This is a genomic window from Streptomyces sp. NPDC006368 (genome assembly GCF_040612535.1).
In the GTDB taxonomy this organism is placed as follows: Bacteria; Actinomycetota; Actinomycetes; order Streptomycetales; family Streptomycetaceae; genus Streptomyces.
Genome location: NZ_JBEXQK010000005.1, coordinates 57378 through 115048, shown reverse-complemented (window position 1 = coordinate 115048; position 57671 = coordinate 57378). Strand labels below are relative to the sequence as shown.

Sequence of the window (57671 nt, the reverse complement as noted above, 5' to 3'; positions counted from 1 at the left end):
TCTCGTCGGCTGCTCCACGCCGAACGCGTACTGGGGCGAGTGCGGGATGGGGACGGCCGTCGCCCCGCGCACCTTGTGGGCGCTTCGCGGGCGGCGGGCCGGGCGTCCGGTCGACGCCGTACGGCCCAGTCGCCGCGTCCGGGTGGGACGCGGGCGGGAAGCGGAAGGAAAAGGAAACGGAAGAACCAGGAAAAGCGGAGAACCGGCGACGGGATAGGAGGTCGTGCCCACAGATCCCGGAGACCCTTTACCTCTGCTTCGCCATGTCCCGGGCCTGCCGGGCGATGTCCTCCAGCACGGCCTTGGGATCGGCGGACGGCGCGACGGCCTTGCCGATGTTGCGCTTGATGGTGTTGCTGACCCGCAGCCAGGACGGTTCGTTGACCGGGTAGAGCTGGGCACCGCGCAGTGCGGTCAGGAACTGCTCGACGCTGGGGTCCGCCGCCGCGTCCTTGGAGGCCTGGGTCGCGGACACCGTCGAGGGCAACAGGTGGTAGCGCCCGGCGAACTCGCTGAGGTTCTTGTCCTCGTAGAGGAACTCCAGGAAAGAGCCGACCAGTTCGCGATTGTCGTCGTGCTTGAAGGCCATCATCCAGTCGGCGACGCCCACCGACGGCGGGGTCTGCCCCTCGCCCAGCGTGTCCGACACCGGCATGGCCAGCGTGCCGACCTTCATGCCCTTCGCCCTCGCCTCGTGGAGGAGCGAGGGGTAGCCGTTGACCATGCCGACCTCGCCGCGCAGGAAGGCGGCGAAGGCATCCTGCCGGTTGAGCTCGGCCGGCGGGACCGGGCCGGTCAGGCCGGGCGCGACCAGGTTGTCCTTGATCCAGCGGAACGTCTGCGTGTTCTGCTCGGACGCGATGCTGTAGCCGCCGCTGCTGTCGGCGTACCCCCCGCCGTTGCTCAGTTGCCAGATCAGGGCTTCGGCGTGCGCCTCCTCGGGACCGAGCGGCAGGGCGTACGGGTAGAGCACGCTCTCCTTCTTCAGCGCCCTGGCCGCGTCCTTCAGGTCCGACCAGGTCTTCGGCGGCTTCGCTCCGGCCTTGTCGAACAGCTCCTCGTTGTAGAAGAGCAGCCGGCTGCTGGCCACGAAGGGCAAGCCGTAGAGGGTGTTGCCGACCGAACCAGCCTCCACCAGCGGCGGCAGGAAGTTCGCCTCCGCCCTGACCGACAGCAGCTCACTGGCTGCGTAGAGACGGCCCTGCGCGGCGAAGTCGGAGTACGCGCCCATCAGGGCGACGTCCGGGGCATTGTCCTCCTTGACCATGCGGGTGACCTCGCGGTCGACGTCGGCCCACGGGTAGAGCGTCACCTCGACCTTCTTGCCGGGGTGGGCGGCGGTGAAGGCGGCGGTCAGCTTGTCCCAGTACGCCTTGGAACCGGTCTCCGGGCTGTTGCCGTACTCGGCGGCCACCAGGCGCAGCGTCGTCTTGCCGTCTCCGCTCCCGGACGAGCCGCAGGCGGTGACGAGGGAGCCCAGTAGTCCGAGTGCGGCCACAGAGGCGGCCGCGCCGAAGAGTCTTGATCGCACAGATGCTTCTCCTGCTCATTTTTGGACGGTCCGGCCGGAATTCTCTCCTGGCTCGGGACGTATTGCGCCCCCTGCTCAACGGTTGTGGCCATTGCTCCAACTGCGTCGGTTGGGACTGGTGTTTTCCGATATGCCGACGCCGATTCCGACGCGCGTAGAACCCTCCGCTGTGTCCAACGCGACGCCCGTACGGAGCATTGACGAAAGAATCACCAAAGGGGCGCTTCCGCCCCACCACCCGGCGCCGGGACTGCTGTGGCCGCCGCCGGTGTTGCCCGCGCCGGTTACGCGATGGGCTCGCCGGCGTAAGGGTCGGGTTCGCCGGTCTCCGGACTCGGATGCGGGGACGACGACCTGATTGACGGGGGAGGGGTGGGCCCAAAGGGACTACCCGCATACGCGGGGAGCAGTTCATGAACGCGGCGATGTTGCGGACGGTCCGGGGCCGCCGCGCATGTGCGGGGAGTCTGTTGGTCCCCGGACGCGTGGGCGGCAGCCCTCCGGAGCGCACGTGGCCCGGTCGGTCAGCGCGTCGTTGCTCTTCACGGACCGGGCGCCTTCAGCGCAGTCGATGAACCGGCTTCTCGGGGGCCGGTCCGCGCGGTGCGCCCGCGCCGGGCCCGGGAGTGGGTCCCCGGCGATGTGTCCGGACGATCCGGCTCGGCGCGCAACGGCTGATCGCCGCCGTGCTGGACTGCGAGAAGCCGGTGGTCGCCACCGTCAACGGCACGGCGGCCGGTGATCGGCGCGCATCTGGTGTGCGCCTGCGATCTGGTCCGGGCGGCCGACTCGGTGAAGTTCGTCGAGGTCTTCGTACGCCGGGGGCTCGTGCCGGACGGCGGTCGGCGCATATCTGCTGCCCCGGCTGATCGTCCTGCAGCGGGCGGAGCAGCTGATGTTCTTCGGGGACGCCCTCACCGCGGCGGACGCCGAACGGCTGGGGCTGGTCAGCCGCACTGTGCCGGCCGGGAAGTCGGACGTCCTTGCCAAGGAGTGGGCCGGGCGGCCGGCGCAGGACCCCCCACCCGGGCCATCGCCCAGACCAAGCAGCTGGCGAACGCCGCGCAGGACAGCGACCGGGCCCCCGTGTTCGCGGCCGAGGCGGCGGCTCAGGAGATCGACATGACCACCCGGGCCGCACACGAGGGCGTCGCCGCGTTCGTCGAGCGCCGCGCGCCGGAGTGCCGGGGCCGGTGACGTACGTCAGCGGTGCAGGGCGAAGCGGGGGTGCGGCGTGCCGCGGCCCAGGATGAGGTCGGCCGCCATCTCACCGATCAGCGGGGCGAACTTGGCGCCGTGACCGGAACAGGGCGAGACCACCACCACGGGGCCGTGGCGGTCCAGGACGAAGTCCCCGTCCGGGGTGGAGGTGTAGAGGCAGGTGCTCTCTGCCACCGGTTCGGCCCGCAGTCCCGGCAGCCAGGCGTTCACGAACCCGGTGACGGCGGCCTGCGAGACCGGGTCCGGCACCCCGGAGCGGGTGTCGGCGGTGGTCGGGGTCCCGTTGCCGAGTTCGGCCACCTTCACCGCGGGCTCGGGACCGGCGTCGGAGCCGGAGGGGAGACCGAACACCTCGGCCTCGCCCCGGTGCAGGAAGACCGGCCAGTCGACGCCGGGCTCCCGCTGACGGAAGTGGAAGACCTGCTGCTGGGTCACCACCAGCGGGGGCACCGGGATGCCGAACACCCCGGCCAGCTCCGGCAGCCACGCCCCCGCGGCGATCACCACCCGCTCGGCGGACAGCTCCTCGCCGGTGTCCGCGAGGAGCCGGACACCGCCCGACGCCGGGTACGCGGCGCGCGTCACCCGCGTCCCGGTGAGCACGCGCGCCCCCTGCTCCTCGGCACGGCGGAGGCAGGCCGCCACGGTGGCGTCCGGGTCGAGCACCCCGGCCTGCGGGTGGTGGAGGACCGGACCCTCGAAACGCATGCCGGGCCAGCGTCTCCCGGCCTCCCCCACCGGCAGCAGCTCGTGCGGCACCCCGGCGTCCGCCAGCACCCCGGCCAACTCCTCCGGCCTGGCCCCGGCGCCCGAGTCCAGGCCTCCGGTACGGCGTCGCAGCACGGTGCCGGAGTCGGTCTCCAGCTCCCGCCAGCTCTCCGCGGCCCGCCCCGTCAGAGCGACGTAGAACGGGTCCGCGTAGGTCCGGCGGAAGATCCGCGAGCTGCCGTGCGAGCTGCCGTTCCGGTGCCCCACCGCGTACGCCTCCACCACCGCGACCGCCAGCCCCCGCCCGGCCAGCCGCCAGGCGGTGGCTGCCCCGGCCAGCCCCGCGCCGACCACCACGACGTCGGCGGAGACGGGACTCACGACCGGGTCGAGGCGGCGGACGCGGATCCCGGCACGGCACCCGGCGCGGGCGGTGCGAAGAACACCGTGCCGGCGAGGTCGACCTGGCTCCCGGGCGGCAGCAGTTCGACCGTCCTGGGCCAGTGCGCGGGAATCCCCAGGCCAAGCGCCTTCCCGAGCCGCGCCGCGAAGCGCGGCATGAGCGGTGCGGCACCGTGGGCCAGCAGACGGGCAGCGGCGAGCTCCAGGGCGATGACGGTCCGGTTGTCGTCGGACCACCGGGTGGCGGCCAGCGGGCTCTCCTGGCGGGAGAACCTGACGGCGTCCTCCACCAGGCCGTTCAGCTCGGCGGCGGCCCGCCGCAGGGAGAAGCCGTCCGGGCTCAGCGCGGAGGTCAGCGCGGAGAGCCGCACTCCCAGCGTCCCCAGGAAGGCCGAGTGCTCCGGCGTCCAGTTCCCGGCGTCCGGGGCCACACCGTCGTACCGCTCGCCCAGCCGCTCACCGAGGTCGTTGAGCCACTTCTGCCAGGTCCCGACGAGGGTGCCTCGCACCAGCGTGTCGTACTCCGCGCTCGCGAAGTTGGTCTGGTCTCCTTCCGGCCGGGTGCTCGACAGGAAGAAGCGGACCGCGTCGACGCTGTCCGGGCCGAGGATCTCCTTGCCCCAGATGGCGTGCCGGCGGCTGGTGGAGAACTTGCTTCCCTCCAGCAGATAGAACTCGTTGACGTGGTAGTCGATGTCGGGGGCCCACTCGGGGAAGGCCGCCTTGTAGAGCACCGGGGCGAGCACCGAGTGGTAGAAGGCGTTGTCGTAGCCGAGGAAGTGGACGATCTTCCAGTCCTGATCGGGCTCGGCGACCCGCCAGTCCCTGCCCAGCCGGCCGCCCAGCGCTTGGATGCCCTGGAGGAATCCGTAGGAGAGCTCCACCCAGGCCCAGATGACCTGGCCCTCGGTCCCCTCGTGCTTCTCGGCGGGCTCCGTGCCCCAGGAGGCGGGGTGGCTGACGGGCAGGTCCAGGGCCGGACGGTCGAAGACCCGGGCGGCGAGTTCCCGCAGCCGGGCCGGCACCCGGCCGTGGCGGTGGTGGTCGACGACGGTCTCGTGGAACTCGTGCAGCGGCAGCGCGTACCGGGTGATCGGCCCGCGCCGGGGCTCGGCCGCCGACAGCGCGGAGACGGCACCGGTCAGATCGATGACGGTGTTCGGCTCACCGCACCCCTCGCACATGTTCCCGCCGGTCGTGGAGGCACACGTCGGACAGGTCCCGCTGACGTCCACCTCGTAGAGGTACTCGCCGGTCTCGGAGTCGAAGAGCGCCTCGCCCGCGCGCGGCGCGACCACCCCGCTGTCGACCAGGCGGGAGAAGTACGCCCGTAGCCCGTCGCGGTACGCCTCGTCCCGGTGGGGCACCGTGTACTGGTCCACCCGGATGTCCATGAGGGCGAGCGTGTCCGCGATCTCCGCGCTGTAATGGGCGGCCGTCACCGCCGTTTCGCGGTTCTCGTCGCGGGCGGCGGCCTGGACGTAGCTCTGGTAGTCGTCGCTGCCGGTGACGTGCCAGGCCTCGACGCCGTTCATGCGCTGGAAGCGCACATAGGCGTCGGCCCCGAGATACGGACCCGACAGATGTCCGAGGTGCAGATCGCCGTTGGGCGTCGGCGGGGGCGAACAGACGAAGACCGGACGCTCACCGAAGCCGAGCCGGTCGGCCGACCGGGCCGAGACCAGCGCCCGGTCGGCGTCCCTCCAGTACTGGGTCAGAAACACCAGCTCGGTGTCGCCGCTGTTCTCCAGCACGTGGCTCTCGAAGGGCTCGAACAGAGCGAGCGAGCCGGGCGCGACCGGGTGGCGCACTCCCTCGACGACCAGCTCGCCACGGCCCTGGACGATCACGAACATCTCGGTCTCGTCGTGCCGGTGCGAGAGGGACCTGGCACCCGGGAGGACCCGGCCCCAGTCGGCGCCCACGCCCAGTCCCTGGACGCCGGCGAGACCGATGCCGAACCCCTCGTACTGGATGTTCCCGTCGTAGACACTGATGATCACGTCCGGTACCTCTTCTCCATGGTCGTCCCCGTCCTCGTCACGCGGTCCGGAACTGCTCGGCGGATTCCTTCGACGACCACGCGACGAAGGAGGGAAGCTGTTCTTCCGTCCGGACCCCGAGCAGCCGGTCCACGATGCGCCGGCTCCGCCAGGCGTTGAGGCTGAGGTTGGGGTCGGCCAGACCGCGCTGTTCGCGGACGGCGTTCTGCACGAAGACCCTGCGGTCGAGCGGACCGTCCCAGTGCACCGCGTAGTCCTGGTCGACGCGGAGTTCGTCGCCCTCGCGCTCCAGCCGGTGGGCGATGGGGGCGAGGAAGTCCATCGGCGCGGGACGGAAGCCCGTCGCCCAGATGACGACGTCCGCCCGCTCGTGCTCGACCGCGCCCTGCTCCTCCTTGTGCCGGACCGTGAGGTGCCACGGACCGGTGGCGTCGCCGGTCACGTCGGTCACCTCGCGGTGCGGGTAGAGCCTGGCCAGGTCCGCCGGCCCGGTCACGAAGGACAGGACGTAGAGCTGCTGGTAGATCTGGCGCAGCGTCGCCTCGGACACCCCGTCGCTGCTGAGCAGCTGCTCGGCGTTGAAGGCGGACCGGGCCTCGGACGGCAGGTTGTAGTGGTGGTCCGAGTGGCACGGCATGTAGAAGTCGTTGGTGAACGGCGAGTCGTCCAGCGGCAGGAAGTTGCGCCGCCGGGAGAACCAGGAGACCTGCCCCGGCTGCTGACCGCCCGGGCGGGAGATCAGCTCCAGGAAGGCCTCCGCGCCCGACTGGCCGCCGCCGATCACGGCGACCCGCTTGCCGCCCAGATCTCCGGCCTTCTCCATGAACTCGCTGACGTGGAAGTGGGTGCGGCCCAGTTTCGGCCGGGCGTGCTCCGGGACCCACGGCCGGGTGCCGACCCCGACCACCACGTTGTCGGCGGTGACCAGGCGCCGGTCGGTGCGCACGACGTAGCGGCCGTCCCCGCTGCCGTCGAAGTCCACCTCCCGCACCTGCTCGCCGAACACAACGTTGTCGTTGCGTCTGCTGGCCCAGTCCAGGTAGTTGCGGAACTCCTGGCGGGGCACCTCGGGGAACTGCGCGTTGAGGAAGTGGTACACCCGCCCCTTCTGGTGGAGGTACGCCAGGAAGGAGAAGGGGCTCGTCGGGTCGGCGAGACTCACCAGGTCCTTGAACATGGACACCTGGAGGGTCGTACCGGGTATCTGCTGGCTGTCGTGCCAGCTGAAGGCGGGCTTCCGGTCGAGGAAGAGGTTGGTCGTCTCGGGATGGCTGTGCAGGAGCGATGCCAGGCTCAGGTTCGCCGGCCCCGCACCGACCCCGACGCACCGGTAGTGCGCCTGGCCGGAGTGGGCGATGTCGGACCCCATGGTGCGGACCTCTCATATCGGTCGTCGGTCGGGGACGAGCAGCCTCGTGGGATCAGGCGTCACCGGCCAGCACGATGAACTCCACGGCGTCGCCCACCGTCTTGAGGTTCCTGGCGTCCTCGTCCGGGATCGTGACGCCGAAGCGCTCCTCCGCGGCGACGATGACCTCGACCATGGACAGGGAGTCCACGTCCAGCTCGTCGGTGAAGGACTTCGAGGGGTCGATGTCCGCGGTCGGGATGCCGGCGATCTCGTTCACGATCTCCGCGAGACCGGCGAGAACCTCGTCGTGCTGAAGAGCCATGTCACGTGCCTTTCGACTTCGTTGGGGCGGTTCGTTGGGGCGGGTACGCACTCGGCCGGGCGTGCTCAGCCGGCGACGCCTTGGCCGGTGCGTTCGATGGAGGGGTGCGGTGCGTCGGACAGGGAGTCGAACTCGCGGAGGCCGGGGAGCAGTGACGCACCCATGACCAGCACGCAGAGCAGCGAGGCGAGCAGGACGAAGGAGGGGCCGGGGCCGAGGCGTTCGACCAGTGGACCGCCGGCCAGGAAACCGATGGGGCCCGCCACGTATCCGCAGGAGGTCATGATTCCCATGACCCGGCCCCTGGTCCGCTCGGTGGAGCGCAGCTGCGTCGCCAGGTTCATCAGCGGGCTGATGGGCCCGTACGCGAGGCCGACCACCACGGCGCCGACCAGCAGCAGCGGATAGGGCGGCAGCCAGGACATGGCGAAGAGTCCCGCCGAGGCGGTGAGCATCGTCGCCGTGAACAGGGCCCGCTTCGGCAGGCGGTGCCCCGCGAATCCGTAGGCCAGCGCGCCCGCGATGCCACCGATCGTCATGGTGACGGTGAGCAGGCCGAGCCGCTGGGGGGTGCCCTGTTCATGGAAGTAGGCGGGCAGGACGATCCCGGAGATCGGCAGATAGATCATGAAGAGCACGCTCCCCAGGAGGCCCACCACGCGCAGGAGCCGGTCGTTCCAGACCGTTCTCAGCCCTTCCATCGCACCGCGCCTGACGGCGCGCCAGGAGGAGCCGTCGGACAGGTCCGACTCGGGCGCGGGGGACGGAAGGCGCAGCCCGGCCTGGATGAGGGTGGCCAGCAGGGAGAGGGCCGCGGCGGCCCACAGCGGGGCCACCGCTCCGCCGAAGCCGATCAGCAGGCCGCCGAGGCCGGGTCCGGCTATCAGGGCGAAGCCCTTGGCCGACTCGTGGACGCCGTTCGCCTTCTCCAGCCGCCATCCGGCCCGGGCGGCGGCGGTCGGCAGCATGGCCTTGCGGGCGGTGACCCCCGACAGGTCGAAGACCGATCCCAGGACCGCCAGGGCGGCGAGCCACCACAGCGAGAATCCGAAGGCCGCGTCGGCCGGCGGCACGGCCGCGACGGACACCGCGGACAGCAGGTCGGAGCCGACTGCCGTACGGCGGCGGCCGAACAGGTCGACGACGGTCCCCGCGAAAAGGGCGCTCGCCAGCAGCGGCAGGGTGGACACCGCGGAGACCAGCCCGGCGTCGGCGGGGCTGCCGGTCCGCTCCAGGACCAGCCAGGGCAGGGCCAGAGCCACCATCCCGTTGGCGGAGGTGGAAGCCGTGGCCGCCAGCTCCAGGAAGACCAGTGAGGACACCCTGGCCTTGGCCGGACCTTCCGGCCCGGCCACCGCGTCACCGCCCACTGTCGGCCAACCCCCCGTCCAGGTAGAGGGTGGTCTGCTCGGCGGTGCACGCGACGCGCCCGTTCTCCAGCTCGATGGCGACCGAGATGACGACCTCCGTGAAGCCCCGGGGGCGAGGCCGTACCGAGAGCAGGCGGACCGAGGCCCGGAGCTTGGCGCCCACCGGCACGGGGGCGCGGAAGCGTACCCGGTCGACCCGGTGGTTGACGGCCTGGGCGACACCGCTGACCTCGAGCACCTCCGCGCTGAGCGCGGAGAGGAGCGACAGGGTCAGGAACCCGTGCGCGATGGTGGTGCCGAACGGGCCTTCGGCCGCTCGGGCCTGATCGACGTGGATCCACTGGTGGTCGTCGGTGGCCTCGGCGAAGAGGTCCACCTGGCGCTGGCTGATCCGACGCCAGTCGCTCAACCCCAATGGGCCGATGTGGTCCGCCAGTTGACCCAGGGTGGGGCGCAGGGGGGTCACCTGACGGCCGGGGCGTGCGCGGGGCGGTCGCCGACTGCGTGGGCTCCGCCGTCGACGTGGATGATCTCCCCCGTGGTGGCCGGGAACAGGTCGGACAGCAGCGCCACACAGGCGTTGGCCACCGGCCGGAAGTCCCGGGAGTCCCACCCCAGCGGCGCCCGCTCGGACCAGCCGCCGTCGAAGGTGCCGGAGCCGTCCCCCGACGGGGAGATGCTGCGCGCCGCCAGGGTGCTCAGCGGTCCGGCCGCGACGAGGTTCACTCGGATCCCCCGCTGCCCGAGGTGCGAGGCGAGGTAGCGGGAGCAGGACTCGAGACCGGCCTTGGCCACGCCCATCCAGTCGTAACCCGACCAGGTCCGGCCGGCGTCGAAGTCGAGGCCCACCACCGAGCCGCCGCGGCCCATCAGGGGCAGCAGCGAGGTGGTGAGGGCCTGGAGGGAGTAGGCGGAGACATGGAAGGCGGTGGCCGCATCCTCCCAGGTGGTGTCGAGGAACCTGCCGTCCAGCGCCCCGGGCGGAGCGTACGCGACCGAGTGGAGCACCCCGTCGATCCGTCCGGCGTGCTCGCGGACCCGGTCGGCCAGGGTGTCCAGCTGCTCCCGGTCGGTGACATCGAGCTCCACCACCGGCGCGGGCTCCGGGAGCCGTTTGGCGATGCGCCGGACCAGGGACAGCCGGCCGAATCCGGTGAGGATCACCCCGGCCCCCTGCTCCTGGGCCTCGCGGGCGACGTGGAAGGCGATCGAGGACTCGGTGATCACACCGGTGACCAGCAGCGTCTTGCCCGTCAGCAGACCCATCAGTGCCCCATTCCGATTCCGCCGTCCACCGGGATGACCGCGCCCGTGACGTACCCCGCCTCGCGGCTCGTCAGGAACCGGACGGCGGCCGCCACCTCGTCCGGTCGGCCGAAGCGGCGCAGGGGGACCTGGCCGGCGGCTTCCTTCCGCAGCTCCTCGGGGAGGGCCGCGGTCATGTCCGTCTCGATCCAGCCCGGCGCCACGACGTTCACGGTGATGTCCCTGCCGCCCATCTCGCGGGCCAGCGAGCGTCCCAGTCCGATCAGTCCGGCCTTGGCCGCGGCGTAGTTGGCCTGTCCGGCCGAGCCGGACAGGCCCGAGGTGGAGGAGATCAGCACGACGCGTCCGTGGCGTCGCCTGACCATGCCGCGCAGGGCCCGGCGGACGACGCGCGCCGTTCCCAGCAGGTTGGTCTCCACCACGGCGCCGAGGTCGTCGTCCGACATGGTGATCAGCAGGCCGTCCCGGGTGATGCCCGCGCTGGCGACCAGGACCTCGACCGGGCCGAACTCCGCCTCGACCTGCTTGAAGGTCTGCTCGACCTGCTCGGGGTCGGTGATGTCGCAGCGCACCGCGTGGATCCCGTCGGGCGGAGGGTCGTTCCGGTACGTGGCCACCACCGTCTCACCCGCTTCGGACAGGGCCCGGACGGTGGCGAGGCCGATTCCTCGGTTCCCTCCGCTGACCAGGGTTGTGCGTCCCAGCATGAAAATCGCTCCCCCGTAATGTCGACTCGTCTCGGATGCGCGTGTTCCGCATCGTGCCGAGATGCATAGCTCTCCGGCAGAAGGTGACGGCCGCGTCGCGAGTGTTACTGGAGATCAACGGAATTGAAGATCGTCAGCTGCGGGACCCGGATTCACATGGAAAGCCCGCCGCACTCATCCCCCCGTGAATTCACCGTTGCGGGGAATCCGATTCGGCCGGCTCGGTGACAGCGCTCACCCCGTCGGTGATATGGATTGTGGATCTAAGCAGAGGCCCAAGAGGGTGTCAAGCAGTCCCCAGTTCCACGCAAGGCATCACGGAACAATATTGATCAAGAAACCGACTACCGGCCGGTAGTGCGGATCAAAGTGTTCCGGATACTCGGCGCAGGATTTTGTTGACATGGTCGGATCGGCCTACATAGGCTGCGCCCAGGCGGCTAATCAAGGCTCCCCCTCGGGGCGCCCGGGCTGCCAACGGGGATTCATCGGAGGGCAAGGGGCATTGTCCCGCAGACGCACGTGGGCACACGCGTTCCATTGCGCATGCTTACGCGTTGAATGTCTGACTTGCTTCCAGATTTCGGGGGACCGGCAAGGCCTTCCCCCCTGAGCTCATCCTTCCGCTCCCTGTCGTGCCTGATCCTGCTCAACACGCACACGGGAAGGAAGAGTAGTCAGCACATGCCAGCAAAGCTCTTATCCATGGATTCCGTGCAGACTCGGTCCCAGTTACAGGGCACGGCGTTACGTGTGGCGGATGTGCTGCGGGAGCACGGCGTGCGCCCCGGTGACAGGGTCGTTCTCAAGGCGGGCAACTCCGCCGGATTCGTCGCCGTCCTTCTCGGGCTCATGCACAGGGGAGCCTCGGTCGCTCTGCTCGACCAGCGGCAGCGGACGGAGGACAGCGGCCGGGCCGCCGAGCAGGCCAGGGCCCGGCTCGCGGTCGTCGACGACGACGCGCCTCCCGTCCCCGGGCCGGGCCGGCTCTACGTCTACGAGCTGCTGGCCGCCGCCGCGGAACGCCGGCCCGCGGACGAACAGATCCGCTTCGACCGCTGGGAACGGCTGCCGGACGCCCTGATCGCCTGGTCCTCGGGCTCGACCGGCGAGCCGAAGGGCACCGTGAAGTCCGGGCGGTCGGTGCTGCGCAACGTGCGACGCACCATCGAGTTCATGGGCTACCGGGCCGATGACGTGTTCCTTCCTCTTCTTCCCTTCTCCCACCAGTACGGACTGTCCATCCTGCTGGCCGCCTGGCTGGCCGACGCCTCGCTGGTGGTCGCCCCCTACCGGCGGCTGGACCGCGCGGTACGGATGGCCGGGCAGGCCGGCGTCACGGTCGTCGACGCCACACCGGCCACCCACAGGAGCCTGATCAACCTGGTCGAGCGCCGCCCGGAGCTGGCCCTGGACCTCGCCAGCGTGCGGATGTACTGCACCGGCGGCGCTCCGCTGGACCGCGCGGCCGCCGACCAGTTCGCCAAGACGTTCCAGCTGCCCCTGCTCGATGGTTACGGCAGCACCGAGATGGGCAACATCGCCGCCGCGACGCCCGACAACCCGGTCGGGGCCGGCCGGCTGTTCCACGGCGTCGAGGTGCTGATAACCGACGACGACGCCGTCCCGTTGCCCCCGGGCGCGGTCGGCGAACTCCGCATCCGTACGCCTGACTCGTTCAGCGGCTATCTGAGCCCCGGCGGTGAAGTCATCCCGGAGAGACCCGAGTGGTACCGGCCCGGGGACCTCGGCACGCTGGACGGCGCCGGCAATCTCTTCGTACTCGGGCGTAAGTCCGCCGTACACCGCATGGGGTACACCCTCTATCCCGACATCATCGAGCGCAAGGCAGCCGAGTGCGGGGCTCCGCTGAAGATCGTTCCGCTGCCCGACGAGCGGCTGGGAAGCCGGCTCGTATTCCTGGTCGAGGACCCCCGGGGCGGTATGCCGCAGTATTGGCGCGAGCGTATCTGCGAACTCCTTCCGACCTACGAGCAGCCGAACAGGGTCGTTGTGGTCGAAAAATTCCCGCTCAACCACAACGGAAAGACTGATCCGCGCCGCATGCTGAGGCTGGCGGAATCCGCAGTCGACGAGAGAAACGAAACCGCAGACACCCTTTCCCTCTGACCGGCACGCTTCGTCGAAAGGGTTCTTACCGATGGGATTTCAGGTGGGCTCAAAACCGCAGGAACGACGACGCGTGGTCATCACCGGCTATGGAGCAATTACGCCGGTCGGGCTGACGGTGGACGAGTTCTGGGCGTCGCTCGTCGACGGACGCAGCGGAATCTCGGACATCGAGGGCTTCGACGCGTCCGACCTGCCCGTCCGCATAGGGGCCGAGGTCAAGGAATTCGACCCCGGCGTCTATATGCCGCACAAGGTGTCACGCCGTATCGACGTCAGCACGCAGTACGGCCTCGCGGCGGCGATGCAGGCGGTCCAGCAGGCCAAACTGGAGGTCGACGAGGAACTGGCCCCCCGGGTCGGCGTCTACGTCGGTTCCTCGGCCGGCCCCGCCACGATGAACTACGACACCACCATCAAGCTGCACGAACGCGGCGCCCGTGCCGTCAGCCCGTTCTTCTTCGCCACCAGCGGTTCGGAGAGTTCGGCCGGGGAGATCGCGCTGTGGCTCGGCGCCTGCGGACCGTCGGCGAGCCTGACCACCGCCTGCGCCTCGGGGGCCACCTCCATCGGCGAGGCGATGCGGCTGATCCAGTTCGGTGTGGCCGATGTGATGGTGGCCGGCGGCACCGAGGCCCCCGTCACCCGTCTCAACATCGCCGCAGCGGCGGCCTGCCGGGCGCTGTCGCGTCGCAACGACGACCCCGCCCGGGCCTGCCGCCCGTTCGACAAGGACCGGGACGGGTTCGTCATGGGGGCCGGGGCGGGCGTCCTCGTCCTGGAGGAGGCCGAGCACGCCCGGGCGCGGGGCGCCCGCATCCTCGCCGAGCTGGTCGGATACGGGGCCACCACCGACGCGTACCACCTCACCGCCCCGCACCCCGAGGGGCTGGGCACCAAGCGGGCCATGCGGATCGCCCTGGAGTCGGGAGGTCTCCGGCCCGAGGACGTCGACTACGTCAACGCCCACGGCACCAGCACCGAACTCAACGACAGGAGCGAGGTCGCGGCCCTCCGGGACGTGCTGGGCGAACGCGCCCTCCAGATCCCGATCAGCTCCACCAAGTCCATGACCGGCCACCTCATCTCGGGAACCGGCGCGGTCGAGCTGATCGCCTCGGTGCAGGCGATCAACCACGGTGTCGTGCCTCCCACGCTCAACTGCGAGGTCCCGGAGGACGACCAGCTCAACTTCGTGCCGTCCGTGGCCCAGCAGTGGGACACCGACGTCGTGATGAGCAACTCATTCGGATTCGGCGGGCACAACGCGGTACTCATCGTCCGTCGCTGGGAACAGGAAGGATCCAGTGCCACACATGCGGCATGAATCTCATGTACAGGAGACCTCGTTCCACGCCGGAGGCAAGGGGTACAACGCCCGGCGCGCGCTGAACGTGGGAGACGTTGTCTCCCCGCTGACCGGCAAGATCAGGGTCGGGGAGCCCACCGTGTACAGCGTCCAGGTCTCCCGGGACGAGCACCTCGACCCCGAGAACCTCCACTTCCTGAACCACTCCTGCGTGCCCAACACCTTCCTCGACACCAAGGCGAGCCATGTGATCGCCATCCGGCCGATCGCCGAAGGCGAGCCGCTCAGCTTCTTCTACCCCTCCACCGAGTGGGAGATGGGCAACCCCTTCTCCTGCGAGTGCGGCACCGCCGCCTGCCTCGGCACCATCACCGGCGCGTCCGCGCTGCCGGCCTCGGTCCTGGAGCGCTACGCCCTCAACGCCCACATCCGGGAGCTGATCGCGGAACGCGACGGCGTGGAGGCGCTCGTCACCGACTGACCGCACCACCAGAACGCCCGTGTCCCGGCGCTCGCGCCGGGACACGGGCGTACCGACCACGGGGGGAATCATGGCCACCGGCGGAGAGCTGCTGGTCTCGGCGCTGCGCGCCAACGGCGTCGAGGCGGTTTTCGGAATACCCGGCACGCACAACCTGGAGATCTACCGGCACCTCGGCCCCGGCCGGCTGCGCGTCGTCACGCCCCGCCACGAGCAGGGCGCCGGATACGCGGCGGACGGGTACGCCCGGGTCACCGGACGCCCCGGTGTGGTGGTGACCACCAGTGGGCCCGGTCTGCTCAACGCCGCGGCCGCGGCCGGCCAGGCGTACTCGGACTCCGTACCGCTGCTGATCATCTCGCCCGGCATGCCCCTGGACCACGACCGGGGGTCCGGGCTGCTGCACGAGGTCAAGGACCAGTCGGCGGCGCTGGCCTCGGTCTGCGCACGGAGCCGACGGGTCCGGACCCTGCCCGAGATGGTTCGCGTACTGGCCGGCATGTTCACGGACTTCGCACTCGGCCGGCCCCGCCCGGTCCATCTTGAGGTCCCCTACGACCTGCTCGCCCGCACCGCGGACATCACCGTGCCACCCGCGGTGCGGGCGCTGCCCGCGGCTCCGTCGGAGGCAGCGGTACGGGCCGCCGCGGCGACCCTGTCCGAGGCCCGGCGGCCGGCCCTGGTGGTGGGCGGCGGGGCCCGGGGCGCGGTCGCCGACGTGCGCGCGCTCGCCGAACTCCTCGGCGCGCCGACGGTGACCACCGCCAACGGCAAGGGCGTGTTCCCGGAGAGCCATCCGCTCTCGCTCGGCGCCGGGCTGCACCTGCGCGAGGTGCGCAGGTTCCTGCACGGCGCGGACGCCGTCCTGGCGGTCGGCACCGAACTCGCCGAGACCGACTCCTGGGACGAGCCGCTCCGCTTCGGCGGCCGGCTGGTCCGGGTCGACCTCGACCCGGACCAGCTGCACCGGCCGTTCGCCGCGCACCCCCTGGCCGGTGACGCGGCGACCGTCCTGGCCGGACTGCGGCGGGCCATCGGCCCCCGGTCGGCGGCCCGGCCCCCGGACGTGAGGGCGGCCCGGTCCGCCGTCACCGCGTACGGCGAACGCTGGCGGCCGATCGTCGAGGCCCTGCGGGCGGCGCTCCCCGAGGACACCGTGCTCGTCAACGACAGCGCGCAGGTCTGCTACTTCGGGGCGCTGACCGGCTTCGCCGTGGAAGGCCCCGGCCGGTTCCTCTATCCGACCGGCTTCGGCACCCTCGGGTACGCGCTGCCCGCGGCCATCGGCGCGGGCATCGGCGCACCGGAACGCCCGGTGGCCGTGCTCACCGGTGACGGCGGACTCCAGTTCACGGTCAACGAACTGGCGACGGCGGTGGAAGCCGGCCGGCCGCTCCCCGTGGTGGTGGTGAACAACGGTGGCTACGGCATGATCCGCCAGGAGATGGCGGAACGGGGCTGCCCCCCGGTCGGCGTCGACCTGCACGGCCCGGACTTCCCGGCGCTGAGCCGGGCCTACGGCGGTGCCGGGGCGCACGCCGCGAGCCCCGCCGAGCTGCGGGACGCCGTCGCGAAGGCCCTCACCACACCCGGGCCCACCGTCATCGAGGTCCCCGAGCCGCCCGGCTGACGCCTCATCCCGTCGGCCCGTCCAGCCATCCGCCCGACAGCTCCGGAGGAACCGTGAACCGAACCCCCTATCTTCAGCTGACCTGGTCCGACGAGCAGACCGACGCACAGGGCTATCTGGTGATCGACCGGCTGCTGCGCGGCGTCGCCAGCGGCGGTCTCAGGATGCGCCCCGGCTGCACGCTGTCCGAAGTCACCGAACTGGCCCGGACCATGACGCTCAAGGAGTCGCTGGTCCACCAGCCCGGCGACCGGTACCTCCCCTTCGGCGGCGCCAAAGGAGGTATCGACTTCGACCCGTCGAGCCCGGAGGCGCCGGGTGTCCTGACCCGCTTCCTCGGTGCGGTCAGCCCCCTGGTGGAGACGTACTGGGCACTCGGCGAGGACCTGGGCACCCAGCAGCAGGACATCGACGCGGCGGTGACCGCCGCCGGGCTGCGCTCCTGTGTCCACCCGGCGCTCCGCCACGTGCCCGACGGCGCGGAGGCGGGACTGCGCCGGATCGACGACGCCTTCGCGGTCCGGGTCGACGGGCTCGGCCTGGGCGACACGGTCGGCGGCTACGGCGTGGCCCAGGCGGTGCTGGCCACCCTGGCGGAGACCGACGAGAACCCGGTGGGACTCACCGCCGTGGTGCAGGGCTTCGGATCGATGGGCGGCGCCGCGGCGCGCTATCTGGCCCGCGCGGGCATGCACGTGGTCGCCGTCGTCGACCGGGACGGCGTGGTGGCCGACCCGGACGGCCTGGACGTGGAGACGCTGCTGGCCCGTCGCAGCCCCGAGGGTCTGGTCGACCGCGACCGGCTGCCCTCCGGCGCCCGGCTGCTGCCGCGCGAGGAGTGGCTGTCGGTGGCGTCGGACGTCCTGGTCACCGCCGCCGCCTCCTACGCCGTGGACGACGCCAACGAGGGCGATGTGCGCTGCGGGTACCTCGTCGAGGCGGCCAACGTCTCCGTACTCCCGAGTGCCGAGAAGGCCCTGCTGGAGCGCGGGGTGATCGTGGTCCCGGACTTCCTCGCCAACTTCGCGGCGAACAGCTGGTGGTGGTGGACCCTCTTCGGGGACGTCAGCGCGGACGCGGGCGAGGCCCTGGCGAAGATCGACAAGACCATGTGGCGGCTCGTCGAGGACGTCTTCGCCGAGGTCCGCGCCACCGGTCTGAGCCCCCGGGAGGTGGCGAGCCGCCTCGCGGAGCGCAACCACGCCCACTTCCGGGGCCTTTCGGACTGAGCGGCTACGCTCCGGTCCCCTTCGCCCGGGCCCCGCCCGCCCGACGTGGCGCGGCCGGGCGGCCGGGGGCCGTCCACCGGGCCAGCCGCCTGACCCCGAAGGCAGCCGCGTGTACGCCGAGGATGCCCAGCGGGAACATCATGGCGCTGCTCACCACGTTCCGCGTGCCGACCTCCCGGAGCACTCCGCCGCGCCGCAGCTCACGCCAGGCCCAGAGTGAGAACGGGGCGACAACCAGCGGGGTGGTGACCACGCCGGGCGTGTAGCGGCGCAGGGCGGCGCTCTGGGCGACGTGGGAGACCGCGTGCAGCCCGAATCCGGCCAGCACGGTCTGGAAGAACGGCGACCGTCCCCCGGTCCTGGCTCCGTCGGCCGACGCGGCGCCGACCACCAGACCCATCAGGCCGATGGCGGTGGCCGCGTGCCCGGGTGTCACGCTCATCGCGGACCACACCCGTTCGGGAACCTTCGGGTGGCTCTCCCGCAACCGGTCCACCTGGGCCGAGGCCCAGGCGGGCATGGTGGCCAGCTCCTCCAGGTCGTGCACCGCGAAGGCGGCCAGCAGCCCCCAGGTGACCGCCGGAGCAACGCCCCCGGACTCCGCTCCGTGCTCAGACATCCCGCTCCCGAAAGTCCGCCGTCTCCCCGACCGGTACGCCGGGCTCGGCCTGCTCGGCCTGCTCGGCCTGACCGTCCGTCCCGACGGACACCGTGCCCAGGGACCCGTTCACGGTAAGTTCCTGCCCGTCCGACACGGCGGAGAGCACGCCCGGCACGCCGACCACCGCCGGAATGCCGTACTCCCGGGCCACCACGGCGCCGTGCGAGTTCACCCCGCCGGTCTCCAGCACCACGCCGCCCGCCGTGAGGAACAGCGGGGTCCACCCCGGGTCGGTCGACGGCGCGACCAGGATCTCTCCCGGCCGCAGGTTGACGCCCACCGGGTCGTACACCACCCGGGCCGGTCCGGTGGCGGTGCCGGCCGAGGCGGGCGCGCCGAGCAGGGTGCCGTCGTCCGCGGGGGCGAGGGTGGGTTCCGTGCCGTCGGAGAGCAGCACCCGGGGTACGTGCCGGCGCAGGCCCTCCCGGGCGAACTCCTCGCGTCGCGGCCCGATCCGGTCGCGTACGTCCGTCCCCGCCAGGGCCTGCGCGATCTCGGGCAGTTCGAGGAAGCAGATGTCCTCGGCCGCGTCGAGCCGTCCGTCGGCGGCCAGCTCCTCGCCGACCAGGAGCAGTTCGCGCCGGGCCTGTGCCATCAGCAGGACGGAGTAGAACTTGGTGACCTCGCGCAGCCCCAGCAGCTGCCGGGCGCGCCGGATACCGAAGCGGACCACGGCCGCCGGCAGCCTGCCGTGCCTCCGGGCGCGGGCGACGAGTTCTCCCGTGGTCCGCTCGGCCAGTTCCGCGCCGTCGGTGAACTGCTTCTCGGGCGAGGCGGCCTCCGAGGTCAACGCCAGGTAGCCGGCGAGGACGCCGAACAGGTGGGCCGGGGCATCGGTCCACCGGGGCGCGCCGACGTCGATCTCGGCCACCGCCCGGTGGCCGAACTCGTCGAGGAAGGCCTTCAGCCCCTGCTGGACCACGGGGGGCAGGGTGCCGTCCCGGTACGCCCTCAGCAGTTCGCCGGCGGAGGCGTCCTGAAGCAGGCGGGCGGCGTCCGGCCGCTGCCGGATCCGGTCGGCGAGCTGCCACAGGGCGAGGTCCATCTCGGTGGTGACGTTGTGGGGCAGGCCGCGCAGCAGCGCCAGGCCCTCCTCCTCGGTCACCTCCTGCCCCAGCTGCTTCAGGGCGATCCCGAGGGCCGCGCCTCCGACGGCCGGGATGGGCACCATGCGGGGGAAGATCGCGGGGATCCCCTCCAGCAGGATGCGCCGCGCGGTCTCCAGGCGCTGCTGGGGCCGGACGGCCTCCGGGAGCACGAAGCGCTCCACCTGCCGGGCGCCCACCCGGGCGACCCGGTCGCGGGCCGCGGCGGGCCGGATCACCGCCTCGGCCACCCGCAGCGGCACCCCTGCGCGGACGGCGATCCGACCGAGCCGTCTGATCAGTCCGGCTCTGGACGGGTTGGTCAGCGCGAAGCGGGGGTCGTCGAAGAGTTCGTCGACGAGCTTGGCCGTCTGGTTGTCGACCATCTTGAGCAGGCCGGGGAGCGCGGCGCGGCCACCCGCCCCGCGCAGGGCGGTGGTGATGTCCAGGAACATGCGGTTGCCGGACTCGGCGTAGGCGCTGGGGCCCTTGTACGGGTCGGGGACGGGCAGTCCGGCGAGCCGTGCCATGCCGGAGGCGACCAGCCGCAGGCTGGACAGCCCCACCGGGGTCAGCGGTCCCTGGATGCCCTGCCAGACCATGCTGTAGCAGAAGTAGGCCCGGACCTCCTCGTCCCCGCGCGCGTTGGTGACGGGAAGCGGGTAGAGCGTGGTGACGGCACGGGACTGGGTGAGCCAGAACCGGCCGTCCGCGTCCAGCGCCCATTCGACGTCCTGCGGGCTGCCGAAGAGCCGCTCGACCTTTCGGCCGAGGGCGACCAGCGCGCGCAGCTCGCCCTCGTCGAGGCAGGCGTCGGCCGCCGGTCCGGGGCCGGCGGATTCGACCTGCTCCGTGCCGCCGCCCGGCAGGGGGCGGATCGCGAACTGCTTGTCGCCGAGCCGGCGCTCGACCACCTCGTCCGTGTCGGTGTCCACGACGAAGTGGTCGGGGTTGACCGCGCCGGAGACCACGGCCTCGCCCAACCCGGGGGCGGCATCGACGGTGACCCAGTGGCGTCGTCCCGAGACCGGGTCGGCGGTGAACATCACGCCGGCCGCCCGCGCGCCGGCCATCCGCTGGACGACGACGGCCAGCCGTACGCTGCGGTTGTCGATGCCGTTGGTGGCGCGGTAGGTGACCGCCCGGTCCGTCCACAGGGAGGCCCAGCAGCGGCGGACGGCGTCGAGGACCGCCTGCTCGCCCACCACGTTGAGGAAGGTGTCCTGCTGGCCGGCGAAGCTCGCCGACGGCAGGTCCTCGGCGGTCGCGGACGACCGCACCGCCACGGGGACGTCGTCCCCCAGCTCCCGGTAGGCGGCCGTCACGGCCTCGGCGACGACGTCCGGGACAGGGGCGCCCAGTACGGCCTCGCGGATCCGCTCCGCGCCTTCGGCGAGCGTCGCGGTGTCGCCGGCCGGGACGTCGGACAGTTTGTCGACCAGCACGGCGAACCGGGGTTCCTCGGTCACCCGGCGGTAGGCCTCGGTGGTGACGCACACACCGTCCGGCACCTGCATGCCCGCGGCGATCAGCACTCCCAGGTTGACGGCCTTCCCGCCGACGAGCGCCGACGTGCCGGAGCCGATCCGGTCCAGCGCGACGACCAGGGGCGACCGGCCGTCGGCCGGGGGTGCCATGCCCGCCGGGTGTACCTCACTCATGATCCTCTGTGCCTTCCGTCGCGCCAGGGAGTCATACCAGTGCAGCGCCCGGGCGCGGGGCGGTCATCGTGGTCGCCCCGCAGGAATTTCCGTACCCCCGCCCGCGAGGGCGTCGTCGTCGCTCTCCGGGGACTCGTCGTCGAACCGCCGCAGGGCCTCGGGCAACTGGCTCCTGCCGCGGATGCCGAGCTTGCGGTAGGCGCTCGTCAGGTGCGCCTCCACCGTCCGGCGGGCGAGATACAGGTGCTCGGCGATCTCCTGGTTGGTGGCACCGTTCGCGGCCAGCCGGGCCACCCGCCACTCCGCCGGGGCGAGCGGTGAGGGTCCGCCCGAGCGGCTGACCCGGGGCCGGCCGCCGACGGCCAGCAGTTCCTCCCGGATCCGCCCGGCCAGCCGGTCCGCCTCGCACTGCCCGGCCAGCCGGTACGCCTCCGTCAACGCGTCCCGGGCCGGGTCGTGGGAGCGCCGGGACCGGTGCAGTCCGCCCTGTGCCAGCAGGGTGCGGGCCGACTCCAGCGGGAACCTCCGGTCCGCCAGCAGCGACAGCGACTCCTCGACGTCGGCCAGGCCCCGGTCGCCGCCGCGCAGCACGCCGCGTCGGCGCAGGGCCACCGCCAGGGCGCGCGGCGCGCCCCAGGCGCGGGCCAGCCGGACCTCCTCGTCGGCGAGCGGGTGCGCCTCGTCGGCCCGGCCGAGGCGGGCCAGGGCCAGCGCCGCCGCGGACCGCCAGGGCGACATCGCCGGGTTGAGGCAGCCGATGGCGGTCAGCCGCCGTCCGGCCTCCAGCAGGTCCGCCAGCCCCCCGCTCACATCGCCCTCGACCACGCGCAACCGTCCCCGGCCCGCGAGAGCCAGGTCCGCGACCCACAGCCGGGGGAACTCCCCGCCCGGCTCGCCCACGAGCGGTCCGAAGGCCGGCGCCGGTTCCCCGCCGCACTCCTCGGCCAGCCGCATGGCGACGATGGACGGACCGGCCGCCCACACGTCCCAGGGGCGCTCGCGGGCCAGGCCGACCGCGGTGGCGGTGAGCCTCCGGGCCTCGGCCAGCCGGCCCGCGTTCACCGCGGCGAGGGCGTGCAGCCACAGCGCCGTGTACCGCGGCTGGGGGGCGTTCCACCGCTCCGCCTCCTCGGCGGCCCGCCCGAACACGCGCTCCGCCGCCGTCAGGTCGTCCGCCCACAGCAGGATCGACCCGATGGCCAGCCAGCCCATGCTGCTCTCGTCGGTCGGTTCGGGCCCGCTGGACAGGGCGTCGTGGATGCCGCCGACCAGTTCGCCGGATGTGCGGCAGGCGAAGGCCCCGGCGAGCGCCCGTGAGGCCCGGGAGAGCCGCACCGCGCGGGCGGGAAGCAGCGGGGCCTTCTGCCGCGGTGCGCCGGTCCAGTCGCTCTCGCCGACGGACTGGTGGCGGGCGCGGGCGATGTCGTCGTCGCTGAGGACGAGGAAGAACAGTTCGGCGGCCGCGCGCCGGACCAGCTCGTGGCCGCTGCGCAGCGGGGTACGCTCCAGCTCGGCCCACAGGACGCGGTGGCCCTCGGCCGCCTGCCCGGTGATCGCCAGGGCATGGGTGAGCCGCAGGGTCCACAGCAGCCGCTCCTGCGGGGAGCCGGCCCCGGCCACCGCGGGCCGCAGGTGCTCCACGGCGGACCGGGGGTCCCGGTACAGCTCCGCGAGCCCCAGGTCGGCCAGGATCTCCGCCCGGTCCTCGTCGGCCGGCGGCTCCTCCAGTGCGCGCTGCAACAGGCGGGCGGCGTACGGGTAGCGGCCCGCGGCCAGCATGCGGCGACCGGAGGCCTGGAGGATCTCCACGTGCCGGGCGTCGCCCTCCGGGAGAACGGCCAGCAGATGCCCGGCCGCCTCGTTCAGCGCCTCGGGCCGGCCGACCAGCACCCTGGCGGCCAGGCTCTCCGCGCGGTGCCGCTCCGAGGGGCTCAGCCGCGCTCTGACGGCCCGGCGCAGCACCTCGGGTCCGATCAGCACACCGTCGGGGCCGACCTCCAGATAGCCCAGCCGCTCCAGGAGGGCCAGGGTGTCGGCGGACTCGGCGGGCTCCAGGTTCAGCAGCCGGGCGGCCTGCCGGGCCGGCACCGGGTTGCGTAACACCGACAGGGCTCTCAGCGCCCGCGCCGCGGCCTCGCCGTGCCAGGCGGCGCGGGACAGGGCGGCGGTGGCCACTTCGGACGGTGCGCATCGCCGTACCGCATCTTCGGGCGTCTCCCCGGCCGGGGCGCGGGAGGCCGTCCGCAGCGCCTCGACGACCAGGCCCGGCACCCCGCCCGTCACGTCGAGGCAGGCATCCACCACCGCGTCTCCGTCGTCGTCCAGGAACTCCCATGCGAGCGCGGCCACTTCGCCCCGGCCCAGCGCGGGGGGCGACCACCGCAGCCGTCGGGGCGCGTTCACCACGTCGATGAGCAGCTGTTCGGCGCCGGACCACTCCGCGGGGTCGACCGAGACGGCCAGCAGCACGGGCAGCTGGTGCAGCCTGCGTACCAACTGGCCCAGGAGCCGCAGGGATGGGGCGTCGCACCAGTGGACGTCGTCGACGGCGAGCACCAGGGGCCGCTCGGCCGCCCGCTCCGCGATCAGCCAGTACAGCCGCTGAAGGGTCTCCCAGGGGTCGCCCTCGCGCACGGCGGCGAACCAGTGCTCGTCCCGGAGCACGAGCCGGTTCCGCACGGGCGACTCGCCGGCGGGCCAGGGGAGCGCGTCGAGCAACTGCCGTACCAGGCCCCAGTCGAAGGACGCCTCTTCCCGCCCGCACCGCACCAGGGCGGCGTCCATCCGCTCCCGCCGCCGCGCGGACGCCACCAGGCGCTCCAGAGCGGTGCTGCGCCCGTGGCCCGGCCCGCCCTCCACGACCAGCAGCCGCGACTCCCCCCGCTCCAGCTCGTCCAGCAGCTCGCCGGTGCCACCGGGGCCGACGGGGTTCCGTCCCTCCTGCGTACCCTCACCGTGCTCTTCGAACATGACGGCACGCTATACGGTCCCCGCGCCCCACCTCGCCGGATATGACGGTTAGTTCGCGTACCGGTACGCGTAGCCGCCGCGGTGGCCGCCGGGAGATACCTGTGGACGGTCGGTTTCGGCCGCCGCCTGACGACCACCGGGAGGGGACCGCAGTGGAGGAGATCAGCCTCAGCGCCGAGCAACGCAAGCTGGTGCTGTATCACCGGCTCTATCCGGGGGACACCGCGTTCACCCTGGCGCACGCGGAGCGCATCCGCGGGGAGTTCGACGCGGAGCGGCTGCGGGACGCCCTCGAGCACATCCTGTCCGAGAGCGTCGGACTGAACCTGGTCTTCCGGCAGGGGGCCTCGGGCGAGGCCGGCCACCGGCACCCCGGGCGGCCGGTCGTCAGGATCCTGGACGCCCCCGCGGGCCTCGACGCCGAGGCGGAGGCGGCCGCCGTGGCGGCGGAGATCGGGCGCACGGCGGAGCGGCCGCGGACGCCGGACGAGTGGCCGCAGTACGAGGTGACGCTCTACCGCGGGCGTCACGCCGGGTATCTGGGCGTGGTCTGCTCTCACCTGGTGAGCGACGCGATCACGATGTTCAACATCGCGGAGATGGCCTCGCAGCTGTACCAGGGGCGGCAGTTGGACCCGGAGTATCTGGCCGGGCTGCGCCACCAGCCGATGAACACCATGAGCCCGCACCGGACGGCGGCCGCCGTGAGCGCGTACCGGAAGCTGCTGAGCGGGGTGTCCCGGCTCTCCCACGAGGAGCTGACCGAGAAGCGCCGGGCCGACGGGGCGCTGCCCGGAGTGGTCCGGCAGATCCCGTTGCCGCCGGACCTCGACACGGCCCTGCGCGCCAGTGAGCTGACCGTGCAGGCGGGGGCGTACACCGTGTTCCTCGCGGCGCACGCCGTGGTCATGTCGGCCCTCACCGGCCGGCCGGACGTGGTGGTGGGCGTGCCGCTGGCGACCCGGCGCAACTGGCAGCAGATGTTCGCGCTCGGGTACTTCATCAACACCCATCCGCTGGCGCTGAACCTGGAGACCATCCCCACCTTCGCGGACCTTTGCGACGTCATCGCGGTGCGGATCCGCACCATGCTCCGGCACAAGCTGCTCGACCTCACGGAGCACGCCCCGCAGGTGTTCGAGGGGCGCCGGACACCGGCCCTCCAGATGGACAACGCGATCACCCACTACCGCAAGGCCTATCCGCTGGACCTGCCGGGCTGCACCACCGACACCCTGTTCGTGCCGCGGACCCTGGTGCGCTACCCGCTGGCGGTCAACGTCCGCGAGGGCGACCAGGGCTTCAGCCTCGGCATCGAGTACGCCGACCGCCTGGCCCCGGCGGATCCCGCGGCGATGCTGATCAGCGTCCTGCGCACGGCGGTGGCCGATCCGCCGGCGCAGCTGTCCCGGATACCGGTGCTGAGCCCGGAGGCCGACCGCGGCCTGGACGACCTGGTCAACGACTACCGGCCGCAGCACAAGCCCGACACCGTCGACGCCTGGTTCTCCGCCACCGCCCGTGAGCACCCCGGGCGGACGGCGGTCACCGACGGAGCGGGGGAGTGGACCTACGCCGAGCTGGACGGCGCGGTCTCCCGGGTCGCCGACGCGCTCGACGCGGGCGGCCACAAAGAGCACGTGGCCGTGGCCCTCCCGCGCGGCCGGGAGCTCATCGCCGTACTCCTGGGGGTGCTGCGCTCGGGACGGACGTATGTACCGCTGGACCCGGACGCACCCGCCGGGCGGCTGCGGCACATCCTGGGCCAGTTCGGGACCATCACCGTGGTCGCCGACAAGGAACTGCCGGGCTCGGAGAACCAACGCCGCCTCGCGCCGGACCAGTTGCTGGCAGAACAGCACGACCGGCCGGACCGGGAACGGGCCCGCCGGGGCCCGTCCCGCGACGACGTGGCCTACATCATCTTCACCTCCGGGTCGACGGGCGCCCCCAAGGGCGTGGAGGTCACCCACCACAACGTGACGCGGCTCTTCGCCGCCTCGTCGGAGCACTACGACTTCGACGAGAACGACGTCTGGTGCCTGTTCCACTCGTACGCCTTCGACTTCGCGGTCTGGGAGATGCTGGGCGCCCTGCTGCACGGCGGCCGGCTCGTCGTGCCGGACGAGGAGACCATCCGTTCGCCCCTCGGCTTCGCCAGGCTGCTCGCGGACCAGGGCGTCACGGTCCTCAACCAGACTCCGTCGGCCTTCCGCAGGCTCACCGAAGTCCTCGACGCTCAGACGGCAGCCGACCTCCGGGTGCGCTGGGTGGTCTTCGGCGGCGAGGCGCTGCGCCCCGGCACCGTGGGGCCCTGGACGGCGCTGATGGGGAGCCGGGCCCGGCTGGTGAACATGTACGGCATCACCGAGACCACCGTGCACACCACGTTCCACGAGATCGACCCGGCCACCGTGGACGGCGAGGACAGCGGCGTGATCGGAAAGCCCCTGGCGGACCTGCGGATCGCCGTCGTCGACCGCAACCTGAACCGCTGCCCGGCCGGGGTGCCCGGCGAGATACTGGTGGCGGGCGACGGCGTGGCCCGCGGCTATCTCGGCCGTCCCGAGCTGACCGCCGAACGCTTCGTGACCGGCAGCCGCTACGGGGACCGGGTCTACCGGACGGGCGACCGCGGCTACGTCAGGCCGGACGGCCACCTGGTCTACCTGGACCGGATCGACCGCCAGGTCCAGCTGCGCGGCTACCGCGTGGAGCTGGGCGAGGTGGAGACGGCGCTGCGCGGCGCACCGGGCGTGAAGGACGTGCACGTCGCGGTGCACACGCCCGAGGGCAGCGAGCCGCTGCTCGCCGCGTGGCTCGTCGCGGAGGAGGACCCGCCGGACGAGGCGGCCCTGCGCAAGCTGCTGCTGGACCGCCTCCCGGTGTACATGCTTCCCGCTCTGTACGTACCGGTCGCGGAACTGCCGCTGACGGTGAACGGCAAGGTCGACGCGGCCGCGCTGCCCGCTCCGGCCGCCACCCCGGCCGACCCCGCGCCGGGCGTCGGGGACGGCATGACGCAGGCCGTCGCCCGGATCTGGGCCGAGGTCATCGGGCGCGACTCGGTCGGCCCGGACGTCAGCTTCTTCGACGCGGGCGGGACCTCGATGCACGTGGTCCAGGTCCATCGCAGGCTGACCCAGGAGTTGCAGGGCGCGCGGCTCGACATGGTCGAGCTGTTCGAGTACCCGACGCCCCGGCTGCTCGCCGCCCGCCTGAACCGGACGGACGCGGCGAACGCCCTCACCGGAACACGCCCCGGCGGGCGGGCCGTCACCCGCAGGGCGCCGGTGGGCGGCGACCGCAGGCGCGCGGCACGGGCCGCGGTCCGCGGCGGAGCACGCGGCACAGCGAAGGAGGAGACGACGGATGAGTGAACAAACCAGCGGCCAGGAGATGGCGGCGGCCGTGGTCGGCATGGCGGGCCGGTTCCCGGGCGCCGGGTCGGTGTCCGAGCTGTGGGAGAACCTGCTGGAGGGCAAGCGCTCCGTACGGCGGTTCACGGCCGAGGAGCTGCGCGAGGCGGGCGTGCCGGACGACCTGGCGCGGCACCCGTCCTACGTACCGATGGCCGCGGCCCTGGACGACATCGAGCTGTTCGACGCGGAGTTCTTCAACGTGCCCTCCAGCGAAGCCCGGTTGTCGGACCCGCAGCAGCGGCTGTTCCTGGAGACGTGCTGGGCGGCCCTGGAGGACGCGGGCCACCCGCCGGGCCGGTTCGACGGCAGGATCGGGGTGTTCGGCTCCAGCAGCATCAGTACGTATCTGCTGGGCCTGGTCGCCGCGGGCGAGGAACTGCCGCCCGACGGCATCAGCTACCCGCTGCTGCTCGGGAACGACAAGGACTTCCTCTGCACCAAGGTGGCCCACCGGCTGGGGCTGACCGGCCCGGCGGTCACCGTCCAGACGGCCTGTTCGTCCTCGCTCGTCGCCGTGCATCTCGCCGTGCAGTCGCTGCTGGCCGGCGAGTGCGACATGGCGCTGGCGGGCGGGGTGAGCATCAGCGTGCCGCAGCAGACCGGCTATCTGTACCGCGAGGGCGGCATCCTGTCGCCGGACGGCCGGTGCCGGGTCTTCGACGCGTCCGCCAACGGCACGGTGCGCGGCAGCGGTTGCGGGGTCGTCGTGCTGCGCCGGGTCGACGACGCGGTCGCCGACCGCGACCGGGTGAGCGCGGTGATCCGCGGCAGCGCGGTGAACAACGACGGGGCCGACAAGGTCGGGTTCACCGCGCCCAGCGCCGCGGGCCAGGTGGAGGTGATCCGCGAGGCCGTCGCGGTGTCCGGCCTGCCGGCCAACGCCATCGGCTACGTCGAGGCGCACGGGACCGGCACGGCGTTGGGCGACCCGATCGAGGTACGCGCCCTGGCCACCGCGCACGCCGCCGACGGGGACCCGCCGAAGGCGTGCCACCTGGGGAGCGTCAAGGCCAACCTCGGGCACCTGGACGCGGCGGCCGGGGTCACGGGCCTGATCAAGGCGGCCCTGGTCCTCCGGGAGCAGGTCATCCCCGGCCAGCCGGACTTCACCGCCCCGGGCCCCGGGATCGAGGCCCACCTGGACCACTACCGCATCTCGGCGGAGCCCGTACGGCCCGTCTCCCCGGTCCAAGCGGCGGCCGTCAGCTCCTTCGGGCTGGGCGGCACCAACGCCCATGTGGTGCTGGCCGCGCCGCCGGTCGCCGAGGAACGCCCCGCGCCGACGGGCACCCATCTGGCGCTCCTGTCCGCCCGGGACGCGGAGGCGCTGGCGGTCCTGGCGGCGGAGCTGCGCGACTGGCTGGCGGACCACCCCGACGCCCGCCTGGACGACGTCGCTTTCACGCTGTCCGACGGCCGCACCGACTTCGCCGCCCGCACCGCGCTGCGGGCCGGGTCGGTGTCCGAACTCATCGGCCTGCTGGGGACCGTGGCGTCCGGCGGCACGGTGCCGGACGACCCGGCCGCGGCCGTCTGGCTGGCCGGGGGGCAGCTGGACCCGGAGGCGGTCGGCGACCGCACGCACGCCCGCCGGGTGGCGCTGCCGGGCCACCCGATGCGCCGACGGCGGCACTGGATCGACGTACTGCCCGGGCACGGGTCCGCCACCGCGCCCCGGTCGCCCGCGGCCGCGCCGCACTTGGAGGAGCAGGTCCGGGAGGTGCTCACCCGGATGCTGGACGCGCCGGAGCTGGGGCCGGACGACGACTTCTACGACCAGGGCCTCGACTCGATGCGCGCCGTGGAGACGGTCACGCTGCTGCGGGACACCACCGGACTGCCGCTGAGTTTCGAGGAGTTCGACGGGCTGCGCACGCTGTCGGCCCTGGTCGAGCACCTGACCGCATCGGCCGGGGCCGCCACCCCTGACAGTGCGGCCCGCGCAGGCACGGACCTCCCGCCCTCAACCCTGCCCCGGGCGGCGGACGCGCATCGCCATCTGCTCTCCAGGATCCGGGAAGGCTCCGCGCCGGGGCATGTGTTCATGGTGCCCCCGGCGGGCGGCACCATCGCCGCCTACATCGACCTCAGCCGCCACATGGGCGACGAGCGGACGCTGTGGGCGCTGACGCACCCGGCGGGGAAGCCCGGCCGGCACCGGTCCGTCCGGGACCTCGCCCGGCTGTACACGTCCCTGGTCCGCGAGGTGCAGCCCCAGGGCCCCTACCTCCTGTCGGGGTACTCCTTCGGCGGCAGCGTGGCGTTCGAGATGGCGGCCGAACTGGAGCGGGACGGGGAGCGGGTGGAACGGGTGGTGATGCTGGACTCGCACCCGCCCGAGGCCTACATCGGCGGCACGGCGGACAGCTCCGCCTTCCTCGCGGCCTTCCCCACCCTCGTCGGGCAGATCCTGCCCGGAACGACGTCCGAGCACGACGCCGACGCCCCCGCGGCGCGGTCCGTCGAGGAGGTCATCGAGCGGATCGGCGACCCCACCTGGTCGGAGGCGATGAAGGCCGAACTGGCAGGGTTCTTCCACACCTGGCAGGACAACCACGAAGCGCTCAAGCGCTGGTTCCCCGACCGGCGGCTGGACGCGGACATCGTGGTCCTGGCCGCCGAGCAGGAGGAGAACCGGGCCATCATGCGCGCCCTCGACATCCGCGGGACCGAGCGCGGTCTCTGGACCCGTCACTGCTCGGGCCGGGTCGACGTGCTCCACGTACCCGGCGACCACTACTCGATGATCCGCGACCCGGAGAACATCCGGCGCCTGGGCGCGGCCGTCGACCGCGCCCTTCGGCCTTAGAAACCCCTGTCCCCGGCCGTGGCTCCGGCCAGTCGCCCGGGGAGACACGAAAGGAATTACGTTGCCAGCCCGTATCGCCACCGGCCAGGCGCTCAAGCGCACTCTGATCGAACAGGCCGCGCGCAGCGCCAAGGACGCCGGCATCACCCCGACCGTGGCGCTGGTGCGGGTCGTCCACGACGACCCGATGCTCCCGGTCAACTTCCGCCTGCACCAGAAGCTCTTCAGTGACGCCGGGTTCCAGGTGCGCCCGTACGAGCTCGACGAGGACACCGACTGGGAGACGCTGCGAACCCTGATAGAGCGGCTGAACGCGGACGACGACGTGGACGTGATCCTCGTCCTCATCCCGCTGCCCGAGCATCTGGACATCCGGTCGGTGCTGGCCGCCATCGACCCGGCCAAGGAGGCCGAAGGGCTGCACCTGGACCACGTCATGCGGCTCAACCCGCTGAGCGCCCTGCCGGCCACCCGGATTCCGGTGGTCCCGACCGCGGTGGTGCATCTGCTCGACGAGATCGGCTACGACCCGGACGGCCACGAGGTCGTCGTCCTGACCGACCCGGATCTGACCGAGACCAACCCGGTGGCGAAGATGGTGGCGCGCATCGCGGCGTTCGCCGCGCTGCCGCCGAACGCCTCGGGTTGCGTGGTGCCGGTGACCCACCCGAGGGCCCGGGAGCTGGCCGGTTCGGCCGACCTGCTGGTGGTGTCGCTCCAGCGGCCCGCGGCGGTGACGGCCGAATGGATCAAGCCCGGAGCCGTGGTGATCGACTTCAACCCGGTCTTCACGGGCTTCCGGCCGAGCCGGAAGCACCCCGGCCAGGAAGTGCCCCACCTGGTCGGCGGGGTCGAGGTGGACTCGGCGAGCACGGTCGCGGGGGTTATTGTGCCCGCCCCGGGCGGTGTGGGGCCGGTCATGCTCGGTGCGCTGGCTCAGCAGATCGTTACCGCGGCCATCGCCCGCCGGTCCGAGGGCGCGGCATCGCCGGGCGCTTAGACGTCGCTTCTTATGGCGCCTTTCGTCGTGTGCGGAGCATGGCGAGTCCCGTCGAGCGTCCGGTGCCGGATGAGTCGTGGGAGTTGTTCCGGCGGGTGGTGCCGCCGACGGAGGTCATGTGTCCGCAGGGTGGCGGGCGTCGACGGGCCGGTGACCGGGAAAGCCTGGCGGTGATCGTCTTCGTGGCCACCTCGGGATGTACCCGGCGGCAGATGCCGCCGGTGCTCGGCCCGGCCTGACCGACGGTCTACCGGCGCGTTGCCCAGTGGAGCCGGGACCGGGTGAGGGCGAAGCTCCACCGCATCCTTCTCGACGAGCTCGGCGCCCACGGTGAGCTGGACTGGTCGCGGTGCGCGATCGACTCCGTCAGCCTGCGGGCGGCAGAAGGGGGCCGCTGACCGGACCGAATCCGGCCGACCGCGGCTGGAACGGATCGAAGATCCGCCTGATCACCGACCGGAACGGGCTGCCCCTGTCCCTGGGCATCTTCGCCGCCCGACACCCACGACAGCCAGGCCCTGAAGCCACTGGTGGGCGGCATCCCACCGATCCACTCCCGCCGTGGTCGGCGCCGCCGGCGCCCGGCCAAGCTGCACGCGGACAAAGGGCTCCAACTACGACCACCTGCGCCGATGGCTGCGCAAGCGGGGCATCCGCCACCGCATCGCCCCGGGGCATCGAAGCCACGGTGCACTCAGGCAGTTGGGCCTCGGGGGAGACCGCCGGGCGCGTCCGGCCGGACGCAGGACGCCGGGGGTCTGAGGCGGTCGGCCCCGACGATGGGGTCGGCGTCCGGGGGAAAGGCGCAACCACGCCTCTCGGACTATGCCCTCCACCGCCCGATTCACTCAGGCGCGGAGGGTGCGACGATTCTCCGCGGCGGCACGGCGTCCCGCCGCCGTTCCGCTGTCCGGCCGCCGTGCCGGTGCGCCACCGTTCGGCTGAGCACCGCGCCCCGGCGGCCCATCACCGTGCCACTAGCCGCCGTCCCGCCGGCCGCACCGCACCGCGCCCCGCCCGCCCCCCGCCGCCCCGCGCCACCGCGGCGGCACGTGGACACCGTCCGTCATCGGCGAGCAGGGACATCGGTGCGGGTGTCTCGCGTAAAGGGTCGGCGATACCCCCCCGCGAAGATCCCTCGGGCGAACTCTGAGCGCCCTCGCCCGGGGCGACCAGGCCTGTCGCGCAGGCGGAGTCGACGGCCTGGACACGGTCACGCAGGTCCAGCTCCGACGCACCCTGCGCCCACTGGCCAAAGTCGATGAGGCAGAGGGCGAGCCGCCGGATCACAGCGTGAGCGGCTTGTGACGGTCCGCCTGGCGCCGGACGTCCACGGCCACTCGTGAACGTGTGGCGGCACCCAAGCTAATCAAGTTTGACTACCTGCCCGCCGGGCCGTATGGTCGACGAGAGTGAGCAATCCGCCTGAGGGGGACCTGTGACCGTACTGCCCGACACCGGGTACATTCCGTCCGCCGAGGACCGCGCGAGCCTGGATGCCTGGTTCACCGCGTACGACTCGGCCAGCGCCCGGCGCGACATCGACCGCATGGCCGACATGGCGGTCTTTCCGCTCAACCTGGTCAGTGACGACTCCCAGGGTGACGGCCGTACCGCTCAGTGGACACGCGAGCAGTTCGTCAACACCATGAGCCAGGTCATGAGCGAAGGCGGCGACGGGACGATCTCCTTCGAATCGACCCGCACGCCGGTCTTCCTGAGCCCGTCGATGGCCGTGGTGTTCACCGACTCGACCATGGCTGCCGGTGGGGAGAAGCGGCAACTGCGATACGCGGACATCCTTGTACGGCGAGGGGGAACCTGGGCCTTTCAGACGATGGTCCAGAGCGGCTGGGGCGACGCCCTGAGCTGACCGCCCGACGGGTTTCGAGCAGGCGGGTGGTCAGGAAGAGCCCCTGCACGGAGCCGCCCTTCAGCCCCAGGGCTCGTACCGCCACATGAACAAGATCGCCGCGCGAGTCTCCCCGGCCATGAACGAGGAGAGGCCGGCCGCGGTCATCGACGACCACTACGCGGCCGAGGCGCTCACCACCGGCGCCGAGGCCGACCTGCTCAAGATCACTGCCCTGCGCGGCAGCCTCATCGAAGTGTGAGTCGTGCATTGGTGGCATTGGGTAGGTGTCAGCGGGACGGGATGCTGGGCGCCTGGTCATAGGGATAGTTGCAGTCACGCACCGGACTCAGCTGGGCAAGGGCAGGTGTCGGGCGGCATGGGGATGTCAGTCCGCGGCGACGCGGGGAGTGCCAGTACTGCTTCCAAGCTTCTTGCACTGCGCCCCCGGCGTTCGCGTGACCGTCTGCGACGCAGCTGCGCCTTGCCGGTGAGCGGCCCCGTGCCGCCTGAGCACGCGCCGCGCCGGTCCCAGGTCGTCCTGGGGGAGCCCGGGCTGAGCCAGTCGGCGAAGCTCACGGCGACCGAGACACACCGTCAGGTTCACGCTCTTGGATCTGGCGGTCTTTTCGAGCAGACGCCAGCCCAGTGCCTTGTTGGCAGCTCCGCATGCCCTGATGATGGTGGCTTCGACGTCGTCGTGCGGCACTGGATCGATGGCGCTGACTCTTCCCTTGCGGACGGTCAGCCGCTGCGACACGTAGCGAGAGTGCCTACACAAGGCCCGGGTTGAGGAGAAATAGGCGGCCGTCGAGAGGGCCCAGTGCGTGCCTCGGCATGAGATCGCGGTGGGCGGCGTGTTACCCGGCCGGCCGCGGTCAGGCCCGCGCGAAGGTGTGGTCGGAGGTGTGGTCGGCCACGTGGCCGGGGATCGTGGTCACCCCGAGACGCCATCGACTTCCCCGGCGACTCGGTGCCGACGCAGGACGCTGGAGACGTCACCTACGAAACGCGCTCGCCGCACCCCACCGCGGTCACACCACCCCCCCTGACCGCCTGACTCAGTTCGTGCTCTCGCGTACGGCAGCGGCGCTGATGCTCTGGCCATCCAGCCTCCGGGGAATCCTGCGGGACAGCCGCTCACGCAAGACGCCCGGCTGGGAATCCCCAGCCGGGCGTCTTGCGTGAACGGCAGGCGGTCCACCAGCCGACTGCCTTGTGTGACGGGCGGGTAAGCGCCCTCCTGCTGTGGTTTAGGCCATCGGAAGGAGGCCCAGGTCGATTTCCGCTCCCGCCCCCGTCTCTGCGGCGGCACCGTTCCCGGCCAGGGTGTCCTCGCCGCTGCAGATCTGCTGGACCGCGGTCGCGGTCGCCGGGCCGCTGCCGAGGATGGTGACGGGCCCGGTGATGTTGAGGAGGCCGAGCTGGTAAGTGTTATTGCTGGTCCGAGACTGCTGGTCGCAGACGACCACGTTGCCGTACTTGTACTGGTCGCCGTAGGAGTCGGCGTCGTCGGTGGCCGAGGCAACGCCGGCCCCGAACACGCTGAAACTCCCGAGCATGGCAGCTACCAGGGCAGCATTGCGAATCTTGCGCACAACATCTCCACTTCCGTCGGAGTCGACGTGATCAGTGATGGGTGGAACCGTACGAGGTGAAAGCTAAGGCACATTTGCCCAATTTTGAGCGCAACGCGCCGATATGACACTTTGTTCCGTGTGTACATCGCACGGGGAGACCACCCTGCCGAGCCCCGTGCCCGGTGGGTGACGAGCACCGGCCCCCGGGTGATGTACATCTTCGATGCCCGGCAGACGCGCCGGCATCCGGGCCGGGGTGCGTCGGTGGCGTCAGGTTCCGGTCGGTCTCGAGTTGCTTCGTCGTCCGGCCCGTGTCACGGAGGCGATCAGCATGGAGAGGGCGAAGGTCGCCACGAGGCTTGCCGTCACGACCATGCTCGCGCCAATCATGAAGAGTCCGCCGGCGGTGAACATCCTGGGCCGACCGCCTTTGTACTTCGGGTAGAGGGAGTCGAAGCCGTCGGCGTTGAAGTGGTGGATCACATCCCGGACCCGGTCCGCGCTGGTGAACGTCACCTCGGCGATCTACGCCACGGGCATGCCCTGCGCGGACAGCAGCACCATCTGCGCCCGCCGCCAGGTCACCACCGACCCGCTGCCCCGGCGGATGATCCGCAGCAGGCGCTGCCCCTCGTCGTCATCGATCTCGCGGGCGCGTACTCGCTCAGCCACCAGCACAGCTTCCCTGCCGCGCTGTGGGCGATGGTCATTCCGTCGGTGTGCCGAGCCGCAGCCGGTTGCCGTCAGGGTCGCGCAGCTCAATCTCACGCGCCCACGGAGCATCCTTCGCCTGCACACCGAACTCGGAGGCGATGGCGTCGACGTCACGAACACGGAGGTAGACCAACGTGTCGGGGCGGGCGTCGCCCTTGTGCTCGGACAAAAAACAACCGCATCCCGCCCCGGGCGACCTCGACGAACGTGGGAAGTCCCGGTTCGAAGCGGTGTTCCCACTGCTTGGCGAAGCCCAGCCGCTCGTACCAAACGACCGCCGCCGCAGCGTCCTCGACGCGAAGAATGGGAATGACTTCTTCGTCCATGGGGTCATCGTCGCAGACCGCCCAGGGTGAACTTTGGCTGATGCGGCACCAGCAGCGCGCCTCGAACAGCCCGCGAGCCCCGGACCAGTTGCTCCGGGCTCGCTCGCGTATCCGCCGGGGGCCGATGGTCATACACGCGATGCCGTGCTCAACGACGCCGCTGCGCGGGTGGCGGCCTGGCTGCCAGTGGCTACTCGGCGGGTTCGGCGATCAGTGCCGTGGCCACGGTGCGGAAGCCGAGCCGAGCGTAAATCCGGGCGACGTCATCGTCACCCGCGCCAAGAGGATGGTCTGGCGCTTTGTGACCGGGCGTCGGCCACCAGCACTGCGGTGACGGCATGCGCAAGACCACGACGGCGCGCGGTCGGCAAGGTTCCCACCCCGACGATCTCGGTTACCGCGCCGACCGGCTGGTGCTGACCGGCACACAGCGCCGAGCCGTCCTCCACCGCGGCGGCAACGCACGTCAGGCCGGCCAGGATGCGTGCCACCGCGCGTTCCACCGACGCGTCACCGGCACAGCCGCGCACCGCCTCGCCCGGTTCCGCCAGGCCGGCTGCACCGACACCGTGCCCCGCGATAGTTGTCATATAGGCAGGATTGTTGTCGCCAGGATTGCGGAACGGCTCCGCAGGCCGACTGACGATGTCCGCCGTCATCCGTTCAGGGTTCCGAGTCGGCGAACCTCGCTCTTCGTTCCGAGGCCTTCGAGTCCGGTCGGTGTTCCACCCGGATCGAACGAGTGGTGGAAGGTGAAGGCGTACGGCGCGGCGCCGTGGTCGTGGAGGTGTTCCAACCTGGCAACCCCGTCCTGCCAGGTGGGTATCGTGCCGTCGGCGACCCACCAGAATGCGTAACCCGGGTGTCCCGTCCTCTCGAACCAGTCGTAACGCCTGTTGAGCGCTGCGCGGTGCAGACCGGTGTAGATGGAGTCGAAGGCGGATCGCAGGTCGGTCCAGAGCGAGAGGGTCGCGGCCAGAGCGGCGGTTTCCACAGTGCGGCCTTTCTCGTACCAGGCCGGAACAGTAAACTCTCCCCATTCACCCCAGTCCGAGTCGAAATCCGTCTGTGTGCCCAGGCTGCGATCCGCCGCTTCAGCACGAGCGATATATCCGGGGTGCTGGCCGATCTCGCGGTAGACGGCCTCGCCGCTCTCATGGAACTCCCGCGTAAGCCGTGCGGGATCGGTGAGGGCTGACTTCAGGACGCCGCACGTGTACAGAGCAAGATGGGGCATACGTCTCTCCCTGGCCGAGGGCCTGGTGTGGAAGTCCCTGACGGTCTCGTAGTCCGGGCGTGGACTCGCTTCGCCGGCCTGCCCGTCGGGTGGGGAGTTACGGGCGTGATCGACTCAGCCTGATGGAACTCCTATGCGACTGCGGGCGCCGCCGAATGACAGGTGACGATAGCCACCTCCGAAGACTCTGTCGAAGTTGCGTATTGCCTCTTCAAGTGGCCTCGTGCAGAGGCCCTTGTGGGAGCTGAGGCGGTAGAGCGCTGCCCACTTCGTGGAAGTCCACATCGACCCAGCCACCTCGGAACAGCACCACCGACAGTCTCCCCCTCGCTGTCAGAGGACAGACGAGGTCGCCGTGCAGCTCAAGCGGCCGGCGGAGCAGGGGAGCCGGTGACACCAACCATGCCTGCGCTGCTGGTGACAGGTAGAGCGCCGAACCGGTGAACAACCACCATGCATGCTTCACCACACGGAAACGGCAGTTCAGTGGCCCTGCTGGTGGCAACCACCTGTAGGCCGTGGGGTCTGCCAGCTGCACTGATGCGGGCAACCCGCCGGCCCATCGGCCGCCCGCGCGGTCGCGCCCCGCGAACCGGTCGACCCCGCCCGCATCGGCCGGCGCGTCGTACGCCGCCGGGCGAAGGGCATGGACGCCGCCGCCGTCGCGGTGGCCCCCGAGGACGCCCGGTTCGACGCGCGGCAGGACTCCCGGCACGGGCACCTGGCCGACGACGAGCGCGGCCCCGCCGAGCTCGCGGAGTGGGAGCGCATCGACCAGACGCTCGCCGCCGCCGCGCCGGGCACCGTGTACGGCCTGGACACCGACGACGTCGTCCATGCCGAGCTCGCCGCCGAAGCCGAAGCCGAAGCCGAAGCCGAAGCCGCCGCCGCCGCCGAACGCGAGACGGCCGTACGCCAGGCACAGCGGATCGAGGCCCGCGCCGATGAGCTCCAGGCGCTGCACGAGATGGGCACGCTGGAGCAGGCCGAGCCGCACGAGGGCGACGAAGCCGTCCGTGACGAGCTCACCCGCCGCGCCGGGTCCTACGTCCGAGCCGACGCCGAAGCCTGGCTCGCCCGCACCCTGGCCGCGCACCGCGGGCACTACGCCGACCCGGCCGCGCGCGAGGCCGCCGCCGGCCTGGTCCCGGCCGCCGCGCCCGGCCAGCTGGCGTTCGCGGCCCGGCTCGCCGGCCGACCCGAGGCCACCGCCGACCTCGCCGCACTCCTCACCGGCGCCACCGAGCCGGCCGACCCCACGGGGAGCCTGGCATGACCCACGAACAGGAGCCGGAGGCCGTCGCGGTCCTGACACACCGCCAGCGCCATCGGCCGGCACTTCGAGGAGCTGTTCGCCGACGGCACCGTCTACGCGTGGACCGAGCCGCCGTTGGGGGAGACGTACTACCCCGGTGAGGACGCCCCCGACTACAACCCGACCTGCGGCTGTCCGTCGGTCCCGCGCCGGTTGTGCATGAGCTGCGCGGACTGCGCCACCTGCCGACCGTGCACATGCCCGCCGTGGGGTCACCTCACGTTCGGCACCCCCCAGACCCCCCAGACCCCCCGGCCCACGAGGTGAATGTCCTGTGACAGGAAACCTGGACCGATTGCCATTGAAGTTGGATTACCGGCCGGTTCATGTCGTCGACCTCGGACGGCAGATGTCCCTGGCTGTGTGCGCTCGCCGGGGCGGCAATCACACGCGTCGCTCGCCTCGGCACCGACGGGCACCACCGTTGTGGCAGGGCCACCAGCAGCCCCTGCCCTGCCAGGAGTCGCGGCCTTCCTTGACCGCGATGGCAGCGATGACCTGGGCGGCGATCGGGTCGGCCCGGGACCGGCCCAGGATGGCGTTGCCGTGCCATCGGCTGCCGTGGCACAGCTGATCAGCGGCTGTTGTCCGCGTGGTGGACGCTGAGGTAGCCATAGGCCGACAGAACGCCGGCCAGGTCACCGGGTTTGTGCCGCAGGGTGGTGTCCAGGAAGGCGAGCGTGGTTGCGGCGACGACGTGCGGGCTCTGCGTGCGGCCCAGGGAGCCGACTACCGAGGGCACAGGCGGCAGGTACAGGGGCCCGTCCATAAAGGTGAGGTGTGCGGCGCCGGGGATGGTGAGCCGGTAGCTCGTCGCGGTGTTGAGCTTGAGGGCCTCGGTGAGGCGGGGTATGTAGCGCGGGTCGGTTCCGGGGGTGATGGCCTGGGTGAGCGCGAATGTCGGCTGGTGGAGGGAGGGGGAGGTGGGGCCGTGGGGGTAACCGTCCAGGACGATGACGGCGTCGAACCGGTGGTCCTGCCGGGCTGCCTGGAGAGCGGCGGCACCACCCATGGAGTGGCCGGTGACCGCGACCCGACTGGTGTCCAGGCGTCCGGTCAGCGGGCCGGTCATCTCACCTCGGTCCAGATGGTCCAGCTGGGTGAGGACGAAGCTGAGGTCGGCGGCCCGAACAGCCGTCCAGTCCACCGCCAGCTTGTCGTCCTTGTCCCGGTCTCCGGTGGAGGCGATCTTGGTGTGAATTGTTCGGCCGTCGGCGAGGACGACGGCGGCGGAGTCGTACGGGTGGTCGAGGCCGGCGACCACATAGCCGTGGCTGGCCAGTTCCTCCGCCCAGGCGCTGTTCTGGGTACGCACTCCCCCCGACCCGGGAGAGAACAGCACGACCGGGAACCGTCCGCCCCCACCGGCCACCGGTGCGTTGAAGACCGAATGGGTGTGGGCACGCGGGACGCCGTCGACCAGGAAGCCAGGCAGGCCAACCTGGCGGGCGAGGGCATCGGAAACGGTGCGCGCCTCGTGCTCCGTGCGTCCGAGGTACTGGGCCCGCTGCGCGCCTGCGGGGATCTTCTGCGCGGGATACCAGAGCTGGACCACGACCGTGCGTCGATCGTGCGGATCGGCGGTGAAGCTCTCGGGGCGGCGTGGGTCGGTCCACTGCACCGCCCGGGTGCCGACCTCGAAACGGCCCGACGGCTCGGGGAACTCGGGTACAGGAAAGGCCCATGCGGCCACCGGACCCGTGGCTATCAAGCCGAGGCAGGCCACCGACGCCGGCAACGCCAGCCACCATCGGGCCCGCCACGCCGGCCGGCCGGTACGGCGTCGCAGCAGGGGAGAGAGGGTGAACGGCAACGCCACGGCGGCGCCTGCCAGTACCGGCAGCATCTGCCAGCGGAGCCCCATCACACTCAGCGCGATCACGGAGGGTACGAGAACCGCCACCGCCGCGATCGTGACGCGTGGGCGGGCCGCGGGGGGAAGCCAGCGCGCCACCACCAGTGCGACGGCCCCTAGCGCGGCGAGGAATTCCAGAGGGGACATGTACAGCCCCGCGATGATTTCGGTCACCCGGCCATCCTCGGGGCGGGGCACGCGATGCCACATCGGTCCCGGGTCGCGATCGCATGCGACCAGAGTCGCAATCGAGCACGCCAGGTGAACGGCCGCTCTGCGACCGCAGGAGGTAGCGGGGCTCCTCCTGCGGGATGATATGCCGTTCCGCCTCGGCCAACAGCCCTACGACCTCAGCCCCGTGACGGGCGCCACGTTTGCTGTAAGACTGCTTCCGGCGTGGCGGTTCATGGGTCAGGTGATCGATACGCGCCACTTACCCATGCTGGACACGGTGATGTAGCCGTGGTGCGGGAGCGGTATCGTGCCTTTCGTCCGCGCGCCGTACGGTATCTCGACGGGCTTTCCGCCGGTCGCGGGGTGGTATGACACTTGACCCGAATCGTCGAACTCGTAGTAGAACGCACGTGCGTGTTCGTAGTAGCGCTTGGCCTGGAAGTATCCGAATGTCTCGGTCCACTTCCCGGCGCGTTCCTCTGAGGAGAGGGTGGGCAGTGAGTCCGGATCAATGAGCCGGGCGCGCCAGCGCTGGAACCCTCCCGCCCCGTCGGCGGCGACCCTGCGGCGTACGGAGAAGCCGTCGGCGCCGGCCGGAAGGACGACGCGCAGCCTGCGGCGGCCGTGAGTGACCACCAGGGTCTCGACATGTGGGCGATCGCCGGCCGCTGCGTGGAAGTAGAAGTTCGAGGTGATGCCGCCACGCACCTGGAGCAGCAACGGAGTGGCGGGGTCTTCCCGGACTCTCACCGTCCGGTTCCGCCATCCGGACCAGGTTCTCCGGTCCTCGCTCATCCGCACTTCCTTCCGGTCGGCGGCCCCGGCGGCCACGTTCCCGTGATGATTCCATGTGGGGGAACGGCAGGGCCGGTTCGGTCCGGTCCCCAGCCGGGGCTCACCCTCGGCAGTGGGCGCAGTGGGCGCAGTGGGGGAAGAGGCCTGCCTCGAACCGGCTCCGGCAGTGGTGCTCAACCGGATCGGCGACCTGCCCGCCCGGATGGCCGGGTACGAGCGCCTCGTCGGCCCCCTCGGCCCCCTCGGCACGCTGGAGGGCATCGCGCCGAGCCTGGCACGGTTGGTCTCGGCGACGAGCGGCCTGCGTCCCGACGTGCAGGTTCTCCTGCACGACGGCTACCTCGGCCTCAGACGTGATCATCCCGGCCAGGCGGTCACCCCGCCGAGGAAGGGAAACAAGATCAGCCCGCCCGAAGTCCTCCAAGCCCGCCTACGAGCCCGCCACCGGCACTCCTCAAAGCGCATCACCGTCGAACACGCCCTCGCCGACCACAAGCGCTGAAACATCACCGGCTGACACAACCCCCAGCTCAGACCCCTGCATCTCCAACGCAATCACGCACCAGTTCGTTACTGATCGTTTCAGAATGCCGTCCTGTGGAGACGCTGGCGGCCCCATGGAACAATCCCCTTCAGCCACGGGCTCAGGGGGATGACGTCGCATGGAACAGGTTGGGGCTGCGCGAGACCTCGTGCTCGGTTACGTCCTCGCTCTGAGCGCGATTGATGGGGCCGTGAGGCCGGCGATCCCCTCGCTCGAGCGGCTGGCGGACATCGTCGGCCTGGCCCGTTCAGGCCGGATCAGCCGGAGTGGGCAGGTCGGCACCTACTCCTACAAGGTTCATGGGGAAGGGTGCCGCTTCGTGAGCGACAACGGCGCTGAGGTCGATGTGGACTTCGCAGCCGACAGGAGCGAAGTCTTCGACCTCTGGCGGCTGCGCTGGTACGGACTGAGCCTGCCGCAGCCTCTTGACGCCAAGGATCAGGACCTGCGGGCAGCGGTGCGGTCGCTGCAACCGCTTCTGACCGAGGTGCGGCCGGGGTGGTTCAGCGTAGCCAACTGATCGCTTCAGGATGAGGTTCGCAGGCGGCGCAGGCATATGAGGCTGCAGGCCAGTTCGAGCAGGCCCTGATGAAGATCGGCGCGTCGTTCGTAGCGGGTGCGGAGTCGTCTGAACTGGTGCAGCCAGGCGAAGGTGCGCTCGACCACCCAGCGCACCTTGCCCAGTCCGGAGCCGTGGGCGACGCCACGTCGCGCGATCAATGGCTTGATGCCCCGCTTCCACAGCATGCGGCGGTACTTGTCGAAGTCGTAGCCCCGGTCGGCGTACAAGCGCCGGGGCTTGCGGCGGGGGCGTCCCCGAAGCCCCCGGACCGGCGGGACAGCGTCCAGTAGCGGCATGAGCTGGGTGACGTCGTGCCGGTTGCCACCGGTGAGGGTGACGGCAATTGGGGTTCCGTGACGGTCGACGATCAGGTGGTGCTTCGAGCCTGGCCGCGCGCGGTCAACGGGTGAGGGGCCGACGTGATCCCCCCTTTGAGAGCTCGGACGTGTGACCCGTCCACGGAGCAGTCGTCCAGGTCCAACAAGCCCGCGCGGCGAAGCTCGGTCAGCAAGGCCGCGTGCAGGCGCGGCTACACGCCGGCCTCGGTCCAGTCCCGCAGTCGGCGCCAGGCCGTCACACCGGAGCAGCCCACCGCCTCCGCGGGGACGTCACGCCACGCGACACCGGTCCGCAGCACGTACATGACGCCGGCGAGTGCCACCCGGTCCGGAACACGCAGCCGCCCGGGGTGGCGACGGCGTCGCTCGGGAGCGGGTGGCAGCAGCGGGGCCACCCGCTCCCACAGGGCGTCAGGAACAAGATCAACACGCACCCTGGACACCCTGCTGACCAGTATTGCCAAGCACAAGGCCTGCAGCTCAATCCATTCTGAAACGATCAGTTACGCCGACCGTCCAGCATCAGACCCCGCAGATAACACTCACCCACCGCCGCTGGTCACGCCGCGGCAGCGACCCGAACACATCCGCAACGAAACTCCGATAACTACCCCGGAGCCGTTCAACCTCCCCAGCCTCATATCAAGAAGATGCCCACCACCAGGGGGAGACCACTCGACGTAACGAAGCACTACTAGCGGCGCAAGGTGGTCTCCCGCTCCAGATGCGACAGCTTGTCGGGATTGCGCACGGCGTAGAGCCCGGTGATGAGGCCGTCGTCGATGCGCATCGCCATGACGGTGTCGATCCCGCCGCCCAGCCGGACGATCAGCGCGGGGTCGCCGTTGACCTGTGTCGGCTGCAGCGACATCGTGGCGGCGATCCTGCCCAGCACGTGGGCCACCTGGTCGACCCCCACGATGGGCGCCAGTGCGGCCTGCACGACCCCGCCGCCGTCGGTCAGCAGGACGACGTTCGGCGCGAGGATGTCGAGCAGGCGTTGCAGGTCGCCCGTTTCGACCGCCCGCTGGAACGCCTCGACGGTGCGGCGAGTCTCGACAGCGGAAGCGACCCCGCGTGGTCGGCGCGCGGAGACGTGGGCCCGTGCCCGGTGGGCGATCTGGCGGACTGCGGCCGGGCTCTTGTCGACGGCTTCGGCGATCTCGTCGTACCGGAGGCCGAACACCTCGCGCAGCACGAACACCGCCCGCTCGGTCGGGGCGAGCGTCTCCAGCACCAGCAGCATTGCCATCGAGACGCTGTCGGCCAACTCGATGTCCTCGGCCACGTCGGGCGCGGTCAGCAGCGGCTCGGGCAGCCAGGGGCCGACGTAGGACTCCTTGCGCCGGCCGAGCGTACGCAGATGGCTCAGCGCCTGCCGGGTGGTGATCCGGATCAGGTACGCACGCTGATCCCGCACGGTGTCGAGATCGACGCCCATCCACCGCAACCAGGTCTCCTGCAGGACATCCTCGGCGTCGGCGGCCGAGCCGAGCATCTCGTAGGCGACGGTGAACAGCAGGTTGCGGTGGGCGACGAACGCCTGGGTGACGCTGTCCATGCGGTCGTCACGAGCGACCGGCTCGGACGCGTCCCTTGTCCAGCGGCTCATTGTTCGGTCGTTCATCGCCGGCTCCTGCCCGTTCGCTCTCGACTGCGCCGTACACCGGACGCCGGCCCCCACCGCCTTGTGACACCCGCGACCGGTGACGCACGCCACATCACCGCGCCGTCACAAGGACCGGGCCGTCGGCATCTTGTGTTCGTCCAGTGCAGCAGCACGCACCACAACGAGTGAGGACGACCTCATGGAACCTCGTTTCAACCTGTTCGACAGCCCGACCGCCGCGAAGGTCGCCAAGCGGTTCCACAACACCTCGTTGGCCCTCGAAGGGTCGACGCTGCCGAAGGCGCTGCGGGAACTGGTGGAGCTGCGGGTCGGTCAGATCAACGGCTGCGGTTTCTGCGTCGACGTTCACACCAAGGAGGCCGCCGCCGCCGGTGAAACCGCACTCCGGCTCAACCTGGTCGCCGCCTGGCGGCACAGCACCGTGTTCACCGAGACCGAGCGGGCCGCGCTGGCGCTCGCGGAGGAAGGCACCCGGCTCGGCGACCACGGCGTGTCCGACGCGACCTGGGCCGAGGTGCGCAAGCACTACGACGACGACCAGGTCGGTGCGCTGGTCTGCCTGGTCTCCCTGATCAACGCGGCCACCCGGATGAACGTGATCGTGCACAATCCGGGGGGCTCGTACGAGGCCGGCATGTTCGCCAGTACGTCGAGCTGACCCCGCAGGCGAAACGCGGCCCGTCCCGGGATCGTTCGATCCGGGCCGGGCCCGCGCATGCCACACACGACAAGGATTCACACTGTTCGTTCCTGTGAAAGGAATCGTCAGATGGCCTACCAGGTGGTGGCGATCTTCAAGCTGGACCCGGCAACGCTGGAGGGGTGACAGCGGTCGTGCCGTGCGCGCTGGCCATCTCGACGCTGACCAGTCCGGGCGGCCCGCCCCGCCGATGCGGGTGGACACTCAGTCAGGCTTGCGGCGGACGCGTCTGTGTCTCCGTTCCCACACGCCCGGAGAGTTGCCTCTTCAACAGTCGTGTCATGACTTCGACGGCGGGCGACCGGTCGGCGGCGCGGGCTGTGGCGTGGATCTCGCGGGCCAGGCCCGCCGGCTCGGCGATCTCGAAGAAGGCGACCCCCGGCCGGGATGCGGCCACCAGCCCGGGGACCAGGGCGAGTCCGAAGTCGGCTGCTACGAGGGCCAGGAGGAGGTCGTAGGTGTCAGCGCGAAAGGCCACGTCCGGTTCGAAACCAACGGCACGGGAGATCAGCTCCGTAGCGGCCTGGAACCCCTCGGCGGGCCGGGTCGAAAGCCACGTGGCCCCGGCGTAGTCGCGCAGCCGTACCGCGGCCCGCTCGGCGGGGCGCAGATGTGGCGGTACGGCGAGCAACAGGGGGTCGCGATGGAGCAGGTCCTGGCGCAGGCCCCGCAGGTCGGGCCGGGGGAGCTGTTCGTACTGGTGGGTCACCGCCAGGTCGACGTCTCCGGCCGACACAGCGGGAACGGCCTCCTCGGGTTCGAGTTCCATGAACGAGAGCCGGACTTCGGGGTGGAGCCGGCGGAAGGCGCGGAGCGCGGGGACGACAAGGTGCGTCCCGGCCGAGCTGAAGGCCGCCACCCGCAGCTGCCCGCCCTGCAGGCCCGCCGCGGCCCGGACGGCCTGCACAGCCGCTTCCAGCTCGGCCAGCACCCGGTCGGTGTGCTCGACGAGGATGCGCCCGGCCTCGGTGAGGCGCACGCTGCGTGGGGAGCGTTCGAGCAAGGCGATGCCGATATCCCGCTCCAGGGCGGACAGTTGCTGGGATGCCGCCGAGGCGGTGCAGCCGGCCTGCTCTGCGGCTCCAGCAATCGAGCCGGTCCGCGCGACGTCCCTGAGCAGGCGGAGCCTCCGCGGATCAAGCATAAGAAGATCCTACGCTTTGCAGAAGGAGGTACGACTTCTTCTGGTGCTCTGATCACCGCAGCCTGGACGGGAACCCGCAGACGACAATCCTCTGAGAGATCGATGCCTTCCCTTGAATCGCGCCCGCAGGCGCCTCGTGCCGTCCGCACCCCCAGGCCGGCGGATCTGGACCGGGCCTGGCCCATTGTGAGTGCCCACCTCTCCTTCACCCCGGTGGACTGCGGCAGCGGCAGGGGGTCGCCCACCGAGCCCTTGCTCAAGCTGGAGTCGCTGCAGCCAACGGGATCCTTCAAGGTCCGCGGCGCCCTCAACGCGCTGGCCTCCCTCGGCCCCGCAGCCAAGGTGGTGACGGCCTCGGCCGGCAACCACGGGCTCGGCGTCGCCTTCGCTGCCCGTGCCCTCGGTCGCCCGGTGACTGTCGTGCTCGCGCGCAACGCCTCCCCCGCCAAGGTGTCCCAGCTGCGCCGCTTCGGCGTCGATCTGGTGCAGGTGGGCATGTCGTTCGACGACGCCGAGGACTACGCCCTCAAGCTGGCTGCCCAGGGCGCGTACTACCTCTCGGCCTACAACGATCCCGAGGTGATCGCCGGTCAGGGCACCATCGGCTACGAGCTCGACCGGCAGCTCGAGGGCGACCTGACCGTGGTGTGCGGAGTCGGCGGAGGCGGTTTGGCCGCGGGGCTGGGCCTGTGGGCGTCCACGCGGCCAGGAGTGCGGATCGTCGGAGTGGAGTCGGAGGTGTCCACCGCGGTGAGCGCCGCCGTTCACGCGGGCGGCGACGTGACCGTCGATATCGGCGAGACCCTGGCCGACGGGTTGGCCGGCAACGTCGAACCCGGCTCGGTGACACTCGGCCTGATTGGGCGTCATGTCCACCAGCTCGTCACGGTGAGCGAGTCGGAGATCCGTACGGCGCTGCGCCACCTGGCCGCCGAACGAGGCTATGTCGCCGAAGGGGCCGGGGCTGCGGCCGTCGCGGCGCTGCTGGCCGGGAAGGTCGAACCGCACGGGCGGGCCGTGGCCGTGGTCTCCGGCCGCAACATCGCCCTGCCCGCTCTGGCGTCGGTGCTCGCCTGACCGTTCGCCCGCCCTCAAGTGCCGCGCTCCGGCCGCCCCCGTACCCCCGTTCTGGGCGCGCGTGGGACCCACCTCCGGCCGGATTCGCCTGCTGCCATCACCGCTGGTTGAGGGCGGCGGCGACCTGGTCCAGGGTGCGCTGCCAGTACGCCCGCCGCTGTTCGCGCTCTTCGGCGCTCGCCAGATTTTCCTGGCGGAAGCGGGAGCATTGCCCGGGCCCCGTCCTCGGCGGGGGCGAGGGCAACGGGCAATGCCGGCCATGGGTTGATCTTGAACCTGTTGACCCAGGAAGACGGCAGCTGGCCTGTACAGCTCAGCATCGTCGATCAGTACAGGCTGCTGCTCGACCGGGGAGGAGCTGTTCCGGCCGCACCTCAGAGCCGGACAGTGTCCCGTCAGCCCACCGTGCTACGGCGCTGTCATCGGCCAGGCGGTGAGTTACGCCATTGCAGTCTCGCTGCGTAGGTTCGTCCTATTCAGGAATGATCGCTACTGCGTCGATCTCCACGAGCGCGCCTGGGCGAGCGTGTCCTGCGGTGGAAACAACCGTGATGGCTGTGCGGTGATTGCCCCACACCGATCGCGACGCTTCGTATCCCACCTGTGCGTCGACCCCGTTGACGAGGTAGATATTGAGTTTGGCGACATGCTCGGGGCCGGTGCCCGCGGCAGCAAGGACGGTCAGCACGTTGCGCATTGCCTGAGTGGCCTGCGCCTCAATACCGTCGAGCAGGTTTCCGGTGCTGTCGGTGCCGAGCTGGCCACCGACATGGAGCGTCCGGGCGGCGGGGGTGATCACGCCCTGGGTGAAGGCAGGGTTGTGGTGCAGCTCTTCAGGGTCGAGGTGTGCCGTCTTCGCGGCCATGAGGCTCCCCCGAGAGGTGCCGGGTTTGGTGTGCAGGTAGAGGTCGCGCAGCAGGCAGACCTCGGACAGGTGGTGGATCAGCTCGCGGTGGATGTGCAGCACCAGATCGGCCATGGGCATCTCGGGGAAGGGCTCCTTCTCGCCGACCGGGACCCGGAGCCCGGCGTCGCCGAGGCCGCGCACCCCGGTCAGCCAGACGTCGAGCTGGGTTTCGAGCTGGGCGAGTGCGGTGGCCGCGCTGTCGGCGTACTCCCAGGTCTCGTATGACGCCGGCGGCGCGCCGAAGTGCGCCGCGTTGCGCGCGGCGAGCACGCCGGTGATGACGTGACCCAGTCGCCAGGCGATCGTGGTGAAGGCCGCGGGAACCGGTTGGGGGGAGGCGTAGTCCAGCGTGAAGTCCCCAGCGCCGAACTGTACGGGCGCCGTCGAGCTGCCGCGCGGCCGCACACTCCAAACGTCCGGCACCGGCGCCCAGAAATACTCGTCGTCGGTGAGGCCCTCGAGCCGGGCCCGGAGCTGGTGGTTCCAGTGGAACTCAAGCTGCTCGCGCAGCGTCCGATTCAAGTCGATTTCGTTGGTGTCCATGGAGCCACCGTGACATCTGTAGCGGACAGTTTCGGTCCGCTATCCGGCAGGGGGGGTGCATGGACGGGCGAGCGGGGCCGAGCGGGTACGACGGAGCGAGTGCCCACCTTGCTCGGGCTGCTGCAACAGCGCCAGGTCTGGACCGGCCCCGAGCTCGCCGGACGGCTCAGGGTCACGCCCCGCACGGTACGCAGTGATGCCGAGCGGCTGCGCGCGCTCGGCTGTCTGGTGCTTGCCGAGCAGGGTGTCGGCGGCGGCCTACCGGCTAGGGCCTGTTGTGAAAGTGGATCGTCTGTCAGACCTGCCTGGGGTCCTCCGAGCATGGAGATGACAGTGCAGCTGACGATCGACTGCTCCGATCCGCAGAGAAAGGTGACGTTCTGGGCCGAGGCCCTGGGCTACTTTCCTGAGCCTCCGCCGGGCGGGCACGCCACGTGGCGTGCTTACTGGGCGGCGGTGGGGGTGCCCGAGGCAGAGTTGCTCCCTCGCCGGCAACATCGCCGACCGGTCCACTGTCGCCGTCGTCAACCAGGTGAAGGCGCTCGATGACCCGGTGGCGAATGCCTGAGCCACCCCATGGCGTGGGCGCCCCCGGGAGGGAGCGTGTCTGAGCCTGGCCGGCGAGGAACGGCTCTGAGCTGATCCAGCCGGCGCGCCGACGCCGGGCGAGCTCACGACGATCGAGGGGCTTGACTGCGTACGGAGCTGTAACAGAAGCTGTTACGGAAGAGGGGAAGTGATGGCGGCCAACAGCCGATTGACGATCGCGACGCATGTGCTGGCATGGCTGGCGCTGGCGCGGCACCGGGGGCAGGAGGTGCTCACTTCTGAGCAGGTCGCGACCAGCGTCAACACCAACCCCGTGATCATCCGGCGCAGCCTCGGTGACCTGCGCCGAGCCGGCCTGGTGGAGGTCCGCCACGGCGCTGGTGGAGGCTGGAGCCTGGCCCGTGGGCCCGAGGAGGTCACCCTGCTGGAGGTCTACCATGCCGTCGGCGACCAGCCGCCGTTCGGCCTGCACCACACCGAGCCCAATCTGGAGTGCCCGGTCGGCCGGGGCATTCGACCCGCCCTGAGCGAGATCTACGGCCGGGTCGAACGAGCCATGCGGCAGGAGCTGGCGGCCACGTCGATCGCCGACGTACTGCGCAAGACGCTGGTGAACTAGCCGGCAGCCCAACAGTCCCGTGGTCGGACAGGCAACTTGCCGTTTGTCGTAACAGACTGTTCCAGTGACGGAACAAGGAGCGAAGCTGGTGGAATCCCTTCGGTGTCCGGTCGTCGAACTGCGTCAGTACACCCTGCACGCGGGGCGGCGAGACGTACTCATCGATCTGTTCGACCGGGAGCTCGTCGAGCCCCAGGAGGCCGTCGGCATGACCGTCCTGGGGCAATTCCGCGACCTGGACGACCCCGACCGGTTCGTATGGCTCCGCGGCTTCGACAGCATGCCGAGCCGTGCCAAGGCGCTGGAGGGCTTCTACGGCGGGCCGGTCTGGAAGAAGCGCCGCGACGAGGCGAACGCGACGATGATCGACTCCGATGACGTACTGCTGCTGCGGCCGGCCTCGGCGCGCGGCGGGTTCCCAGCCCCGGCCGCTGCCCGGCAAGCCCGCGGCGAGCCGGAGGCATGGCCACCGTCGCTGCTCCTCGCCACGATCTGGTACGGCCACGGCCCGTTCGACACGACGTTCGTCGAGTTCTTCGAGCGGCGGGTACGGCCCGTACTGGCCGAGACCGGGGGCGAGCCACTGGCGTACCTCCGGTCGGAACACGCCCCGAACACCTTCCCGGCGCTGCCGGTACGGCTGAACGAGGAGGTCTTCGTATGGTTCGCACGCTTCACCGACGAAGGACACATCGACGATCACCTGCAGCGCTTGCAGCAATCGGAACGCTGGCGCGACGAGGTGCTGCCGACCCTTTCGGAACGGTGGGCCAGGACCCCACAACAGCTACGGCTGGCCCCCACGGAGCGGTCAACACTGCGGTGAGTTCCTGAGGGGAACGGGTCATGCGCGCGTGAGAGCGTCACGGGGGTCGTACGCGGCCACTGGCATCCGGCTGGCGATGTGAGGTCATAACGCTGGCTGAGCTTGGACACCGGCACAGCGGGATCGCCGGGGGAGCGCCGTGCGGCGTAATGCCGACCTCGTCAGGACCATCGGGCATCGCCCTGCGAGGTCCACTCCGGCCGACGTGTTCGACTGCTCACGACCAACGTGGTCGCGGTCGGGTAAATTGGCGTCTCTCTCGTCGAGTGCGGCTGTGACGCCTGACCAACTCCCGCGCCGGGACGACCATGTTTGCCGACCGGAGCGGAAGGTCGCGCAGGCCGCGTACGTCACCGACTGGGCTGAGACGACCCGCGGCAGCGCGCTTGCGTGTCGGCCTCGGGGACCGTCCCCAAGTCGCACCGCACCACCACGCCGAAGGGGGCCGGCCCCGGACGTCACCGACCGAGCCAGGGCGCTTGCCGCGCGCCTGCCCAAATGGGCCCGGTCGAGGATGAGTGACCGGGTCCGCTTCCCGGGTCGGTGAGCAACCGCGTGAGCACGCGAACGAGCCGCGTGGAGACAACTGTTTCCGGTTGGTCTCCGGGGGCACCGAGTCCCGGCCGGAAGCGGGGCGGAGTCGTGCCGCGTCGACGGCGGGATCTCCTTCTCGGGGAGCGTCATGTCCGCCCCGCCGCGTGCCCGGTCTGACCGTCGCTCGACCGGTGGGGACTTACGCCCGCCTGTCCGCCCGCCCGGATCTCTCGACCTCGGCCATCGCGCTTTCCGTAGGCCGCGGGGACGGTACGGATGGGGTCCTGGTAGGAGTCGTCTCGGAGCCGATCAAAGTGGGCGGGGCCGTGCACGCTGACGGCTCCCGCCCCGTGAACAGGGGGGAGCCGTACAGGTTGTGGGAGAGGTATGCCTCAAGCGGTCATGCGTGACGGTGCGAGCGCCGGTTGCCGACGATGAGGCGGTAGACGAGGAGCAGGATGACGGAGCCGACGATCGCGGCGATCCAGGTGGAGAGGTCGAAGAAACCGTCGATGGAGTCGACGCCGAAGATGACCTTGCCGAGCCATCCGCCGAGCAGACCGCCGACGATGCCGATGAGCATGGTGATGATGATGCCGCCGGGGTCCTTGCCCGGCATCAGGGCCTTGGCGATGGCGCCGGCGAGGAGGCCGATGATGATCCACGCGATGATGCCCACGATGTGTCTCCGTCTCGTCGTATAAAGACTGTGTTAGCTCATCGTCTGCGCCGTCCGGGCCCTCACAAACCTCCCGCTTTGCATCGCAGCCCTGTCAGCTCCTGAAACGGGAGAGACGGTGTGGCGTCGAAATGGCGTAGTCCTGGTTCGCGCTTTGGGGCGGTGGGGGCGCGAGGTGTGGACGAAGAGGACCTATTGCCTCTCTGCCGGTGCCCGTGCCGCGCCGTCGGCCGGGCACCGGTGCCGCAATCGTGAGTCAGGCAACAGGGCTGTGGGACCGGTGTTTCCCTCCGGGCGGAGATTTCGGTTCGTGCATGGAATGCTGTGATCTTGGCCAGTGGCTTTCTGTCGGTCCGGCAGGGTGCGTTGAACTGAGGGGGCCCGATGCCGCAGGCTCCGCCGTCGCAGCAGGCCGAGGGCTGGACGGGTTGTGGAACACGGCGTCCAGGTCGACGTCAACGCCGTGGTACGGCGCCCCGGGGGAAGGTCCCCGCTCCGATGTTGAGGCGGTCGTAGGGGAGGCCGGTCGTGGAGCTGTGGCACGGTGCACCGGTGCCCGATGGGGTTCGCTCCCGCGTTCGTCGCGTTGTACGCCGCCGTCGAGATGGCCCTCTGGGGCAGCGGGGCCGCACGTCGGCCGGCTCGGCCACCCGGACTTCGTCCAGCGGGGACGCGCAGCCGCGGCATTACGAGCAGGCGGGGCCGATCGCCTCGGAGCGGGCCCCCAACGGCTACCGCGTCTATGACGAGGGGGCGGTGGTGCGGGTCCGCAACATCCGCTACCTATTGGCCGCCGGGCTCACCCTGGACGACGTGCGGGTCTTTCTGCCGTGCCTGGACGGACGTGACCACGGCGCCGCCGTCCGACAAGGGCATACGCGTCGCATTGGAGCGACTGGCGGTCCTCAACGAACGCATCGCCGCCCAGACCGCGATCCGGGACCGCCTGGAGACCGCACCGCGCCAAGCAACCAGTGACCGGATCCGGCCAGTGGCGTGACCACCCACCTCACTGCAGAACTTCTCAAGAGCCGAGCACCCCTACGCCCCTGGTGACCACACATGGTGACCACACACCCTTGCTGAGTGAGGAATGCGTGACTGCCGATGACGCCGTGTCGCCAGTCGCGTGCCCCAGGTAGAGGCCAAGGTAGAGGCCAAGCCCGGGCCGAAGCCGCCGACGAGCCGGGTCACCGAGCTGAGCGCCTCCAGCAGCTTGGCCAAGGCTGTCGAAGGCCCGGGATGTGAGCATGCTGCCGGCTGTCTCCCCGGGCCCGAGCAGGACGGGCACGACGAGGGAAACGATGTCGCCGCGGCCGGGCTGCATCGCAGGGCCGCCGACGGCTTGGACGAGGTCGGGCATGGAGCCGTGTACGTCGGCGAAATGGACGCTGTCGCGGTTCTTGGTGTCGGCGCTCGCCCAGGCAACACGGTTGGTGCCCCGAACCCACCGCCGTCGCCGCGGGTCCGCGCCCGTGTACGTCAGCGTGGAAGCACCAGCGGACGTCCGGCCGCTGCCGGACATCGAATGACGTGTCGCCGGCATTTTTCGTCGCGCCGCGCGCAGCCGCCGGAACAGGAACCCCCGGGCCGATCTGGGCGTGCGCTCCTCGCGTGGAGGAGGAGGATGGAGACGAGGGGAGGAAGTACAGCGGAGGCGGTTGAACGAAGGGGATGGCCGATCGTGGATCTTGTGCTGCGCCCGGGTACTGCTGACGATGCCGCAGAGTGCGGCAGAATCTGTTTCGAGGCCTTTGCCGATATCGCTCGTGAGCATGCGTTCCCGCCCGACATACCCAGTCCCGAGGTGGGTATCGCGCTGATCGAGGCGGGCCTGACGCACCCGCGGTTCTACAGCGTCATCGCCGAGCTGGACGGCCGGATCGTGGGGAGCAACTTTCTCGATGAGCGCTCGCCCGTCGTCGGAGTCGGGCCTGTCACCATCGATCCCGCTGTGCAGAACCGCGGTGTGGGCCGCCGACTGATGCGGGATGTGATGGACCGGGCGGCTGAGCGCCGGGTACCGGGGATCCGGCTGCTGCAAAGCGGATATCACAACAGATCATTCTCGCTGTACGCGAGCCTGGGGTTCGTGTTCCGGGAGACGGTGGCATGCATGCAGGGACCGGCGATGATGCGTGTGGTGCCTGGGCACACCGTCCGGGAGGCCACGGATGCGGACCTCGACACCTGCAACGATCTGTGCCGACGAGTGCACGGCATCGACCGCGGCGGCGAGGTGGTTGACGCGCTCAAACAAGGAACGGCCCGTGTCGTCGAGCACGAGGGGCGCGTCACCGGTTACGCCACGGATCTGGCGTTCTTCGCTCACGCAGTGGCCCGGACCACCACGGACCTCCAGGCACTGGTCGCCTCGGCTCCCGCGTACGGCGGCCCCGGCATCCTCGTGCCCGCGCGGAACAGCCTGCTGCTGCAGTGGGGCCTCGCCAACGGCCTCAAGGTGGTGCAACTCCTGAGCTTGATGAGTATCGGCCTCTACAACGAGCCCGCCGGGGCGTACCTGCCATCGATCCTCTACTGAGGAGAGTTCGGCATGCGACGCTGTCCGGCACCCGTGCCCGCCGCTGCGTTCCGCTTGGGACGAAGCCGGTGTCCCGCCCGGGTTCAGGACGGGCCGTGGCCTGGTCGCGGTCGGTCCGGCGGCCGGGGACGTGGTGACCGAGCCGCAGGCCGAACTGCTCCTGGGGAAAGGCCGGCACCCGGACGCCGACCGGATCGGGTGGGCCGGATCGAGCGGGAGCGCCTGAAGGGGGCAGGAGCACGACGCAGGCGCGGCGGGCGACCGTGCTGGGCAGGCACACACCGAGCGCAACCAGTCGCAGCGCACCGAGTCGGCGAACGAACGGTCGCCCTGGCCGGCCATGGGGCCGGTCTTCCGGGCGCCGTCGACGTCGCCGGTCGCGTGGGCGCTGCCTGATGAGGAACACCGCCGGGTGAGGGAGCTGTGCCAGGACCTCGCCCGGGAGAAGACAGTGATGTGGCTGGAGGAGTCGGTCGCGGAGATCCGCCGGGGGAAGTGACGGTGAGCCCCGTGCCGGTGAGGGACGCCACCGGCCGGAGGCGTCCCGGGCGACGTCGACCCCGCCTGTACGACCGGTTCGGGTTCCCACCGGCGTGACGACCGCTCTTCCCGGCTTCCCCACCCGGCGGAGAACGATCGCGTCGGCAGCCTGGGCGCCGGTGCTCGCTTTGCTCGCTGCTGCCGCCCAGCGGCGTGCGGGCCCGCGGAGCACCCGGCGGGTCCCGGGGCTGCCGCCGTCGGCGATCGGCCGCGCACAGTCAGTGGCTGCGGGCGTCCGCCCCGTGTTCCACCCCGGACCGGTACGGCAAGCCCTGTTCGTGATGCCCTCCGCAGGCGGAGGGCATCACACGGTACTCGTGGGGTTTCTAGAAGCGGCTGACCATCCCCGGGATGCCCCGAGGGGTCGGCAGCGGCAGCGGGTTGGGGGCGCTGCGTTCGCCTGCGGCGGGAGCGGCCTGACAGGTCGCGTCCTTGGACGGCAGCTTGCCGGTGGTCAGGTAGGCGGTGGCCGTCTTGTCGGCGCACGACTTGGTGCCGTAGATGCCGTGTCCGACACCTCCGGAGACCGTCACCATCTTCGCCCCCTTCATGGCGCGGCGCAGGCCCTGACCGCTGGTCAGCGGCGTCTGGGAATCCCACTCGTTCTGCAGGATCAGCGCACCGACCTTGTTGTCGATCGTGGTGGCGGGCTCGCTGCCCTTCTTCCAGAAGGCGCACGGCTTGATGTGGGAGGCGAAGTCGCCGTACAACGGGTACTTCGCCTTGTCCCGGATCGCGTCCTTGCGGTACTGCTCGGGATCGCGCGGCCAATTGCGGGTGTCGGCGCAGACGACGGACCAGAAGCCGGCGTCACCGTTGTCGGCGGGCACGGCCCGGCCGAACGACGGCGGCAGGGGCGCGGGCGTCCGGGGCTTCCGGCCGGCGGACGGGGGTGCTCCGGTGGCGGCCTTCTGCAACGCGGCGACCGACTCGGCGGCGTCGCGCACACTGAAGAACATGCCCCGGCTGCCGAGGCGGATGTCGTCACCTGTCAGAAGCGTGCCGTCGAGGTCGATGGGCTTGCGGTTGGCCTGGGCGACCAGGTCGTAGAAGGTCTTGCGGACCGCTTTCGGGGTCTTTCCCAGCTTGTATGTGGCATGCCGCGCGGCGGCCCACTCGGTCCACCTGGTGAAGGCGGGCTCGGTGCCCTCCGCCCAGACCTGGATCATGCCGCGCCACACCCGGGCCGGGTCGACGGCGCTGTCCAGCACGAAGCGGTCGGAGCGCTTCGGGAACATCTGCGTGTAGACAGCGCCGAGGTAGGTGCCGTACGAGTACCCGAGGTAGGAGATCTTCTTCTCGCCGAGCACGGCCCGGACCACGTCCATGTCGCGGGCGGTGTTGCGGGTGGTGATGTGGCGCAACGTGTCACCCTGCTTGGCGTCGCACTTCTCAGCGACCTTCCGGGCCCACTTCACGTCCCTGTTGAACGTTTCGGCCTTGTACGGCCGTTCCCAGTTCCGCTCCTCGGACGTCAGGCCGCAGCCGACGGGGGAGCTCTGGCCGATACCTCGCGGGTCGAAGCCGATGAGGTCGTACTTGGCCTTCACGGCCTTGGGCAGCTCGCCTGCCAGGTACTGCGGCATGTCGACGCCCGGCCCGCCCGGACCCCCAGGGTTGAGCAGAAGCACACCGCGCCGCTCCTTCTTGGTGCTCGTCTTCATCCGCGATATCGCGAGATCGAGCTTCTTGCCGCCCGGACTGCTGTAGTCGAGCGGCACCTTGATCGTGGCGCACTGGAAGGCGGCAGGCGTCGCCGTGTCGCAGCGGTGCCAGGCCGGCTTCTGCTGGAGGTACGGGCGAAGGGGATTCTCCGCAGCGGATGCCGTGGCCGGGGTCAGCGCGGGAACCAGCGTGGTGACGGCGCCGACCGCCAGGAAGAGGGCAATTCGACTGTTTCGCACGTGGGTTGAACCCTTGGTCGGTTGCGTACTGGACGTACCCACCTTTTCGTGCGCGGACGTTCAGCGAATCCCTCCACAAGGCAGAGTTTCTCCCACCCTGGTGGGATGGTCAGCTGCGACAGATACTGCTTGAGTCGCACAACCACAACCGGCTCAACGCCGTCTCCTTCTGGTGGACTTCTGAGATTCGATCAGTCCGTGATTCCTCTTCGCCGGACCACACCGCTTCCCCATGCTCTTCGACGAGCCCACCGAAGGACGCGACGAGAACGAAGCCGCCTTACCGCCGCCGGCCTGGCCGACCGCCTGGACCGGGGCTGGGCCCACGCGCATGAGCCGGTCGACACCGGGCGCACCGGCTCCGAAGGGGTGTGGACTGGGACGCTGGTTTCGGCTGTGTCCGGTGGGCTGTCTTGTGCGGATGATGACCGGGACGGCATTGCGCCACACACGGATGGGTGACCCGGTGCACTCCTGAGTGCCGTACAGGCTGGTACGGGCCCGCCGTTCGATCATGGATCTGGCGCTGCTGCGCGGGCTCCGCCTCCGTCGTGTTGATCACAGGCTCGACACGTCAACCACGATAGGAGACCTCATGCCCACCAAGACGCTGTGGATTTCCACTGCGGACTGCCAGGCCGGCGCTTTCGCCGCCTTCCCCGACCGTGGCGAGCGGCACCCGGGGGTGCCGCTGTACACGGACGCCTTCGGCGTGCGGGCCGAACTGGAGGAGAGGGCCCGCGGACTGGCCGAGCACGGGTACGTTGCTGTCCGCCGGCCCGTGCCGCTCGGCCGGCTGCCAGGGCCATCCGTGCCCCTCCTCCTGACTCGCGCCGTCGCGCTGTGTCGGCTGTCGCATGGGGTGGGGGAGGGGCATGCCAGTGACGCGTCGACGATGCCGGGAGTGTCAGCCGGCC

At 71.0% G+C, this 57671-nt stretch carries 41 protein-coding genes and 13 pseudogenes; 25 read left to right on the top strand and 29 right to left on the bottom strand.

Annotated features, from left to right (window positions below; all coding sequences use genetic code 11):
• Positions 1 to 247: 247 nt before the first annotated feature.
• Positions 248 to 1531 carry an extracellular solute-binding protein gene (locus tag ABZZ38_RS06645; protein WP_356736436.1) on the bottom strand — a complete coding sequence of 428 codons (1284 nt, stop codon included), beginning with the start codon at positions 1529 to 1531 and terminating at the stop codon, positions 248 to 250.
• Between the two features lie 647 nt (positions 1532 to 2178).
• Between ABZZ38_RS06645 and ABZZ38_RS06640 the strand changes: the two are divergent.
• Positions 2179 to 2728 (top strand): annotated as a pseudogene (locus tag ABZZ38_RS06640) (enoyl-CoA hydratase-related protein); the annotation flags it as partial.
• A 6-nt stretch (positions 2729 to 2734) separates the two neighbouring features.
• Here the strand turns inward: ABZZ38_RS06640 and ABZZ38_RS06635 are convergent.
• The 8 genes from ABZZ38_RS06635 to fabG all read right to left on the bottom strand — a co-directional run bounded on the left by ABZZ38_RS06635 (position 2735) and on the right by fabG (position 10878).
• Complete coding sequence (locus ABZZ38_RS06635; RefSeq protein ID WP_356736434.1) at positions 2735 to 3841, bottom strand: FAD-dependent oxidoreductase; 1107 nt, start codon at positions 3839 to 3841, stop codon at positions 2735 to 2737.
• A complete protein-coding gene (locus tag ABZZ38_RS06630) occupies positions 3838 to 5865 on the bottom strand; it encodes a class I tRNA ligase family protein (RefSeq protein ID WP_356736432.1) in 2028 nt (675 codons plus the stop codon). The genes ABZZ38_RS06635 and ABZZ38_RS06630 overlap by 4 nt, the downstream gene beginning before the upstream one ends.
• Before the next feature lie 37 nt (positions 5866 to 5902).
• On the bottom strand, positions 5903 to 7234 hold the full coding sequence (locus ABZZ38_RS06625; RefSeq protein WP_356736429.1) for a SidA/IucD/PvdA family monooxygenase: 1332 nt from the start codon (positions 7232 to 7234) through the stop codon (positions 5903 to 5905).
• Positions 7235 to 7286: 52 nt separating this feature from the next.
• A complete protein-coding gene (locus tag ABZZ38_RS06620; protein WP_356736427.1) occupies positions 7287 to 7538 on the bottom strand; it encodes an acyl carrier protein in 252 nt (83 codons plus the stop codon).
• A gap of 65 nt (positions 7539 to 7603) precedes the next feature.
• Positions 7604 to 8893, bottom strand: coding sequence for an MFS transporter (locus ABZZ38_RS06615; RefSeq protein WP_356736425.1), 1290 nt, complete (start codon positions 8891 to 8893; stop codon positions 7604 to 7606).
• 4 nt (positions 8894 to 8897) lie between these two features.
• Complete coding sequence (locus ABZZ38_RS06610) at positions 8898 to 9317, bottom strand: MaoC family dehydratase (RefSeq protein ID WP_356736423.1); 420 nt, start codon at positions 9315 to 9317, stop codon at positions 8898 to 8900.
• 53 nt (positions 9318 to 9370) lie between these two features.
• The gene (gene fabI / locus ABZZ38_RS06605) at positions 9371 to 10177 is read right to left on the bottom strand and encodes an enoyl-ACP reductase FabI (protein WP_356736590.1); all 807 of its coding nucleotides are present in this window, start codon (positions 10175 to 10177) and stop codon (positions 9371 to 9373) included.
• On the bottom strand, positions 10174 to 10878 hold the full coding sequence (fabG, locus tag ABZZ38_RS06600; RefSeq protein WP_356736588.1) for a 3-oxoacyl-ACP reductase FabG: 705 nt from the start codon (positions 10876 to 10878) through the stop codon (positions 10174 to 10176). Before fabG ends, fabI begins: the two co-directional genes overlap by 4 nt.
• Positions 10879 to 11565: 687 nt before the next feature.
• Here fabG and ABZZ38_RS06595 point away from each other — a divergent pair.
• The 5 genes from ABZZ38_RS06595 to ABZZ38_RS06575 all read left to right on the top strand — a co-directional run bounded on the left by ABZZ38_RS06595 (position 11566) and on the right by ABZZ38_RS06575 (position 17660).
• Entirely contained in the window at positions 11566 to 13011 is a 1446-nt protein-coding gene (locus ABZZ38_RS06595) for a class I adenylate-forming enzyme family protein (RefSeq protein ID WP_356736421.1), read from the top strand.
• Between the two features lie 31 nt (positions 13012 to 13042).
• Positions 13043 to 14338, top strand: a complete 1296-nt coding sequence (gene fabF, locus ABZZ38_RS06590) for a beta-ketoacyl-ACP synthase II (RefSeq protein WP_356736419.1) — start codon at positions 13043 to 13045, stop codon at positions 14336 to 14338.
• Entirely contained in the window at positions 14328 to 14801 is a 474-nt protein-coding gene (locus ABZZ38_RS06585; RefSeq protein ID WP_356736417.1) for an SET domain-containing protein-lysine N-methyltransferase, read from the top strand. Before fabF ends, ABZZ38_RS06585 begins: the two co-directional genes overlap by 11 nt.
• Positions 14802 to 14871: 70 nt before the next feature.
• A complete protein-coding gene (locus ABZZ38_RS06580; RefSeq protein ID WP_356736415.1) occupies positions 14872 to 16431 on the top strand; it encodes a 5-guanidino-2-oxopentanoate decarboxylase in 1560 nt (519 codons plus the stop codon).
• A gap of 53 nt (positions 16432 to 16484) precedes the next feature.
• Complete coding sequence (locus ABZZ38_RS06575; RefSeq protein WP_356736413.1) at positions 16485 to 17660, top strand: Glu/Leu/Phe/Val dehydrogenase dimerization domain-containing protein; 1176 nt, start codon at positions 16485 to 16487, stop codon at positions 17658 to 17660.
• Positions 17661 to 17664: 4 nt separating this feature from the next.
• Here the strand turns inward: ABZZ38_RS06575 and ABZZ38_RS06570 are convergent, their stop codons facing one another.
• The 3 genes from ABZZ38_RS06570 to ABZZ38_RS06560 form a co-directional block, all read right to left on the bottom strand.
• Positions 17665 to 18279, bottom strand: coding sequence for an HXXEE domain-containing protein (locus ABZZ38_RS06570; RefSeq protein ID WP_356736411.1), 615 nt, complete (start codon positions 18277 to 18279; stop codon positions 17665 to 17667).
• Positions 18272 to 21067, bottom strand: coding sequence for a PEP/pyruvate-binding domain-containing protein (locus tag ABZZ38_RS06565; RefSeq protein WP_356736409.1), 2796 nt, complete (start codon positions 21065 to 21067; stop codon positions 18272 to 18274). Before ABZZ38_RS06565 ends, ABZZ38_RS06570 begins: the two co-directional genes overlap by 8 nt.
• Before the next feature lie 63 nt (positions 21068 to 21130).
• A complete protein-coding gene (locus ABZZ38_RS06560) occupies positions 21131 to 24037 on the bottom strand; it encodes an AAA family ATPase (protein ID WP_356736407.1) in 2907 nt (968 codons plus the stop codon).
• A gap of 152 nt (positions 24038 to 24189) precedes the next feature.
• Between ABZZ38_RS06560 and ABZZ38_RS06555 the strand changes: the two genes are divergently transcribed.
• From ABZZ38_RS06555 to ABZZ38_RS06530, 6 genes and pseudogenes are all read left to right on the top strand, one after another.
• Positions 24190 to 27417 carry an amino acid adenylation domain-containing protein gene (locus ABZZ38_RS06555; RefSeq protein WP_356736405.1) on the top strand — a complete coding sequence of 1076 codons (3228 nt, stop codon included), beginning with the start codon at positions 24190 to 24192 and terminating at the stop codon, positions 27415 to 27417.
• Positions 27410 to 30268, top strand: coding sequence for a beta-ketoacyl synthase N-terminal-like domain-containing protein (locus ABZZ38_RS06550; protein WP_356736403.1), 2859 nt, complete (start codon positions 27410 to 27412; stop codon positions 30266 to 30268). The genes ABZZ38_RS06555 and ABZZ38_RS06550 overlap by 8 nt, the downstream gene beginning before the upstream one ends.
• Before the next feature lie 61 nt (positions 30269 to 30329).
• Positions 30330 to 31268: a tetrahydrofolate dehydrogenase/cyclohydrolase catalytic domain-containing protein gene (locus ABZZ38_RS06545; RefSeq protein ID WP_356736401.1), complete on the top strand. Its 939-nt coding sequence runs from the start codon at positions 30330 to 30332 to the stop codon at positions 31266 to 31268.
• A gap of 38 nt (positions 31269 to 31306) precedes the next feature.
• Positions 31307 to 31968: pseudogene (locus ABZZ38_RS06540) on the top strand (IS5 family transposase); the annotation flags it as partial.
• 738 nt (positions 31969 to 32706) lie between these two features.
• The gene (locus ABZZ38_RS06535) at positions 32707 to 33141 is read left to right on the top strand and encodes a nuclear transport factor 2 family protein (protein WP_356736399.1); all 435 of its coding nucleotides are present in this window, start codon (positions 32707 to 32709) and stop codon (positions 33139 to 33141) included.
• An 85-nt stretch (positions 33142 to 33226) separates the two neighbouring features.
• Positions 33227 to 33382 (top strand): hypothetical protein, encoded by a 156-nt coding sequence (locus tag ABZZ38_RS06530; RefSeq protein WP_356736397.1) that lies wholly within the window; start codon positions 33227 to 33229, stop codon positions 33380 to 33382.
• A gap of 991 nt (positions 33383 to 34373) precedes the next feature.
• On the opposite strand, the gene ABZZ38_RS06525 is transcribed toward ABZZ38_RS06530, so the two are convergent.
• The 5 genes and pseudogenes from ABZZ38_RS06525 to ABZZ38_RS06505 form a co-directional block, all read right to left on the bottom strand.
• Complete coding sequence (locus tag ABZZ38_RS06525) at positions 34374 to 34718, bottom strand: hypothetical protein (protein WP_356736395.1); 345 nt, start codon at positions 34716 to 34718, stop codon at positions 34374 to 34376.
• A 387-nt stretch (positions 34719 to 35105) separates the two neighbouring features.
• A pseudogene (locus ABZZ38_RS06520) lies at positions 35106 to 35372 on the bottom strand (helix-turn-helix domain-containing protein); the annotation flags it as partial.
• Positions 35373 to 35406: 34 nt separating this feature from the next.
• Positions 35407 to 35740, bottom strand: a pseudogene (locus ABZZ38_RS06515) (glyoxalase superfamily protein).
• A 269-nt stretch (positions 35741 to 36009) separates the two neighbouring features.
• Entirely contained in the window at positions 36010 to 36399 is a 390-nt protein-coding gene (locus ABZZ38_RS06510) for a hypothetical protein (RefSeq protein ID WP_356736393.1), read from the bottom strand.
• Positions 36396 to 36977, bottom strand: coding sequence for a DUF3291 domain-containing protein (locus tag ABZZ38_RS06505; protein ID WP_356736391.1), 582 nt, complete (start codon positions 36975 to 36977; stop codon positions 36396 to 36398). Before ABZZ38_RS06505 ends, ABZZ38_RS06510 begins: the two co-directional genes overlap by 4 nt.
• A 646-nt stretch (positions 36978 to 37623) precedes the next feature.
• Here ABZZ38_RS06505 and ABZZ38_RS06500 point away from each other — a divergent pair.
• Positions 37624 to 38253: a hypothetical protein gene (locus tag ABZZ38_RS06500; protein WP_356736389.1), complete on the top strand. Its 630-nt coding sequence runs from the start codon at positions 37624 to 37626 to the stop codon at positions 38251 to 38253.
• A gap of 480 nt (positions 38254 to 38733) precedes the next feature.
• Here the strand turns inward: ABZZ38_RS06500 and ABZZ38_RS06495 are convergent.
• The 3 genes and pseudogenes from ABZZ38_RS06495 to ABZZ38_RS06485 form a co-directional block, all read right to left on the bottom strand.
• Positions 38734 to 38835 (bottom strand): annotated as a pseudogene (locus tag ABZZ38_RS06495) (cation transporter); the annotation flags it as partial.
• Between the two features lie 31 nt (positions 38836 to 38866).
• The gene (locus ABZZ38_RS06490; protein WP_356736387.1) at positions 38867 to 40357 is read right to left on the bottom strand and encodes a dienelactone hydrolase family protein; all 1491 of its coding nucleotides are present in this window, start codon (positions 40355 to 40357) and stop codon (positions 38867 to 38869) included.
• Between the two features lie 201 nt (positions 40358 to 40558).
• The gene (locus ABZZ38_RS06485; protein ID WP_356736385.1) at positions 40559 to 41116 is read right to left on the bottom strand and encodes a hypothetical protein; all 558 of its coding nucleotides are present in this window, start codon (positions 41114 to 41116) and stop codon (positions 40559 to 40561) included.
• 307 nt (positions 41117 to 41423) lie between these two features.
• Between ABZZ38_RS06485 and ABZZ38_RS06480 the strand changes: the two are divergent.
• Positions 41424 to 41615 (top strand): annotated as a pseudogene (locus tag ABZZ38_RS06480) (IS5/IS1182 family transposase); the annotation flags it as partial.
• A gap of 163 nt (positions 41616 to 41778) precedes the next feature.
• Entirely contained in the window at positions 41779 to 42180 is a 402-nt protein-coding gene (locus ABZZ38_RS06475) for a hypothetical protein (protein WP_356736383.1), read from the top strand.
• Between the two features lie 5 nt (positions 42181 to 42185).
• Here ABZZ38_RS06475 and ABZZ38_RS06470 read toward each other — a convergent pair.
• The 3 genes and pseudogenes from ABZZ38_RS06470 to ABZZ38_RS06460 form a co-directional block, all read right to left on the bottom strand.
• Positions 42186 to 42994 (bottom strand): annotated as a pseudogene (locus ABZZ38_RS06470) (IS5 family transposase).
• A 71-nt stretch (positions 42995 to 43065) separates the two neighbouring features.
• Positions 43066 to 43199 (bottom strand): annotated as a pseudogene (locus tag ABZZ38_RS06465) (IS701 family transposase); the annotation flags it as partial.
• Positions 43200 to 43254: 55 nt separating this feature from the next.
• The gene (locus ABZZ38_RS06460; protein WP_356736586.1) at positions 43255 to 44121 is read right to left on the bottom strand and encodes an RNA polymerase sigma-70 factor; all 867 of its coding nucleotides are present in this window, start codon (positions 44119 to 44121) and stop codon (positions 43255 to 43257) included.
• A gap of 247 nt (positions 44122 to 44368) precedes the next feature.
• Here ABZZ38_RS06460 and ABZZ38_RS06455 point away from each other — a divergent pair, with 247 nt between their 5' ends.
• Positions 44369 to 44848, top strand: a complete 480-nt coding sequence (locus ABZZ38_RS06455; protein WP_356736381.1) for a carboxymuconolactone decarboxylase family protein — start codon at positions 44369 to 44371, stop codon at positions 44846 to 44848.
• Positions 44849 to 45098: 250 nt separating this feature from the next.
• On the opposite strand, the gene ABZZ38_RS06450 is transcribed toward ABZZ38_RS06455, so the two are convergent.
• Positions 45099 to 46034: a LysR family transcriptional regulator gene (locus tag ABZZ38_RS06450; RefSeq protein ID WP_356736380.1), complete on the bottom strand. Its 936-nt coding sequence runs from the start codon at positions 46032 to 46034 to the stop codon at positions 45099 to 45101.
• Positions 46035 to 46220: 186 nt separating this feature from the next.
• Here ABZZ38_RS06450 and ABZZ38_RS06445 point away from each other — a divergent pair, with 186 nt between their 5' ends.
• A complete protein-coding gene (locus tag ABZZ38_RS06445; RefSeq protein WP_356736378.1) occupies positions 46221 to 47111 on the top strand; it encodes a pyridoxal-phosphate dependent enzyme in 891 nt (296 codons plus the stop codon).
• Between the two features lie 97 nt (positions 47112 to 47208).
• On the opposite strand, the gene ABZZ38_RS06440 is transcribed toward ABZZ38_RS06445, so the two are convergent.
• Positions 47209 to 47355, bottom strand: coding sequence for a hypothetical protein (locus tag ABZZ38_RS06440; protein WP_356736376.1), 147 nt, complete (start codon positions 47353 to 47355; stop codon positions 47209 to 47211).
• A gap of 228 nt (positions 47356 to 47583) precedes the next feature.
• Positions 47584 to 48561 carry a DinB family protein gene (locus tag ABZZ38_RS06435; RefSeq protein WP_356736374.1) on the bottom strand — a complete coding sequence of 326 codons (978 nt, stop codon included), beginning with the start codon at positions 48559 to 48561 and terminating at the stop codon, positions 47584 to 47586.
• Positions 48562 to 48660: 99 nt separating this feature from the next.
• Between ABZZ38_RS06435 and ABZZ38_RS06430 the strand changes: the two are divergent.
• From ABZZ38_RS06430 to ABZZ38_RS06415, 4 genes and pseudogenes are all read left to right on the top strand, one after another.
• A pseudogene (locus ABZZ38_RS06430) lies at positions 48661 to 48819 on the top strand (helix-turn-helix domain-containing protein); the annotation flags it as partial.
• Between the two features lie 63 nt (positions 48820 to 48882).
• A pseudogene (locus tag ABZZ38_RS06425) lies at positions 48883 to 49041 on the top strand (VOC family protein); the annotation flags it as partial.
• Positions 49042 to 49300: 259 nt separating this feature from the next.
• Positions 49301 to 49729 carry an Rrf2 family transcriptional regulator gene (locus ABZZ38_RS06420; RefSeq protein ID WP_356736372.1) on the top strand — a complete coding sequence of 143 codons (429 nt, stop codon included), beginning with the start codon at positions 49301 to 49303 and terminating at the stop codon, positions 49727 to 49729.
• An 88-nt stretch (positions 49730 to 49817) separates the two neighbouring features.
• Positions 49818 to 50555 (top strand): NIPSNAP family protein, encoded by a 738-nt coding sequence (locus tag ABZZ38_RS06415; RefSeq protein ID WP_356736370.1) that lies wholly within the window; start codon positions 49818 to 49820, stop codon positions 50553 to 50555.
• 934 nt (positions 50556 to 51489) lie between these two features.
• Here the strand turns inward: ABZZ38_RS06415 and ABZZ38_RS06410 are convergent.
• The gene (locus ABZZ38_RS06410) at positions 51490 to 51768 is read right to left on the bottom strand and encodes a GlsB/YeaQ/YmgE family stress response membrane protein (RefSeq protein WP_356736368.1); all 279 of its coding nucleotides are present in this window, start codon (positions 51766 to 51768) and stop codon (positions 51490 to 51492) included.
• A gap of 612 nt (positions 51769 to 52380) precedes the next feature.
• On the opposite strand from ABZZ38_RS06410, the pseudogene ABZZ38_RS06405 reads away from it, so the two are divergent.
• Positions 52381 to 52768 (top strand): annotated as a pseudogene (locus ABZZ38_RS06405) (MerR family transcriptional regulator).
• Between the two features lie 179 nt (positions 52769 to 52947).
• On the opposite strand, the pseudogene ABZZ38_RS06400 reads toward ABZZ38_RS06405, so the two are convergent.
• A pseudogene (locus ABZZ38_RS06400) lies at positions 52948 to 53179 on the bottom strand (helicase); the annotation flags it as partial.
• A 273-nt stretch (positions 53180 to 53452) separates the two neighbouring features.
• Between ABZZ38_RS06400 and ABZZ38_RS06395 the strand changes: the two are divergent.
• On the top strand, positions 53453 to 54310 hold the full coding sequence (locus tag ABZZ38_RS06395) for a GNAT family N-acetyltransferase (RefSeq protein WP_356736366.1): 858 nt from the start codon (positions 53453 to 53455) through the stop codon (positions 54308 to 54310).
• A 340-nt stretch (positions 54311 to 54650) separates the two neighbouring features.
• Positions 54651 to 54809: a hypothetical protein gene (locus ABZZ38_RS06390; RefSeq protein ID WP_356736364.1), complete on the top strand. Its 159-nt coding sequence runs from the start codon at positions 54651 to 54653 to the stop codon at positions 54807 to 54809.
• 367 nt (positions 54810 to 55176) lie between these two features.
• Here ABZZ38_RS06390 and ABZZ38_RS06385 read toward each other — a convergent pair whose 3' ends face one another.
• Positions 55177 to 56754, bottom strand: coding sequence for an alpha/beta hydrolase (locus tag ABZZ38_RS06385; RefSeq protein WP_356736362.1), 1578 nt, complete (start codon positions 56752 to 56754; stop codon positions 55177 to 55179).
• 595 nt (positions 56755 to 57349) lie between these two features.
• Here ABZZ38_RS06385 and ABZZ38_RS06380 point away from each other — a divergent pair.
• A pseudogene (locus tag ABZZ38_RS06380) lies at positions 57350 to 57517 on the top strand (dienelactone hydrolase family protein); the annotation flags it as partial.
• Between the last annotated feature and the right edge of the window lie 154 nt (positions 57518 to 57671).

Excerpts from the sequence above, each read along its gene's own strand:
- ABZZ38_RS06625 (WP_356736429.1), bottom strand. The coding sequence starts at position 7,234 with ATGGGGTCCGACATCGCCCACTCCGGCCAGGCGCACTACCGGTGCGTC.
- ABZZ38_RS06620 (WP_356736427.1), bottom strand. The coding sequence starts at position 7,538 with ATGGCTCTTCAGCACGACGAGGTTCTCGCCGGTCTCGCGGAGATCGTG.
- ABZZ38_RS06595 (WP_356736421.1), top strand. The coding sequence starts at position 11,566 with ATGCCAGCAAAGCTCTTATCCATGGATTCCGTGCAGACTCGGTCCCAG.
- fabF (WP_356736419.1), top strand. The coding sequence starts at position 13,043 with ATGGGATTTCAGGTGGGCTCAAAACCGCAGGAACGACGACGCGTGGTC.
- ABZZ38_RS06585 (WP_356736417.1), top strand. The coding sequence starts at position 14,328 with ATGCGGCATGAATCTCATGTACAGGAGACCTCGTTCCACGCCGGAGGC.
- ABZZ38_RS06580 (WP_356736415.1), top strand. The coding sequence starts at position 14,872 with ATGGCCACCGGCGGAGAGCTGCTGGTCTCGGCGCTGCGCGCCAACGGC.
- ABZZ38_RS06570 (WP_356736411.1), bottom strand. The coding sequence starts at position 18,279 with ATGTCTGAGCACGGAGCGGAGTCCGGGGGCGTTGCTCCGGCGGTCACC.
- ABZZ38_RS06565 (WP_356736409.1), bottom strand. The coding sequence starts at position 21,067 with ATGAGTGAGGTACACCCGGCGGGCATGGCACCCCCGGCCGACGGCCGG.
- ABZZ38_RS06560 (WP_356736407.1), bottom strand. The coding sequence starts at position 24,037 with ATGTTCGAAGAGCACGGTGAGGGTACGCAGGAGGGACGGAACCCCGTC.
- ABZZ38_RS06550 (WP_356736403.1), top strand. The coding sequence starts at position 27,410 with ATGAGTGAACAAACCAGCGGCCAGGAGATGGCGGCGGCCGTGGTCGGC.
- ABZZ38_RS06530 (WP_356736397.1), top strand. The coding sequence starts at position 33,227 with ATGAACAAGATCGCCGCGCGAGTCTCCCCGGCCATGAACGAGGAGAGG.
- ABZZ38_RS06510 (WP_356736393.1), bottom strand. The coding sequence starts at position 36,399 with ATGACGGCGGACATCGTCAGTCGGCCTGCGGAGCCGTTCCGCAATCCT.
- ABZZ38_RS06505 (WP_356736391.1), bottom strand. The coding sequence starts at position 36,977 with ATGCCCCATCTTGCTCTGTACACGTGCGGCGTCCTGAAGTCAGCCCTC.
- ABZZ38_RS06500 (WP_356736389.1), top strand. The coding sequence starts at position 37,624 with ATGGACGCCGCCGCCGTCGCGGTGGCCCCCGAGGACGCCCGGTTCGAC.
- ABZZ38_RS06490 (WP_356736387.1), bottom strand. The coding sequence starts at position 40,357 with ATGTGGCATCGCGTGCCCCGCCCCGAGGATGGCCGGGTGACCGAAATC.
- ABZZ38_RS06485 (WP_356736385.1), bottom strand. The coding sequence starts at position 41,116 with ATGAGCGAGGACCGGAGAACCTGGTCCGGATGGCGGAACCGGACGGTG.
- ABZZ38_RS06475 (WP_356736383.1), top strand. The coding sequence starts at position 41,779 with ATGGAACAGGTTGGGGCTGCGCGAGACCTCGTGCTCGGTTACGTCCTC.
- ABZZ38_RS06460 (WP_356736586.1), bottom strand. The coding sequence starts at position 44,121 with ATGGACAGCGTCACCCAGGCGTTCGTCGCCCACCGCAACCTGCTGTTC.
- ABZZ38_RS06455 (WP_356736381.1), top strand. The coding sequence starts at position 44,369 with ATGGAACCTCGTTTCAACCTGTTCGACAGCCCGACCGCCGCGAAGGTC.
- ABZZ38_RS06450 (WP_356736380.1), bottom strand. The coding sequence starts at position 46,034 with ATGCTTGATCCGCGGAGGCTCCGCCTGCTCAGGGACGTCGCGCGGACC.
- ABZZ38_RS06435 (WP_356736374.1), bottom strand. The coding sequence starts at position 48,561 with ATGGACACCAACGAAATCGACTTGAATCGGACGCTGCGCGAGCAGCTT.
- ABZZ38_RS06420 (WP_356736372.1), top strand. The coding sequence starts at position 49,301 with ATGGCGGCCAACAGCCGATTGACGATCGCGACGCATGTGCTGGCATGG.
- ABZZ38_RS06390 (WP_356736364.1), top strand. The coding sequence starts at position 54,651 with ATGGGGCCGGTCTTCCGGGCGCCGTCGACGTCGCCGGTCGCGTGGGCG.